Source organism: Saccharopolyspora sp. NPDC003752, assembly GCF_053605825.1.
Map to the genome: position 1 here is coordinate 169718 of NZ_JBSGJZ010000003.1, position 55051 is coordinate 224768.

58 protein-coding genes (2 of these 58 cut by a window edge) are annotated in these 55051 nt (G+C 70.8%); 26 read left to right on the plus strand and 32 right to left on the minus strand.

The features are described from left to right. On the plus strand, positions 1–250 hold the 3' portion of the coding sequence (msrB, locus tag ACWEV3_RS05955) for a peptide-methionine (R)-S-oxide reductase MsrB (protein ID WP_452612799.1). Its footprint begins 170 nt before the window's first position; the window shows 250 of its 420 coding nt (coding positions 171–420); the start codon falls outside the window, past its left edge; it ends in the stop codon at positions 248–250. A 2-nt stretch (positions 251–252) separates the two neighbouring features. Here the strand turns inward: msrB and ACWEV3_RS05960 are convergent, their stop codons facing one another. The 5 genes from ACWEV3_RS05960 to hemE are packed head-to-tail and all read right to left on the minus strand — an operon-like array spanning position 253 to position 4176. After that, the gene (locus ACWEV3_RS05960; protein ID WP_452612800.1) at positions 253–654 is read right to left on the minus strand and encodes a type II toxin-antitoxin system VapC family toxin; all 402 of its coding nucleotides are present in this window, start codon (positions 652–654) and stop codon (positions 253–255) included. After that, entirely contained in the window at positions 651–887 is a 237-nt protein-coding gene (locus ACWEV3_RS05965) for a FitA-like ribbon-helix-helix domain-containing protein (protein WP_452612801.1), read from the minus strand. The genes ACWEV3_RS05960 and ACWEV3_RS05965 overlap by 4 nt, the downstream gene beginning before the upstream one ends. A 58-nt stretch (positions 888–945) precedes the next feature. Next, entirely contained in the window at positions 946–1641 is a 696-nt protein-coding gene (hemQ, locus tag ACWEV3_RS05970) for a hydrogen peroxide-dependent heme synthase (RefSeq protein WP_358305878.1), read from the minus strand. 4 nt (positions 1642–1645) lie between these two features. Further along, entirely contained in the window at positions 1646–3082 is a 1437-nt protein-coding gene (gene hemG / locus ACWEV3_RS05975) for a protoporphyrinogen oxidase (RefSeq protein WP_452612802.1), read from the minus strand. Beyond that, complete coding sequence (gene hemE, locus ACWEV3_RS05980) at positions 3082–4176, minus strand: uroporphyrinogen decarboxylase (protein WP_452612803.1); 1095 nt, start codon at positions 4174–4176, stop codon at positions 3082–3084. The genes hemG and hemE overlap by 1 nt, the downstream gene beginning before the upstream one ends. A gap of 215 nt (positions 4177–4391) precedes the next feature. On the opposite strand from hemE, the gene ACWEV3_RS05985 reads away from it, so the two are divergent. The 3 genes from ACWEV3_RS05985 to ACWEV3_RS05995 all read left to right on the plus strand — a co-directional run bounded on the left by ACWEV3_RS05985 (position 4392) and on the right by ACWEV3_RS05995 (position 7453). Beyond that, positions 4392–4967, plus strand: a complete 576-nt coding sequence (locus ACWEV3_RS05985) for a DUF3000 domain-containing protein (RefSeq protein WP_452612804.1) — start codon at positions 4392–4394, stop codon at positions 4965–4967. 416 nt (positions 4968–5383) lie between these two features. Then, the gene (locus tag ACWEV3_RS05990) at positions 5384–6100 is read left to right on the plus strand and encodes a response regulator (RefSeq protein ID WP_093264979.1); all 717 of its coding nucleotides are present in this window, start codon (positions 5384–5386) and stop codon (positions 6098–6100) included. A gap of 90 nt (positions 6101–6190) precedes the next feature. Further along, positions 6191–7453, plus strand: a complete 1263-nt coding sequence (locus tag ACWEV3_RS05995; RefSeq protein ID WP_452612977.1) for an HRDC domain-containing protein — start codon at positions 6191–6193, stop codon at positions 7451–7453. Between the two features lie 47 nt (positions 7454–7500). Here the strand turns inward: ACWEV3_RS05995 and ACWEV3_RS06000 are convergent, their stop codons facing one another. After that, the gene (locus ACWEV3_RS06000) at positions 7501–8049 is read right to left on the minus strand and encodes a TIGR03086 family metal-binding protein (protein WP_452612805.1); all 549 of its coding nucleotides are present in this window, start codon (positions 8047–8049) and stop codon (positions 7501–7503) included. Positions 8050–8403: 354 nt separating this feature from the next. Between ACWEV3_RS06000 and ACWEV3_RS06005 the strand changes: the two genes are divergently transcribed. The 3 genes from ACWEV3_RS06005 (at position 8404) to ACWEV3_RS06015 (ending at position 12489) form a co-directional block, all read left to right on the plus strand. Beyond that, entirely contained in the window at positions 8404–9645 is a 1242-nt protein-coding gene (locus ACWEV3_RS06005; RefSeq protein ID WP_452612806.1) for a thiolase family protein, read from the plus strand. Continuing rightward, positions 9642–11792, plus strand: coding sequence for a 3-hydroxyacyl-CoA dehydrogenase NAD-binding domain-containing protein (locus ACWEV3_RS06010; protein WP_452612807.1), 2151 nt, complete (start codon positions 9642–9644; stop codon positions 11790–11792). Before ACWEV3_RS06005 ends, ACWEV3_RS06010 begins: the two co-directional genes overlap by 4 nt. A 115-nt stretch (positions 11793–11907) precedes the next feature. Continuing rightward, positions 11908–12489, plus strand: coding sequence for a Uma2 family endonuclease (locus tag ACWEV3_RS06015; RefSeq protein WP_452612808.1), 582 nt, complete (start codon positions 11908–11910; stop codon positions 12487–12489). 4 nt (positions 12490–12493) lie between these two features. On the opposite strand, the gene ACWEV3_RS06020 is transcribed toward ACWEV3_RS06015, so the two are convergent. Then, positions 12494–13249 carry a methyltransferase domain-containing protein gene (locus tag ACWEV3_RS06020; RefSeq protein ID WP_452612809.1) on the minus strand — a complete coding sequence of 252 codons (756 nt, stop codon included), beginning with the start codon at positions 13247–13249 and terminating at the stop codon, positions 12494–12496. A 28-nt stretch (positions 13250–13277) separates the two neighbouring features. Here ACWEV3_RS06020 and ACWEV3_RS06025 point away from each other — a divergent pair, with 28 nt between their 5' ends. Continuing rightward, positions 13278–13682 (plus strand): MerR family transcriptional regulator, encoded by a 405-nt coding sequence (locus tag ACWEV3_RS06025; RefSeq protein WP_452612810.1) that lies wholly within the window; start codon positions 13278–13280, stop codon positions 13680–13682. A 20-nt stretch (positions 13683–13702) separates the two neighbouring features. On the opposite strand, the gene ACWEV3_RS06030 is transcribed toward ACWEV3_RS06025, so the two are convergent. Then, entirely contained in the window at positions 13703–14866 is a 1164-nt protein-coding gene (locus ACWEV3_RS06030; RefSeq protein ID WP_452612811.1) for a sensor histidine kinase, read from the minus strand. After that, the gene (locus ACWEV3_RS06035) at positions 14853–15539 is read right to left on the minus strand and encodes a response regulator transcription factor (protein WP_452612812.1); all 687 of its coding nucleotides are present in this window, start codon (positions 15537–15539) and stop codon (positions 14853–14855) included. Before ACWEV3_RS06035 ends, ACWEV3_RS06030 begins: the two co-directional genes overlap by 14 nt. 212 nt (positions 15540–15751) lie before the next feature. On the opposite strand from ACWEV3_RS06035, the gene ACWEV3_RS06040 reads away from it, so the two are divergent. Next, positions 15752–17512, plus strand: a complete 1761-nt coding sequence (locus tag ACWEV3_RS06040; protein ID WP_452612813.1) for a DUF4153 domain-containing protein — start codon at positions 15752–15754, stop codon at positions 17510–17512. A gap of 77 nt (positions 17513–17589) precedes the next feature. Here the strand turns inward: ACWEV3_RS06040 and dxs are convergent, their stop codons facing one another. The 4 genes from dxs to ACWEV3_RS06060 form a co-directional block, all read right to left on the minus strand. Beyond that, on the minus strand, positions 17590–19524 hold the full coding sequence (dxs, locus tag ACWEV3_RS06045; protein WP_452612814.1) for a 1-deoxy-D-xylulose-5-phosphate synthase: 1935 nt from the start codon (positions 19522–19524) through the stop codon (positions 17590–17592). Positions 19525–19812: 288 nt separating this feature from the next. Beyond that, positions 19813–20952 (minus strand): hypothetical protein, encoded by a 1140-nt coding sequence (locus tag ACWEV3_RS06050; RefSeq protein WP_452612815.1) that lies wholly within the window; start codon positions 20950–20952, stop codon positions 19813–19815. Positions 20953–20977: 25 nt separating this feature from the next. Further along, the gene (locus ACWEV3_RS06055; RefSeq protein WP_452612816.1) at positions 20978–22216 is read right to left on the minus strand and encodes a class I SAM-dependent RNA methyltransferase; all 1239 of its coding nucleotides are present in this window, start codon (positions 22214–22216) and stop codon (positions 20978–20980) included. Continuing rightward, complete coding sequence (locus ACWEV3_RS06060; protein WP_452612817.1) at positions 22188–24215, minus strand: APC family permease; 2028 nt, start codon at positions 24213–24215, stop codon at positions 22188–22190. Before ACWEV3_RS06060 ends, ACWEV3_RS06055 begins: the two co-directional genes overlap by 29 nt. Before the next feature lie 237 nt (positions 24216–24452). Here ACWEV3_RS06060 and ACWEV3_RS06065 point away from each other — a divergent pair, with 237 nt between their 5' ends. After that, a complete protein-coding gene (locus ACWEV3_RS06065) occupies positions 24453–25118 on the plus strand; it encodes a potassium channel family protein (protein WP_452612818.1) in 666 nt (221 codons plus the stop codon). Then, positions 25118–25789, plus strand: a complete 672-nt coding sequence (locus tag ACWEV3_RS06070) for a potassium channel family protein (protein ID WP_132482984.1) — start codon at positions 25118–25120, stop codon at positions 25787–25789. Before ACWEV3_RS06065 ends, ACWEV3_RS06070 begins: the two co-directional genes overlap by 1 nt. A 75-nt stretch (positions 25790–25864) precedes the next feature. On the opposite strand, the gene ACWEV3_RS06075 is transcribed toward ACWEV3_RS06070, so the two are convergent. The 4 genes from ACWEV3_RS06075 to dut all read right to left on the minus strand — a co-directional run bounded on the left by ACWEV3_RS06075 (position 25865) and on the right by dut (position 28372). Continuing rightward, positions 25865–26605 carry a DUF3159 domain-containing protein gene (locus tag ACWEV3_RS06075; protein WP_452612819.1) on the minus strand — a complete coding sequence of 247 codons (741 nt, stop codon included), beginning with the start codon at positions 26603–26605 and terminating at the stop codon, positions 25865–25867. Further along, on the minus strand, positions 26602–26979 hold the full coding sequence (locus tag ACWEV3_RS06080) for an OB-fold nucleic acid binding domain-containing protein (protein ID WP_093265007.1): 378 nt from the start codon (positions 26977–26979) through the stop codon (positions 26602–26604). Before ACWEV3_RS06080 ends, ACWEV3_RS06075 begins: the two co-directional genes overlap by 4 nt. A gap of 273 nt (positions 26980–27252) precedes the next feature. Then, positions 27253–27876 carry a DUF3710 domain-containing protein gene (locus ACWEV3_RS06085; protein ID WP_452612820.1) on the minus strand — a complete coding sequence of 208 codons (624 nt, stop codon included), beginning with the start codon at positions 27874–27876 and terminating at the stop codon, positions 27253–27255. 4 nt (positions 27877–27880) lie between these two features. Then, a complete protein-coding gene (dut, locus tag ACWEV3_RS06090; protein ID WP_452612821.1) occupies positions 27881–28372 on the minus strand; it encodes a dUTP diphosphatase in 492 nt (163 codons plus the stop codon). 24 nt (positions 28373–28396) lie between these two features. On the opposite strand from dut, the gene ACWEV3_RS06095 reads away from it, so the two are divergent. Then, positions 28397–28903, plus strand: a complete 507-nt coding sequence (locus tag ACWEV3_RS06095; RefSeq protein ID WP_452612822.1) for a DUF3093 domain-containing protein — start codon at positions 28397–28399, stop codon at positions 28901–28903. A 126-nt stretch (positions 28904–29029) separates the two neighbouring features. On the opposite strand, the gene ACWEV3_RS06100 is transcribed toward ACWEV3_RS06095, so the two are convergent. Further along, a complete protein-coding gene (locus ACWEV3_RS06100) occupies positions 29030–29329 on the minus strand; it encodes a DUF4193 domain-containing protein (protein ID WP_093265014.1) in 300 nt (99 codons plus the stop codon). Between the two features lie 479 nt (positions 29330–29808). Between ACWEV3_RS06100 and cei the strand changes: the two genes are divergently transcribed. Next, the gene (gene cei, locus ACWEV3_RS06105; protein ID WP_452612823.1) at positions 29809–30501 is read left to right on the plus strand and encodes an envelope integrity protein Cei; all 693 of its coding nucleotides are present in this window, start codon (positions 29809–29811) and stop codon (positions 30499–30501) included. A gap of 64 nt (positions 30502–30565) precedes the next feature. On the opposite strand, the gene ACWEV3_RS06110 is transcribed toward cei, so the two are convergent. Continuing rightward, a complete protein-coding gene (locus ACWEV3_RS06110; RefSeq protein WP_452612824.1) occupies positions 30566–31396 on the minus strand; it encodes an inositol monophosphatase family protein in 831 nt (276 codons plus the stop codon). 64 nt (positions 31397–31460) lie between these two features. On the opposite strand from ACWEV3_RS06110, the gene ppgK reads away from it, so the two are divergent. The 3 genes from ppgK (at position 31461) to ACWEV3_RS06125 (ending at position 34522) form a co-directional block, all read left to right on the plus strand. Continuing rightward, the gene (gene ppgK, locus ACWEV3_RS06115) at positions 31461–32222 is read left to right on the plus strand and encodes a polyphosphate--glucose phosphotransferase (RefSeq protein ID WP_452612825.1); all 762 of its coding nucleotides are present in this window, start codon (positions 31461–31463) and stop codon (positions 32220–32222) included. 224 nt (positions 32223–32446) lie between these two features. Then, positions 32447–33868 carry an RNA polymerase sigma factor gene (locus ACWEV3_RS06120; RefSeq protein WP_452612978.1) on the plus strand — a complete coding sequence of 474 codons (1422 nt, stop codon included), beginning with the start codon at positions 32447–32449 and terminating at the stop codon, positions 33866–33868. A 468-nt stretch (positions 33869–34336) separates the two neighbouring features. Then, positions 34337–34522: a DUF7455 domain-containing protein gene (locus tag ACWEV3_RS06125; protein ID WP_093265227.1), complete on the plus strand. Its 186-nt coding sequence runs from the start codon at positions 34337–34339 to the stop codon at positions 34520–34522. A gap of 79 nt (positions 34523–34601) precedes the next feature. Here the strand turns inward: ACWEV3_RS06125 and ACWEV3_RS06130 are convergent, their stop codons facing one another. Beyond that, entirely contained in the window at positions 34602–35813 is a 1212-nt protein-coding gene (locus ACWEV3_RS06130) for a cysteine desulfurase-like protein (RefSeq protein WP_452612826.1), read from the minus strand. Positions 35814–35878: 65 nt separating this feature from the next. Further along, positions 35879–37648 carry a DEAD/DEAH box helicase gene (locus ACWEV3_RS06135; RefSeq protein ID WP_452612827.1) on the minus strand — a complete coding sequence of 590 codons (1770 nt, stop codon included), beginning with the start codon at positions 37646–37648 and terminating at the stop codon, positions 35879–35881. Positions 37649–37895: 247 nt separating this feature from the next. On the opposite strand from ACWEV3_RS06135, the gene ACWEV3_RS06140 reads away from it, so the two are divergent. Further along, positions 37896–39017: a YihY/virulence factor BrkB family protein gene (locus tag ACWEV3_RS06140; RefSeq protein ID WP_452612828.1), complete on the plus strand. Its 1122-nt coding sequence runs from the start codon at positions 37896–37898 to the stop codon at positions 39015–39017. A 24-nt stretch (positions 39018–39041) separates the two neighbouring features. Here ACWEV3_RS06140 and ACWEV3_RS06145 read toward each other — a convergent pair whose 3' ends face one another. Together ACWEV3_RS06145 and ACWEV3_RS06150 are read right to left on the minus strand one after the other, a co-directional pair. After that, entirely contained in the window at positions 39042–39290 is a 249-nt protein-coding gene (locus ACWEV3_RS06145) for a DUF3039 domain-containing protein (RefSeq protein WP_132482960.1), read from the minus strand. Positions 39291–39348: 58 nt separating this feature from the next. Then, positions 39349–39696: a DUF3099 domain-containing protein gene (locus ACWEV3_RS06150; RefSeq protein WP_452612829.1), complete on the minus strand. Its 348-nt coding sequence runs from the start codon at positions 39694–39696 to the stop codon at positions 39349–39351. A 157-nt stretch (positions 39697–39853) separates the two neighbouring features. Between ACWEV3_RS06150 and ACWEV3_RS06155 the strand changes: the two genes are divergently transcribed. Beyond that, the gene (locus tag ACWEV3_RS06155; RefSeq protein ID WP_452612830.1) at positions 39854–40528 is read left to right on the plus strand and encodes a lysophospholipid acyltransferase family protein; all 675 of its coding nucleotides are present in this window, start codon (positions 39854–39856) and stop codon (positions 40526–40528) included. A 2-nt stretch (positions 40529–40530) separates the two neighbouring features. On the opposite strand, the gene ACWEV3_RS06160 is transcribed toward ACWEV3_RS06155, so the two are convergent. The 3 genes from ACWEV3_RS06160 to ACWEV3_RS06170 form a co-directional block, all read right to left on the minus strand. Next, positions 40531–40926 carry a hypothetical protein gene (locus tag ACWEV3_RS06160; RefSeq protein WP_452612831.1) on the minus strand — a complete coding sequence of 132 codons (396 nt, stop codon included), beginning with the start codon at positions 40924–40926 and terminating at the stop codon, positions 40531–40533. Between the two features lie 257 nt (positions 40927–41183). After that, positions 41184–41726 (minus strand): RNA 2'-phosphotransferase, encoded by a 543-nt coding sequence (locus ACWEV3_RS06165; protein WP_452612832.1) that lies wholly within the window; start codon positions 41724–41726, stop codon positions 41184–41186. A 62-nt stretch (positions 41727–41788) separates the two neighbouring features. Then, complete coding sequence (locus tag ACWEV3_RS06170) at positions 41789–42370, minus strand: HhH-GPD-type base excision DNA repair protein (RefSeq protein WP_452612833.1); 582 nt, start codon at positions 42368–42370, stop codon at positions 41789–41791. On the opposite strand from ACWEV3_RS06170, the gene ACWEV3_RS06175 reads away from it, so the two are divergent. The 3 genes from ACWEV3_RS06175 to ACWEV3_RS06185 all read left to right on the plus strand — a co-directional run bounded on the left by ACWEV3_RS06175 (position 42369) and on the right by ACWEV3_RS06185 (position 43460). Continuing rightward, entirely contained in the window at positions 42369–42731 is a 363-nt protein-coding gene (locus tag ACWEV3_RS06175; RefSeq protein ID WP_452612834.1) for a hypothetical protein, read from the plus strand. The two genes, ACWEV3_RS06170 and ACWEV3_RS06175, sit on opposite strands and share 2 nt — an antisense overlap. Positions 42732–42803: 72 nt before the next feature. Continuing rightward, positions 42804–43130: a hypothetical protein gene (locus ACWEV3_RS06180; RefSeq protein ID WP_452612835.1), complete on the plus strand. Its 327-nt coding sequence runs from the start codon at positions 42804–42806 to the stop codon at positions 43128–43130. Between the two features lie 42 nt (positions 43131–43172). Next, on the plus strand, positions 43173–43460 hold the full coding sequence (locus tag ACWEV3_RS06185; RefSeq protein WP_452612836.1) for a VOC family protein: 288 nt from the start codon (positions 43173–43175) through the stop codon (positions 43458–43460). 384 nt (positions 43461–43844) lie between these two features. On the opposite strand, the gene ACWEV3_RS06190 is transcribed toward ACWEV3_RS06185, so the two are convergent. Then, the gene (locus ACWEV3_RS06190; protein ID WP_452612837.1) at positions 43845–44726 is read right to left on the minus strand and encodes an NAD(P)-dependent oxidoreductase; all 882 of its coding nucleotides are present in this window, start codon (positions 44724–44726) and stop codon (positions 43845–43847) included. A gap of 195 nt (positions 44727–44921) precedes the next feature. Next, positions 44922–45524: a hypothetical protein gene (locus tag ACWEV3_RS06195; RefSeq protein ID WP_452612838.1), complete on the minus strand. Its 603-nt coding sequence runs from the start codon at positions 45522–45524 to the stop codon at positions 44922–44924. Between the two features lie 108 nt (positions 45525–45632). Here ACWEV3_RS06195 and ACWEV3_RS06200 point away from each other — a divergent pair, with 108 nt between their 5' ends. From ACWEV3_RS06200 to ACWEV3_RS06210, 3 genes are all read left to right on the plus strand, one after another. Next, on the plus strand, positions 45633–47147 hold the full coding sequence (locus tag ACWEV3_RS06200) for a DUF7782 domain-containing protein (RefSeq protein ID WP_452612839.1): 1515 nt from the start codon (positions 45633–45635) through the stop codon (positions 47145–47147). After that, positions 47144–47569: a D-aminoacyl-tRNA deacylase gene (dtd, locus tag ACWEV3_RS06205; protein WP_452612840.1), complete on the plus strand. Its 426-nt coding sequence runs from the start codon at positions 47144–47146 to the stop codon at positions 47567–47569. Before ACWEV3_RS06200 ends, dtd begins: the two co-directional genes overlap by 4 nt. Before the next feature lie 285 nt (positions 47570–47854). Continuing rightward, positions 47855–48826, plus strand: a complete 972-nt coding sequence (locus ACWEV3_RS06210) for a sigma-70 family RNA polymerase sigma factor (RefSeq protein ID WP_358570106.1) — start codon at positions 47855–47857, stop codon at positions 48824–48826. A 594-nt stretch (positions 48827–49420) separates the two neighbouring features. Here ACWEV3_RS06210 and ACWEV3_RS06215 read toward each other — a convergent pair. Continuing rightward, the gene (locus ACWEV3_RS06215; RefSeq protein ID WP_452612841.1) at positions 49421–50143 is read right to left on the minus strand and encodes a tyrosine-protein phosphatase; all 723 of its coding nucleotides are present in this window, start codon (positions 50141–50143) and stop codon (positions 49421–49423) included. A gap of 190 nt (positions 50144–50333) precedes the next feature. Here ACWEV3_RS06215 and ACWEV3_RS06220 point away from each other — a divergent pair, with 190 nt between their 5' ends. Next, positions 50334–51986 (plus strand): fumarate hydratase, encoded by a 1653-nt coding sequence (locus ACWEV3_RS06220; protein WP_452612842.1) that lies wholly within the window; start codon positions 50334–50336, stop codon positions 51984–51986. Between the two features lie 98 nt (positions 51987–52084). Here the strand turns inward: ACWEV3_RS06220 and ACWEV3_RS06225 are convergent, their stop codons facing one another. Further along, positions 52085–52303 (minus strand): hypothetical protein, encoded by a 219-nt coding sequence (locus tag ACWEV3_RS06225; RefSeq protein ID WP_452612843.1) that lies wholly within the window; start codon positions 52301–52303, stop codon positions 52085–52087. Between the two features lie 385 nt (positions 52304–52688). Here ACWEV3_RS06225 and ACWEV3_RS06230 point away from each other — a divergent pair, with 385 nt between their 5' ends. Then, positions 52689–53933 carry a YeeE/YedE family protein gene (locus ACWEV3_RS06230; protein WP_452612844.1) on the plus strand — a complete coding sequence of 415 codons (1245 nt, stop codon included), beginning with the start codon at positions 52689–52691 and terminating at the stop codon, positions 53931–53933. A gap of 57 nt (positions 53934–53990) precedes the next feature. Here ACWEV3_RS06230 and ACWEV3_RS06235 read toward each other — a convergent pair whose 3' ends face one another. Further along, positions 53991–54893 carry an alpha/beta hydrolase family protein gene (locus tag ACWEV3_RS06235; protein WP_452612845.1) on the minus strand — a complete coding sequence of 301 codons (903 nt, stop codon included), beginning with the start codon at positions 54891–54893 and terminating at the stop codon, positions 53991–53993. A gap of 54 nt (positions 54894–54947) precedes the next feature. Next, on the minus strand, positions 54948–55051 hold the end of the coding sequence (locus tag ACWEV3_RS06240; protein WP_452612846.1) for a bifunctional acetate--CoA ligase family protein/GNAT family N-acetyltransferase. The gene runs 2623 nt beyond the window's last position; the window shows 104 of its 2727 coding nt (coding positions 2624–2727); the start codon falls outside the window, past its right edge; it ends in the stop codon at positions 54948–54950.

Consider the following 55051-nt stretch of genomic DNA (forward strand, 5'->3'; position numbering starts at 1 on the left):
GGCCGAATTGTTCCGCAGCGACACCAAGTTCGAATCGCACTGCGGTTGGCCGTCGTTCTACGACCCGACCGACAGCGACGCGGTGATCCTCCGCGAGGACCAGTCGCTCGGCATGGTGCGCGTCGAGGTCCTGTGCGCGTCCTGCCACGGCCACCTGGGCCACGTGTTCGAGGGCGAGGGCTACCCGACCCCCACCGACCAGCGCTACTGCATCAACTCGATCGCCGTCCGCCTGACCCCGGCGGAGTGAGGTCACACGACGACTTCGACCTTGCACGGAAGCTTCGGCGCGCGGGACAGCCTCGCGTCGGCGGTCAGCAGTGGCACATCCAGACCAGCAGCGAGCGCCACGTAGAGCGCATCGTAGAACGTGAGGGCACCACGCAATTCCCACGCGGCTTGGCTGAGCGGGCCTACGTGCGGATAGCGGTGGTCGATCAAGTGCTTCATCGCCAGGAGCGCAGTGGTCGCGGCGTCCTCTTCGATCTGCCCGCCCAACTCCTGCCTTCTGAGCACGTTCCCGACCTCGGCGTCGACATGGTGCGGTGCATGGCACTCGCTCTGCAGCAGCTGATGCCGCAGCTGGCGGGCCTCGTCCGACACGACGGTGGTTGCCAACACGAGAGTCGAGGCGTCTACGACGAATTCCTTCACCGCCGATCAGCATCCTTTGCCGCGAGGATGCTTTCGACGGTCACTCCGGTACCGCGATCGCGCGCGAGTGCTGCCTCAACAGCCGCGAGCGCTTCCTCCTTCGTTCGCCGCGATGCCATGCGCACGACCTCGTCACGCATGTACGTCTGCAGCGACATCCCAGCGGATCGCGCCCGTTTGCGGATCGTCTCGTAAGCCTCTTCCGGGATGTCCCGGATCTGAATGGTCGCCATAGCGCGATAGTAGCGCGACAGCGCTACTATCGCGCTAATCTGATGGCCTTGTACCGGCTCAGGGGAGGCGGGTGACCAGGTCGGGGACGTCGACGCGGTGACCGGTGTAGAACGGGATCTCCTCGCGGACGTGCAGGCGGGCCTCGGTGCCGCGCAGGTGGCGCATCAGGTCCACGATCCGGTGCAGCTCGTCGGCCTCGAAGGCCAAGATCCACTCGTAGTCGCCCAGCGCGAAGGACGCCACCGTGTTCGCCCGGACGTCCGGGTAGTCGCGAGCTTCCTTGCCGTGGTCGGCCAGCATCGTGCGGCGCTCGTCGTCCGGCAGCAGGTACCACTCGTAGGAGCGCACGAACGGGTACACGCAGATGTACTTGCGCGGCTCCTCGCCCGCCAGGAACGCCGGGATGTGGCTCTTGTTGAACTCGGCCGGGCGGTGCAGCGCGACGTTGCTCCACACCGGCTCGGACGCCTGCCCCAGCGGGGTCTCCCGGCGGAACCCGGTGTAGGCCGCCTGCACTTCCTCGATCCGCTCGGCGTGCCACCAGATCATGAAGTCCGCGTCGGCGCGCAGCCCGGAGACGTCGTAGACGCCGCGAACCACGACGCCGGACTCGGCCAGCGAGTCCAGGTACTCCTGGGTCTGCTGCGCGGCCTTGGCCCGGTCTTCGGGCAGCGTGCCCTGCTCGATCCGGAAGACCGACCACATGGTGTAGCGGATGGTGTCGTTGAGCTCGTTGTAGTTCAGCCGCGCCATGCGTTCATGCTCCCACCTCGCGGCGACCGGCCTGCAGCAGGTCCCGCGTGATATCGGTCGCTGCCGCGGTCCCGGTGGCGATGCACGCCGGAACGCCGACCCCGTGCAGAGCGGCGCCCGCGATCGCCAGCCCCGGCACCTCGGCCACGGCGCGCTCGACATCGGCGACCAGGTCGAGGTGTCCCACGCCGTACTGCGGCAGCCCGCCGCCCCAGCGCGTCACGACGGAGTCCACCGGAGCCGTGGAGATCCCGGTCAGCTCCGCGAAGTCGGCCAGGACCCGGCGCAGCACTTCGGCGTCGTCCAGCCGCAGCTCAGCGGTCTCGCCGAACCGCCCGACCGAGCCGCGCACCAGCAGCTCGCCCTCGGCGCCGCGCAGGTGCGGCCACTTCTTGCTGGAGAAGGTGAATGCCTTGGCGGTGAACGGGGTTCCGTCCGCGTGCTGCTCGCCGCGCGCGATCAGCACGCCTGATGCCTCCGGCAGCCGCGCGTCGGGCGGCAGGGCGAGCCCGACCACGATCGAGGAGGACAGCTCCACCTCGGCCAGCTTCGCGGCCGCCGCCGGAACGACGTCACCGAGGAGCCGCCGAGCCGCCGGAGCGGGCACCGCGAGCACCACGGCGTCGACGTCCAGGAACTCCGGGCTGGGCGCGGCGCCGATCTCCAGGCGCCAGCCCTGCTCCGCCCGCGCCAGCTGCCGCACCGGGAGTCCGATCCGCACCTCGGCGCCGGCGGCGATCAGCAGCCGGTCGACCAGCTCCCGGTAGCCGTAGCGGAACGCGCCGAACACCGGCGGCTTCGGCGCATCCGCCGGTTTCGGCGCGGGCAGCGCCGCCGCCGCGGCAGCGGTGATCGACTCCGCTCCGGCGTCGAGCGCCGCGGCCAGCGCCGGGATCGTGGCCCGCAGGCCGAGCCGGTCGGCATCGCCCGCGTAGACGCCGCCGAGCAGCGGTTCGACCAGGCGGTCGACGACCTCGTCACCCATCCGCCCGCGCAGCAGCTCGCCCACCGAGATGTCGGTGCCGCCGAGCCGGACCGGCGGCAGTTCCGCCTCCGCCCGGACCGCGGCCACTCCCGCCGGGGAAAGCACGTCCTGCACCGCCTCCGGCGAAGCCGGGACGCCCATCACGGTTCCGCCGGGCAACCGGCAGGTCCGGCCTCCAGCGCGCACCGTCGCGGACACCGCGCCCGGGTGCACGACCTCTTCCGGCACACCGAGCTCCTCGGCCAGCTGCCGGACTTCCGGACGCCGGTCGAGGAACGCCTCCGCTCCGACGTCGTAGCGGCAGCCGGCGAGCTCGACGGTGCGGAGCTTGCCGCCGAGCCGCTCGCCCTGCTCGAAGAGCACGATCTCGGCGTCCGGCCCCAGCTCGCGGCGGAGCCGGTAGGCGGCGACGAGACCGGCGATGCCGCCGCCGACGACTGCGACCCGGCGCGTCATCACTGCTGCTTGCTCGCGGTGTGCACCAGCTCGACGACGCGGGTGAGCATCTCGGGGTCCGTGCTGGGCAGCACGCCGTGGCCGAGGTTGAAGATGTGGCCACCGGCAGCCTGGCCCTCGCCGAGGATCCGGTGCACCTCGTGCTCGATCGCGTCCCATCCGGCGAAGAGCAGCGCCGGGTCGAGGTTGCCCTGCACCACCGGCGCGGCGGCATCCGGCTCCGCCGCGCGCAGCCGCGCCGCGGCCTCGTCCAGCGGCACCCGCCAGTCCACGCCGACGACGTCGGCGCCAGCGGAGCGCATCGCGCCGAGCAGCTCGCCGGTGCCCACCCCGAAGTGGATCTTCGGCACGTCCGCGATCTCGGCGACGGCGGTGAAGATCCGCCGGCTGTGCGGCAGCACGAATTCGCGGTAGTCGCGCAGCGACAGGGCCCCGGCCCAGGAGTCGAAGAGCTGGATCGCGTCCACCCCGGCCGCCAGCTGCACCTTCAGGAACTCCAGCGTGGTGTCGGCCAGCCGGTCCAGCAGGGCGTGCCAGGTCTTCGGGTCGGAGTGCATCAGCGCCTTGGTGCGCTCGTGGTTGCGGCTCGGGCCGCCCTCCACCAGGTAGGACGCCAGCGTGAACGGCGCGCCGGCGAACCCGATCAGCGGCGTCTGCCCCAGCTCGCGCACCAGCAGCCCGATCGCGTCGGCCACCGGCGCGACCTGCGCCGCGTCCAGCGTCGGCAGCGCCGCGACGTCGGCGGGGGTGCGCACCGGGTTCGACACGACGGGGCCGGTGCCCGCGACGATGTCCAGCCCGACACCCGCGGCGTACAGGGGCAGCACGATGTCGCTGAACAGGATCGCGGCGTCGACCCCGTGCCGGCGCACCGGCTGCAGGGTGATCTCGCTGACCAATTCCGGCGTCAGGCACGCCTGCAGCATCGGCACGCCCTCGCGGAGCTTGCGGTACTCGGGCAGCGAACGACCCGCCTGCCGCATGAACCAGACCGGGGTGTGCCGGGGGGTGCCGCCGCGGGCGGCAACCAGCAGGGGGGCGTCGGCCAGGTTCCGGCGGGCCGACGCCGGCGCGGGGTTCGCGGAGTTCGTCATCGAGGTCGCTGTCCGTAGGTCGAGAGGCGTCCCGGGGACGGCGCCACGGCGGGCCGACCGGGCTTACGCGGCAATCTTCGCACGCACCCGCCCGCCCCTTTCTCCTGCCTCGGCGCCCCGCCGAGGACGACTCCGAGGCCGGCCGCGAAGCGTCTTCATCCCCCGTTCGGCGTGCCTCCGCAACCGCCCGCGCCCGGCCGCATACAGTCTGCGGCGTGACGGAGATGCCGGTGGCGCCCGAGGTTTTCCGGCAGGCGGTTGCCGCGTTGACGTCTTCGCGTCCGCGAGCGGAGATAGAGCTGACCGAGGTGGGGCCACCCAAGCGCCTCGCTCCTTGGGCTCATGCGCTCGCAGCGGAGGCGAACGGGCCGGCCGGTGAGCTGGCCACCGCCCGCTTGGTACTGCTCTACGACCCGGAAGGCCAGGAGGCGTGGGCGGGTGTGCTGCGACTCGTCGTCTACCTGCGGGCCGAACTCGATCCGGAACTGGCCACCGATCCGCTGCTGCCGGCGGTCGGCTGGTCGTGGCTGACCGATGCGCTGGAGGATTCCGGCGCGTCCTGGACCGCCCTGGGCGGCACGGTCACGCTGACCTCGTCGGCCCGCTTCGGCGACATCGCGGGCCCGGCCCGCAGCCACGATCTGGAGTTGCGCGGTTCGTGGACGGCCACCGACGCGGAGCTGGCGCCGCACGCGGCGGCGTTCCACGAGTTGATGGCGAGCGCGGCGGGCCTGCCGCCGGAAGGCGTCTCGATGCTCGGCGGGCGGTCCGGGACGGCGCACCGCGACTGATCGCGAGATCGCCCGATCACCGGCTGTGTCGGCCGACTCCGGCGCGTAAGGTTCGGCGCAACCGATCCCGTTTCCGTGGCGGCCGACACGCCGATGCGCGATTTCCTTTCGCGAAGACCCTGCGAGGCCGCCGAAACCGTTGATTGCGCAAGTTATTCACAATCCGCGTTCATGTTACGTCGCTTGGCCACGCTCCGACGTTACGGAGATAGCTCATAGTCACCCAAAAGAGCGATGCGATCATGTTCCGGTAACAACTCGATCGGGATAGATACCCGATTGATCGTCCCGCTGACCCGCTTGGGCGGTTACGCTGCCCCCGACGACACCACTTTCGGTCGATCAGTGGCGCGGCTGATTGGTCGAGAGTCCCGGTGCCGGTCGGGGGGCACGACCGACTCCAGGGAGGTAGTGACGTGGCTGCCGTCGGCTTAGGTCAGGCCGCTCGAACCACGCCCGCCGGCGCTTTGCCGGCCAACATGGTCCCGCACCCGCGGGAAGAGCTGTTCACGGTGCTCGTGGTGGACGACCATCCGCTGCTCCGGGAGGCAATCGCCGCCCGGTTGCTGCAGATGGGCGCCGGCACGGTGCACGAGGCCGCATCCATGGCCGAAGCCAGGGCTCGCGCCCTGGCGACCGGTCCGTGCGACCTCGCAATTCTCGATCTCGGACTCCCGGACGGGACCGGCATCGAGCTGGTAACCGAACTCCGGAGCCAGGGCTGGCCACGGATCGTGGTGCTCGCTTCGTCCGATGACCCGTATGCGGTCCGGGCCGCCTTCCAGGCAGGTGCGCAGGCGTACCTGCTGAAGTCGGCCTCGCCCATGGTGGTCACCGACGGCGTGCGCCGCGTGCTCGATGGCGGCGTGTACGCCGATCCCAGCGTGGCGCCGGTGCTTGCCGCCGGTACCCGCGTGCCGGGAACGGACAACACGCCTCGCGAGCTGTCCGGGCGCGAGGTCGAGGTGCTCCAGTTGGTGGCCGACGGCCGTTCCAACAAGGAGATCGGCGAGGCGCTGAACCTGTCCGCGCTCACGGTGAAGAGCCACCTGTCGCGGATAGGGCGCAAGCTGGGCACCGGCGACCGGGCGCAGATGGTCGCGCTGGCCATGCGGGCCGGCGTGATCCGGTGACCGGACGCTGACGCACCTGCACCGGTGCGGTCGACCCGACGAGCTCGGGTGGAGTAGCCCCACGGCGCGGGCCGAAGCACGTAAGGTCTGATAGCCGTGGAAGCTGCAAGCCCCGAGACCGTCGGGTCCGACCGCCCGGAGCCGGTGTTGTTGACCGAACCCACCGACGGCGTGCCGCCGGTGGTGGACACACCTGCCGCGTTGAAAGCCGCCGCGAAAGCACTCGCCGCGGGGACCGGACCGGTCGCCGTGGACACGGAGCGCGCTTCGGGTTATCGCTACTCGCAACGCGCTTACCTGGTGCAACTCCGCCGAGAGGGTGCCGGGACCGTGCTGGTGGACCCGATCGCGCTGGACGGTGCGCTCGATCCGCTGCCGCCGGCGCTGGAAGACACGGAGTGGGTGCTGCACGCGGCGTCCCAGGACCTGCCGTGCCTGGCCGAGCTCGACCTTCGACCGGCGCGGTTGTTCGACACCGAGCTGGCCGGCCGGCTCGCCGGGTTCGAACGGGTCTCGCTGGGCACGCTCGTGGAACGCATGCTGGGCTACCGGTTGGAGAAGGGGCACAGCGCGGCGGACTGGTCCCGCCGACCGCTCCCCCAGGACTGGCTGGTGTACGCCGCCCTCGACGTGGAACTGCTGATCGCCCTGCGCGACGCGATGCGCGACGAGCTGGAGCGGCAGGGGAAGCTGGACTGGGCGCACCAGGAGTTCGAGGCGGTCCGCAACGCCGCACCCGCACCGCCGCGGGCCGAACCGTGGCGCCGCACGTCCGGGATTCACCGGCTGCGCAGTCCCCGGCAGCTCGCCGCCGTTCGAGCGCTGTGGGAAGCCCGCGACACCGTCGCCCGGGACCGCGATCTCGCGCCGGGCCGCGTGCTGCCGGACTCCTCGATCGTGCAAGCCGCGCAGGCCAATCCGAAGACCGAGGCCGACCTGGTCGCCCTGCCGGTGTTCGGCGGGCGGCAGCAGCGGCGCCGGGCGTCGCTGTGGCTGCAGGCGCTGCGGGCGGCACGCCGGCTGGAGAACGACGAGCTGCCGGCGCCGGCTTCGCCGCACGACGGGCCGCCTCCGACCAACCGGTGGAGCGATCGGGATCCCGACGCCGCCGCGCGGCTGTCCGCGGCGCGTTCGGCGTTGTCGAAGATCGCCGAGCGCCACCACCTGCCGGTGGAGAACCTGCTGCTCCCCGACCTGGTCCGGCGGACCTGCTGGATGCCGCCGGAAGACCGCAGCGTCACCGGCGTGACGGAGCTGCTGCGCGACAAGGGCGCCCGCGAGTGGCAGATCGAGCTCACCGCGGAGGACCTGAGCAAGGCCCTCCACGCGACGCCCGCGGCAACGGCCGACTGAGGCCCGCCGGGTGGCGGTTCGCACCGAACCGCCACGCGGGGCGCCGGTCACGGATTGCGGCCGAGGAATGCGAGCATGCGGTCCTGCTCGGGTGCGTTCTCGGCGATGGGCACCTCGGGACCGCAGACGCCCTTGTGCCGGATGTTGTCGCCGAGGGCGCGAGCATCGGCGAAAACCCTGGTGACCTCGTCCGCCGGCAGCGCCTCGTCCTGCCCGGTGGCCCTGGCGATGTCCCACCCGTGCACGAGCAGGTCGAAGCAGAGGAAACGGTCGATCGTCGCCTCGGCGGTGGTGCGCCCGAACATCCCTTCGTACTCGCGGCCCGCCCGTTGCGGATCGTCGAGCAGCGCCTGGATCGCGTAGCGGGCCTCCAGCCACGCACCCAGCGGGTCGTCGTCCACGACCTTCGCCAGGACGATCGCCTCCCCGGCCCAGCTGGGGATGTCGCGGTGCACGTCGACGACGTGGCGCAGGACGTCCAACGCGGTCCAGCCCTCGCACGGGGACTGCGCCGACCACCCGCCGGCGGGCACCGCCTCGACGCGGCGGGTGAACTCGGTGGCCAGCGCGCGGTAGCGCTCGGAAGTTTCGCTCATGCCAGTTCCGCCTCTCCGCGTTTCACAGTGGTGGCTGGGTCCAGCTCGGTCTCGCGTTCCGCAGCTTCTTGTGGCTGGTTCGCGTCACGTTCCCCTGAGGTGCGGTTGAGGGGGACTCGGGTTGACGCAGGGCTGCTCATGCCCACAGCCTGCGCCGCGATGCGCCGCCCGGCGCGGGCAGATCCAGGGTCGGCCGATTGGTCGCCGTCGGCGGTGTTGATCAGGATGTGAGACAGCCGACACGGTCGGCCCGTGTGGTTACCGACGGGTAATAAGCGCTAGAGTGCGGTTACCGGCCGGTAATCGACCGACGATCCGGCCAGCACCATCCACCAAGCCAGTGAGGAGCACGCCGTGGCCGCACCTGCGTCGGCACCCGCCGACAGCCGCAGCCGCCCAGCGGTTCGGGACGTGGTCTTCGTCGACGGCGTACGCACGCCGTTCGGCAAGGCCGGTTCGAAGGGCCAGTACGCCCAGACCCGCGCCGACGACATGGTCGTCAAGGTCATCCGGGAGCTGCTGCGGCGGCACCCGGAACTACCGGCGGAGCGCATCGACGAGGTCGCCATCGCCGCCACCACCCAGATCGGCGACCAGGGCCTGACCATCGGCCGCAGCGCGGCGCTGCTGGCCGGGCTGCCCAAGTCGGTCCCCGGCTTCGCCATCGACCGGATGTGCGCCGGTGCCATGACGGCCGTGACCACCGTGTCCAGCGGCATCGCCTTCGGCGCCTACGACGTGGCGATCGCAGGCGGCGTCGAGCACATGGGCAACCACCCCATGGGCGAGGGCGTCGACCCCAACCCCCGCTTCGTCTCCGACAAGATCGTCGACCCGTCGGCACTGATCATGGGCTCGACCGCGGAGAACCTGCACGACCGGTACCCGACGCTGACCAAGCAGCGCACCGACGCCTACGCGGCCCTGAGCCAGCAGCGCTACGACGAGGCGCTGCGGGCCGGGAAGATCACCCCGGACCTGGTCCCGGTGTCCACCCGCTCCGAGCAGGGCTGGGGACTGGCCACCACCGACGAGCCGCCGCGCCCGGGCACCACCGTCGAGGCGTTGAGCGGCCTGAAGACGCCGTTCCGCCCGCACGGCCGGGTCACCCCGGGCAACGCCGCGGGCCTCAACGACGGTGCGACGGGCTGCCTGCTGGCCGACGCCGACACCGCGGCCGAGCTCGGCCTGCCGGTCGGGATGCGGCTGGTCGGCTACTCCTTCGCCGGCGTCGAGCCCGAGGTCATGGGCGTCGGGCCGGTGCCCGCGACCGAGAAGGCGCTGCAGCGCGCCGGGCTGAGCATCGACGACATCGGCCTGTTCGAGATCAACGAGGCCTTCGCGGTCCAGGTGCTGGCCTTCCTGGAGCACTTCGGCATCGCCGACGACGACCCGCGGGTCAACCCGTGGGGCGGCGCGATCGCCTGCGGCCACCCGCTGGCCTCCTCCGGTGTGCGGCTGATGACGCAGCTGTCCCGGCACTTCGCCGAGCGTCCCGAGGTGCGCTACGGCATCACGACCATGTGCATCGGCTTCGGCATGGGTGGCACGGTCATCTGGGAGAACCCGAACTACAACGCTGGAGACGCCCGATGACCAACGACTTCGCGGCGCTGTTCCCCGACGAAGTGGTGACCAAGGCGTTCACCCGGCTCGTCGACGTGCCCGGCCTGGCCGGCAAGCTCGCGCTGATCACCATCGACAACGGCCACGACCACACCCGGCCGTCCACCTTCGGTCCCGGCGGCCTGACCAGCCTGAACGCCGCGCTGGACGAGGCGTTCGCCGCCGAGCCCGCGGCCATCGCGGTCACCGGCAAGCCGTTCGTGTTCGCCGTGGGCGCGGACCTCTCCGGCATCGGGCGGATCACCGAGCGGGAGCACGCCCACCAGATCGCGCAGACCGGGCACGACGTGTTCCGGCGGCTCACCGAGTCGAAGATCCCGACCTTCGCCTTCGTCAACGGCGCGACGCTCGGCGGCGGCCTGGAGCTGGCGCTGTCCTGCCACTACCGGACGGTGGCGGCGAACGCCGGCGCCATCGCCTTCCCGGAGTGCTTCCTGGGCCTGTTCCCGGGTTGGGGCGGCACCCAGCTGCTGCCGAACCTGATCGGCCCGGACGCCGCGGTGACGGTGATCATCGAGAACGCGCTCAGCCAGAACCGGATGCTCAACCCGAAGAAGGCCCGTCAGCTGGGCATCTTCGACGAGCTGCTGGCCAGCCCGGACTTCCTGGAGGAGTCGCTGCGCTGGGCGGTCCGCGTGATCAACGGCGAGCAGGCCGTGACCCGCCCGGAGATCGACCGCGGCAAGGCCTGGGACGACGCCGTCGCCCGCGCCAAGGGCATCGTCGAGGCGCGCACCCACGGCGCATCCCCCGCGGTGACCAAGGCCGTCGAACTGATCGAGCTGGCCCGCGGCAACGACCTGGACGCCGGCTACGCCGCCGAGACCGAGGCGCTGACCGACGCGCTGATGTCCGACGAGCTGCGCTCGGGGCTCTACTCCTTCGACCTGACGCAGAAGCGCGCCAAGCGGCCCGCCGGGGCGCCGGACAAGTCGCTGGCTCGCAACGTCACCAAGGTCGGCGTGGTCGGCGCCGGGCTGATGGCCGGTCAGCTGGCGCTGCTGTTCGTGCGCCGCCTCGAGGTGCCGGTGGTGATCACCGACATCGACCAGGAGCGCATCGACCGGGGCGTGGCCTACATCCACGGCGAGATCGACAAGCTCGCCGCCAAGGGCCGCCTGTCGCCGGACGCGGTGAACCGGCTCAAGGGGCTGGTCACCGGCTCGCTGGACAAGAAGGCGTTCGCCGACGCCGACTTCGTCATCGAGGCCGTCTTCGAGGAGATGTCGGTCAAGCAGCAGGTGTTCGCCGAACTGGAGGAGCACGTCTCCCCCGAGGCGATCCTGGCCACCAACACCTCGTCGCTGTCGATCACCGAGATGGGTTCGAAGCTGAAGAACCCGGAGCGGGTCGTCGGCTTCCACTTCTTCAACCCGGTCGCGGTGCTGCCGCTGCTGGAGGTGGTGCGCGGCGAGCAGACCGACGATGCGGCGCTGGCGACCGCGTTCAAGGTCGGCAAGCAGCTGAAGAAGTCGTGCGTGCTGGTCAAGGACGCGCCGGCGTTCGTGGTGAACCGGCTGCTGACCCGGTTCATGGGCGAGGTCATCGCGACCATCGACGAGGGCACGCCGTTCGAGGTGGCCGACAACGCGCTGGTGCCGCTCGGCCTGCCGATGAGCCCATTGGTGCTGCTGCAGCTGGTCGGCCCGGCGGTCGCCCAGCACGTCAACGAGACGATGCACGCGGCCTACCCGGACCGGTTCGGGCTCAGCGACAACATGCAGCGGTTCGTCGACGCGCGCAAGGCCGCGGTGTGGATCACCGACGAGTCCAATCAGTCAGCGGCGCAAAGCGCCTCCGTGGGGGGCGGTGGCCGGGCGACGGGCGGGCCGGTCGTGGACCCCGAGGTCGCGGCGCTGTGGACGCAGGGCGACAAGCCGTCGACGTCCGAGCAGGTCCGCGACCGGGCGCTGAACGCGCTGGCCGAGGAGATCCGGATCATGCTCGACGAGGGCGTGGTCGTCGAGGCGCAGGACATCGACCTGTGCATGCTCCTCGGCGCGGGCTGGCCGTTCTGGCTGGGCGGCATCACGCCGTACCTGGACCGGGCCGGCGTCTCGGAGAAGATCAACGGCAAGCGATTCCTCGCCCCGGGCGTGGCCTCCGTGCACGCCTGACCGGCGATTCGCAGCCGACGGGGCCGGGGCGTTTCGCCCCGGCCCCGTTCGCGCACGTGAGCTCGGGTGCCGTGTTCTGCCATGATGGAGCCGGACGGAGAAGAGGTGATGGCCGGTGACCGCGCTTGTCCGGCACGAACTGGGGCCGTTCACGATCGCCGACTGGCACGCGCTGCCCGCCCGGGAGGACGGGTCGCGCCTGGAGCTCATCGAGGGGTACTGGCTCGTGACGCCGCCGCCGACCGGGCAGCACCAGTGGGCCGAGAAGCGGATCATCTCGCTCTTCGACCAGGCCATCACCGCTGCCGGGCGGACCGATCTCTACGTGGTCGGTGGCATCGGGATCGAGATCAGCACGAGTTACCGCTCCGCCCTCATCCCCGACTTCGTCGTCCTCGACACGCCGCCCGTCGGCACGTCGTTCCAGCCCGGGAACGTCCTGCTCATCGGCGAGATCTGGTCCCCGGGCAACACCTCCAGCGAGCAGCAGGAGAAGTTCCAGGCCTGCGAGCGAGCCGGCATCCCGTACTTCTGGAGCGTCGCCCAGGACCACGGCGGCCCCGTCGAACTCGCCGCCTACCGCCTCGAGAACGATCGCTACGTGTGCGACGCGACCGCGAAGGCCGGTCACGGGAACGCGCGGATCACCGCCAGCCCGCTCCCGTTCGAACTCGATGTGGCCTCGCTCCGGCTATGAGCTTCTAACGTCCCGGGTTCGTCGCCGCTGCCACGAACATCGGCAGCGCGAGGAAGAGCCGGTCGGCCTCCGCCCGCGCACGCTGCTCGGCCATCCAGCCGTCCGCCTGCTCGCGCGTGATGGCGCCGGTGGAGCGGGCTCCTGCGGCGAGTCCGGTGAGCATGGGCAGCATCGGCTTCCCGGTGAACACACCGGTGCGCACCTCGACCGCCACGTCGTCGAACGCGGCGTCCAGCAGCAGGTTCCGGTAGCGGCGGGCGGCGCGCGGGCTGGTGATCAGGTCGGCGCGGGCGTGCACGATGGTCCGGGTGAGGACCGGATCGTCGGAGTCGATGAGGATGTCGTCCCAGTCCTGGCCCAGCAGCACGATTCGCCCACCGGGCGCGAGAACCCGGCGCGCTTCCGCCAAGGCCCGCTCCGGCTCGGCCAGTTCGTGGAACACCTTGTCGGCCCGGTAACCGTCCACCGAGGCGTCCGCCAGCGGCAGTTCGCACGCCCCGGCGATCCGGAAGTCCGCCCCGGGCCACCGGTCGCGGGCGACGGCGATCATCTGCTCGTCCGGGTCCACACCGATGGCGCGCGCACCTCGTTCGGCCAGCTCCGCCACGGCACGTCCGGCGCCACATCCGACGTCCACCGCCGACCTCCCGGGGCCGACGCCGAGCAGGTCGTAGGAGAGGGTCCGCAGTTCCGCAGCGCCCGGCAGCCGGTCGGCCGCGTCGAGCCGTGCGATGAGGTCGTCCGTCGATTGCTTGATCATGGGCACCAGGCTGCGCCTTAATGTCGGCATGAAGTCAAGCGAGCACGAGTCGATGAGCATCGGTGCCCTCGCCGGTCGCTTCGGCCTGGCCACGCACGTCCTGCGCCATTGGGAAGCAATGGGGCTCCTCGCCCCCGCACGCGACGCAGCCGGACGCCGCCGCTACGACGCCGCCGACCTCACCCGCGTCGCCGTCATCCTGCGCGCCAAGGAGGCCGGGCTGTCCCTCGACACCATCCGTTCGCTGGCCGCCACCGGCGATCCCCTGAACCGGAGGGACATCCTGCGGGAGGAGGCAGCGGCTCTCCGCTCCCGCATCGCCGCCGCGCAGGCGTCCCTCGAACTCATCGACTGCGCCCTCGGCTGCGATCACGAGGACGTCACCCGGTGCGCCCATTTCCAGCAGGCGGTGGCGGATCGCATCGCCGTCTGAGCGTGCTCGGCCCGACGGTGCTACGGCGCGGCGGGGAGCTGGACCGTTACCGCGAGGCCGCCGGCCGGGAGGGATTCCGCCCGGACCCGGCCGTGGTGCGCCTTCGCCGCCGCTTGGACGATCGACAGGCCCAGGCCCGCGCCGTTCCTGGCCGTGCGCTGGACTCCGGCCCGGCGGAAGGGTTCGAAGAGCGATTCCACCTGATCGTCCGGAATCCGCGGCCCGGACGACGCGACCCGCAGAGTCGTCCACTGTGGATCGCTGCCGGTGCTGATCTCCACCCAGCCGCCATCCACGTTGTGCCGCACCGCGTTCTCCAGCAGATTGCCCGCGACGCGCTCCAGCAGCGCCGGATCGCCGACGGCGAAAGCCGGTTCCTCGCAGCACTTGATGCGCAGTCCGCGCTGCCGCGCCTCCTGCTCCACCGCGTGCAGCGCGCGGCCCACGAGCTCCGTGAGGTCCACCGGCTCCCGCACCGCCAACTCCACGCCTTCGGTGCGGGCCAGCAGCAGCAGCGCCTCCACCAGCCGCTCCGCGCGGGCCGTCGCTTCCCGGACCACATCGGCCATCCGCCGCAGCTCCGCCTCATCGGCGTCCGGGTCCGACAGCGTGACGTCGAGTTCCGTGCGGATCACCGACAACGGCGTGCGCAGTTCGTGACTCGCGTTGGCCACGAACCGGCGCTGCGAGTCGAACGCCGCCTGCAACCGGTCGAGCATCGCGTCGAAGGTGTCGGCCAGCTGGGCGACTTCATCGCGCGGGCCGCTCAGCGCGATCCGCTCGTCCAGCGACTCCGCGGACAACCGGTGCGCCGCCGCAGTCACGTCGTGCAGCGGGCGCAGGACCCGGCCGGTCACCGTCCACGCCAGCAGCGCGGCCGCCAGAACCACTGCTACGAAGGCGAATCCGCCGATCAACAGCACCTGCTGCCGCGCGGAGTCGCGCAGCGCCTCTCCCAGCAGCTCGGCGGGTACGTCCACGCCGTGCACCCGGACCGGCGTCCCGGCGGGCAGCCGGGGCACCGCGGCGACCACGTTGCCGACCAGCATCCAGCCCAGCCACAGCAGCAGCCCGCTCACCGCGGCGACCAGGGCCGTGGCCAGCAGCGTCAGCCGGGTTCGCAGTCCCGGACCGCGGCGGGTGATCGGTCGGGCGGCCGCGCGCATCGGCTCAGTCCCTGGCATGCTCGGCGCCGCCCGCGGACGGCACCCGGTAGCCGGAGCCGACCACGGTTTCGATGATGCCCGGCTCCCCCAGCTTCTTGCGCAGCGTCATCATCGTGACCCGCACCGTCGTGGTGAACGGGTCGGCGTTCTCGTCCCACACCCGTTCCAGCAGTTCCTCGGAGCTGACCACGCCGCCGCCGGCCGACAGCAGCACCTCCAGCACGCCGAACTCCTTGCGGGTCAGCTCCACCTCGCCGTCGCGCCGGTGCACGGTGCGCCGCGCGGAATCCAGCTCCAGCTCCAGCGCGGTGAGCAGCGGCGGCTGCGCCGGCGTGGCCCGCCGCCCCAGCGCCCGGACCCGGGCGATCAGCTCCGCGAACGCGAACGGCTTGGCCAGGTAGTCGTCGGCGCCCAGGGACAACCCGGCGACGCGGTCGGCGACGGTGCCGCTGGCCGTGAGCATCAGCACCCGGGTCAGCTCGCCGGAGGACACCAGCCGGCGGCACAGCTCGTCGCCGGACATGCCCGGCAGATCGCGGTCGAGCACCAGCACGTCGTAGCGGGTGATCGACGCCTTCTCCTGCCCGCTCTCGCCGTCGTAGGCGACGTCCACGGCCATGCCTTCCCGGCGCAGCCCGCGAGCTATCGCATCGGCCAGCGGCTTCTCATCCTCGACGACCAGGATTCGCACCCGTTCACCCTGCCACAGCCCGGCGGCGGAGCCGGGACGGCGTGCGCGGCTGCGCGACCGGCCGGTCGAGGGCCCGTTCCGCCGAGCGGACCGACATCAACGCCTTCGGCCGGGGCTGGGAGCAAAATCCTCCCGAAATCCGGCAAATCCAGTGAACCGATTCGGCCTTCGTGCGTCCAATGGAAAAGCGCTCAACGCACCGCTGGAGGATCATGCCCGGCAAACCGAACCAAGCGCCGGAACCGGATGACGCCGCAGGGCGCGAGGTGACGCCCGAGGAGGACGAGCGGCCGGTCGGCGAGCCCGACGCGCCGGACGGATCGTCCGCGGAATCCGCACCAGGTGAGGACACCGCGGCCGAACCGGATGAACAGCCGGGGCCGGCGGGCGAACCCGATCAACCTGCCGCCGCTCCGGAAGCCCCCGAGCCAGGTCCTCCCCCGGCCGCCCAGGGCGCGCCGTTGCCGCCGATGCAACCGGTGCAGGGAGCTCCGGTGCCGATGGCTCCGATGGCGCAGTTGCCGATGCCCGCGGGAACTCCTTATCCGCCACTCCATCCGCCGTTCGCCCCACCACCGCCGCTGTTCGACGCCTTCTGGCCGCGGCCGGGGGTCTCGGGCGCTCCCGTGGCGTTGCTCGCGGCGGTGATCGGCGGCGCCGCCGCGGCGATCTTCGTGCCGCTGGGCGGGCCCGGGATCGGCTGGCCGCTGCTCGGCCTGACCATCGCCGCCGGGATGTTCCTGGTAGGCCGCAAGGCGGAACGGAAGGTCCACATCGGACAGCTGTGCTGGGCGGTGACGGCCTTGCTGCTGCTGTCGGTGTGCGCTTTCCGGTCGGCGGACTGGCTCACGGCGTGGTGCGTGCTGACCGCCGGGGTCGCCGGAGTGCTCGCGGTGACCGGTGGGCGGAGCGTGCGGGGGTTCGGGCTGGCCGCCATCGCGATCCCGGTAGCGGCCCTCCGAGCCTTGCCCTGGGCGGTGCGGGGCGTGCGCGAACGCGGCCGCGGCTCGGTCGGCCTGCGGCTAGTGGCGTCGCTGGCGGTCACGGTTCTGCTGCTGCTGATCTTCGGCGCGTTGTTCGCCGGCGCCGACGAGAACTTCGCGGCGCTGGCCTCGGCCGTGCTGCCGCGCCTCGACGGGGAGTCCTTCTTCCGCTGGACGTTCGTGCTGGTCGTCTTCGGGGCGGCCACCCTGGGTGCCGCCTTCACCCTGCTCCGCCCACCGGAACCGGCGGAGGCGACCCGCGAGGTCAAGACGCTGCGGCGGCTCGAATGGGCACTGCCGATCGGCGTGCTGGTTGTGCTGTTCGCGGCGTTCATCGCGGTGCAGAGCACTCCGATGTTCGGCGGCGAGCAGCACGTTCAGCACACCGAGCAGCTGACCTATGCGGGCTACGCCCGCAGCGGCTTCTGGCAGCTGACGTTCGTCACGATCCTCACCCTGCCGATCATCGGCGCCGCGGCGCGCTGGGCGCCCAAGAGCACCGAGTTCGATCGCAACCTGCTGCGCGGGCTGGGCGGTGCGCTCGCCGTGCTCACGCTGCTCATCGTGTTCTCCGCGCTGATCCGCATGTGGGCCTACCAGGACGCTTACGGCTACACCGTGATGCGCCTGCTGGTGATGTCCTGCGAGCTGTGGCTGGGCGTGGTGTACCTGCTGGTCATCGCAGCCGGCGCCCGGCTGCGGGCAGGCTGGCTGCCCGCCGCGGTGGTCGGCACGGCGATGGCGGCGCTGCTCGGGCTGGCGGCGCTCAACCCCGACGCGTTCATCGCCGAGCGCAACATCGCCCGCTTCGAGGCGACCGGCAAGCTCGACCAGGAGTACCTGGAGAGGCTGTCGGCGGACGCGCTTCCCGCGCTGCAGGGCCTGCCGGAGGCGGCCCGCGGGCCGGTCGTCGCGGAGATCACCGAGGACCTGTCCGACGAGGGCTGGCGCTCCTGGAACCTCTCCGACCACCTGGCCCGTCAGTCCTGACGTGAACAGTGATCAGCGGGTGCCGCCCGGGCTGGGCGGCACCCGCTGATCTGTGGTGAGACCGGAACGCCGACAGGTCAGCCGTTGGCGGCTTCCGGGCGGTCCGGGTCCGCCGCGACCCGCAGCGCGACGCGCCCGTCGCCGCGCTTGGCGACCCACTCCGTGATCCGGCGGGCGATGTCCTGCTCGGTGAGGCCGAGGTCGGCCAGCACCTCCTCGCGCGAGGAGTGCGTCAGGAAGCGGTTCGGCACCGCCAGATCGCGCAGCGGCACGTCCAGCTCCGCGTCGCGCAGCGCCGCCGCCAGCGCCCAGCCGAACCCGCCGTGCCGACCGCAGTCCTCCAGGGTGACCACCAGCCGGTGCTGCGCGGCCATCTCGACGATCTGATCCGGAACGGGCAGCACCCAGCGCGGGTCGACCACGGTCACCCCGATGCCCTGCGCGGCGAGCCGCTCCGCCGCGGCGACCGCCAGCTTGCCGAACGCGCCGACCGCGACCAGCAGCACGTCGTCCGCGTCCCCCGAGCGGCGCAGCACGTCGACGCCGCCGACCCGCTCCACGGCCGGGACCTCCTCGATCACCGAGCCCTTGGAGAACCGCATCACGGTCGGGCCGTCGTCGACGGCGACCGCCTCGCGCAACTCCTCGCACAGCGTCACGGCGTCGCGCGGCGCGGCGACCTGGATGCCCGGGATCAGGCCCAGGATCGACAGGTCCCACATGCCGTTGTGGCTGGCACCGTCGTCACCGGTGATGCCGGAGCGGTCCAGCGTGACCGTGACCGGCTGCTTGTGCAGCGCCACGTCCATCAGCAGCTGGTCGAACGCCCGGTTCAGGAACGTCGAGTACACCGCGAACACCGGGTGCAGGCCGCCCATCGCCATCCCGGCCGCCGCGGTCATGCCGTGCTGCTCGGCGATGCCCACGTCGATGCAGCGGTCCGGGTACGCCTCGGCGAACTTCTTCAGCCCGGTCGGGCCGAGCATCGCCGCGGTGATGGCCACCACGTCCGGGCGCTCGGCACCGATGCGCACCAGCTCCTCGGCGTAGACGTCCGTCCAGCTCTTCGGGGCCGGCTTGGTCGGCAGTCCGGTCTCGGGGTCGATGACCTTGACCTGGTGCATCTGCTCGGCCTGGTCGTTCTCGGCCGGCGCGAACCCGTTGCCCTTGCGGGTCACCGCGTGCACGATCACCGGGCCGCCGAAGGACTTGGCCATCTGCAGCGCGTGCTCCATCGCGCGCAGGTCGTGGCCGTCGACCGGGCCCAGGTACTTGATGCCGAGGTCGGAGAACATCACCTGCGGGCTGATCGCGTCCTTGATGCCGCTCTTGGCCGCGTGCAGTCCGGTGTAGAGCGAGCGCCCGACGACCGGGAGGTTGCGCAGCGTGCGGCGGCCGCTCTCCAGCGCCTTCTCGTAGCTGGGGTTCAGCCGCAGCGCGGCGAGGTGCTCGGCGAGGCCGCCGATCGTCGGCGCGTAGGACCGGCCGTTGTCGTTGACCACGATCACCACCGGACGCTCCTGGTCCGCGGCGATGTTGTTCAGCGCCTCCCAGCACATGCCGCCGGTGAGCGCGCCGTCGCCGACGATCGCCACCGCGTGCTGCGGCTTGCCGCCGAGCTGGAAGGAGCGGGCCAGGCCATCGGCGTAGGACAGCGCGGTGGAGGCGTGGCTGTTCTCCACGAAGTCGTGGGCGCTCTCTGTGCGCGACGGGTAGCCGGAGAGGCCGTCGCGCTTGCGGAGCTGGTCGAATCCGTCCTGCCGACCCGTGATGATCTTGTGGACGTACGCCTGGTGCCCGGTGTCGAACACGATGGCGTCCTGCGGCGAGTCGAAGACCCGGTGGACGGCCAGGGTCAGTTCCACCGCGCCCAGGTTCGGCCCCAGGTGCCCGCCGGTGCGGGACACCTTCTCGATCAGGAAACGCCTGATCTCCGAAGCCAGTTGCGCCAGCTCAGGGTGCGTCAGGCGCTTTACATCGGCCGGACTGTGCACGGACCCCAGCAGCGTCACCGTTCCACCTCACTCGTCGTGCCGGTCGGGTTCATTCGCATGCCGGGGCCGGGCTGGCTGCCTGGCTCCGCCGCGATGCATAGCGCGTCCCAGTCTACGGAGGGGGCTGCCGACGGCCCGGCGTGGTGCGCGGCACCGTGCGCAACCGCGCGGCTACCCGGAGCACCACCTGCGCATTCCGCCGAACCGCTGGGGTCAGCGGCGCCCCGCGGACCGCCCGATGCGATCGCCTCGGCCCCACGGTTTTGCGCCCTGCTCACCGGGCGGCGCCCAGCGCTGTGGGGGTCATCACCGCGGGAACGGCCGCCACTCGGGCAGCGGGGCGTGATCCGGGCGGAGGTCTCCCCAGGGCGGGCTGCCGGGCGGCAGCTGGTGCAGTTCGGCCTGGTCGAGGCGGCGCCGCACCCGGAGCCGGTCGACGGCCAGGAACGCGCCCGCGCCCAGCACGGCCACCGCGATGATCCACAGCACCGGGTCGCCGATGCCCCGGCCGATCGCGGTGGTCAGCAGCATCGAGCCGAACACCACCAGCACGCCGCCGAGCAGGATCCGGAACGCCGGGTAGGCGTGTGCCCGGCTGCCGCCCCGCACCGTCGTGGCGCGAGCGGCGGCCCAGCCGCGCAGCCGGTGCCAGGCGGCGAGGTCCTGCGGGCCGGTGCGCAGCGGCCACGCCGCGGTGGCGCGCCGCCGGACGATCGCGGCGACCAGTTGCGGATCGGCGACGTGGACCACCCACTGCTGCGGCCCGGCGACCAGCCGGAGCGCCGGGCCGCTGCGCAGGCGGATGCCGGTGCCGCCAGGTAGCGGCCACCAGCCGCCCGATTCCCCGCTGATCTCCCCCGCCTGCGCGAAGGCCAGCTCGGCCAGGGGCAGTGCCTGCCGGACCCGTCCGGCGCTGCCGGTCCGGTCGAGCACGATCCGGTCCCGACCGATCAACAGGCGCCCGCTGCCGAGCGCGTCGAGCGGCACCGCGATCTCGACGTCCAGCTCCGCGAGATCCCCCGCGAGCCCGACGAACCGGCGGTGCGCCAGCACCGCCAGGGCGGGCGAGGCGATCACGGCGACCAGCGAGACCGCGCCGATCGGCGCGGCGAACACGACGTTGACGATCGCCTGCGGCACGGCTGCCAGCAGCGCCCAGCCCGGCCAGCGGCGCGGCGTGCGGGAGTCGGCCAGCCACGCCGCCGCGGCGACCACGATCCAGCCCGCGGCCCACCCGGTGAAATAACCGGGCACAGTGGACGAACCGAGCAGCAGCAGGCTTGCAGGGACCAGCACGATTCCCAACGCCGCCAACAGGAACGCGGTCGCCCGGCACCCTGGCACGGCGTCCGGCGCCGTCGTCCCCGGTGCCGGGACGGGCTGCACCGCGGGCCCGGTAGCGGGCGGGGCCGGGAGGACCTCCGGCACGTGTTCGCGTTGCGTCATCTCATGGATCCCGTTCCCGCCCGGCTCAGCGCGGATCCGGCTCCAGCAGTGCGATGCATTCGATGTGGTGCGTCATCGGGAAGGCGTCGAAGGCCTCCAGCTCGGTCATCCGGTAGCCGCGCTCCGCGAACAGGCCGACGTCCCGCGCCAGCGCCGCCGGATCGCACGCGACGTGCACGATCCGCGCCGGGCGGCGCGCGGTCACCGACTCCACCACGTCCCGGCCCGCGCCCTTGCGCGGCGGGTCCAGCACCACGACGTCCGGCGCCTGCAGGTCCTCGTCGGTGGCCACCGCCTCCACCGTGCCCGCCCGGAACGACACCTGCGGTAGGTCCCGCAGGTTCGCCACCGCGTCCTCCACCGCGCGCTTCGACGACTCGACCAGCACCACCGAGCCCGCCGGGCCGACCTGCTCGGCGAGCACGGCCGCGAACAGGCCGACCCCGCCGTAGAGGTCCCACGCCACGCCGCCCGCCGGCGCGGCCGCCAGCCGCCCGACGACCTCGGTGAAGACGTCCGGAGCGGCCTTGTGCACCTGCCAGAAGCCCTGCACCGCGACGTCGAAGGACCGCCCGCCGGCGGATTCGCGGGCCACCCCGCTGCCCTGCACCTGCCGGGCGACGGCCCGCCCGTGCCGCCGCTGCGGCTTGTGGTCCACGGCCGTGACGTGCACGTCACCGGTGGCATCGGCGGCCACCGTCAGCTCCGCGCCCGGACGCCATCGGCGGTTCGTGACCCCGTCCAGCGCGCCCTCGACGGTGATCGGGCAGTCCTCCACCGGGATCACCCGGTGGCTGCGGTGCGCGCGGAATCCCGCCCGGCCCTCGCGGTCCACCGCCAGCCGCGCGCGGCTGCGCCAGCGCAGCAGCCCGCCGGGCAGTTCCCGCACCCGGACCGGCCAGTCGATCCCGGCGATCCGCTGCAGCTGCTCGGCGATCACCGCGGCCTTCAGCTCCCGCTGCGCCTCGCCGGAGGCGTGCTGCCAGTCGCAGCCGCCGCACCGGTCGCGGCCGAGCGCCATGTCCGCCATCGGGCACGGCGGGCTGACCCGCCCCGGCGCCGCGGTCAGCACCTCGACCGCGTCCGCGCGGCAGAAGCCGCCGCCGGCGTCCTCCGTGACCTCCGCGACGACGACCTCGCCGGGCAGCGCGTGGCGGACGAACATCACCCGGCCCTCGTGCCGGGCCACGCAGTGGCCGCCGTGCGCGACCGGCCCGATCTCGACCTCCAGCCGCCTACCTGTCCAGTCCGGCCTTTCGGTCACTGTTCACCTTCCCGTTCGTACCCAGCCCGCGCCGGGCCGCGCCCGGCATCGAGGTGAGCTGCTTCTGGCGGACCCGCGCGGACGACTCCAGCTGCCACGGCACGCTGGTGACCATCACGCCCGGCTGGAACAGCAGGCGGCTCTTCAGCCGCAGCGCGCTCTGGTTGTGCAGCAGCTGCTCCCACCAGTGGCCGACGACGTATTCGGGGATGAACACGGTGACCACGTCGCGGGGGCTGTCCCGCCGGATCCGCTTGACGTATTCGAGCACCGGCCGGGTGATCTCCCGGTACGGCGACTCCAGCACCTTCAACGGCACCGGGAGATTCTCCGCCTCCCACCGCTTCGTCAGCTCGCGGGTGTCCTCGTCGTCCACGTTGACGGTGACGCCTTCGAGCACGTCCGGCCGGGTGGCGCGGGCGTAGGCGATCGCGCGCATGGTCGGCAGGTGCAGCTTGGAGACCAGGATCAGCGCGTGGTTGCGCGACGGCAGCACCGCGTCCGCCTCCTGCTGCTTGAGCTCGTCGGCGACGCGGTCGTAGTGCCGGCGGATCGCGGTCATCAGCACGTAGATCGCGGCCATCGCGGCGATCGCGATCCAGGCGCCGTGGGTGAACTTGGTGATCAGCACGATCACCAGCACGCTGGCCGTCATGAACAGGCCGAAGGAGTTGATCGCCTGCGCGCGCCGCATCCGGCGCCGGGCCTGCGGATCGGTTTCCTTGCGCAGCAACCTGTTCCAGTGCCGGATCATGCCGCTCTGGCTGAGCACGAACGACACGAACACGCCGACGATGTAGAGCTGGATCAGCCGGGTCACCTCGGCCTCGAAGGCGAACACCAGGATGATCGCACCGGCGGCCAGGAACAGGATGCCGTTGGAGAACGCCAGCCGGTCGCCGCGGGTGTGCAGCTGGCGCGGCAGGAAGCGGTCCTGCGCCAGGATCGAACCCAGCACCGGGAAGCCGTTGAACGCGGTGTTGGCGGCCAGCACCAGGATCAGGCCGGTGAAGAACACCAGGTACCAGACGCCGGGCGCGAAGCCCGTGAACACCGCGCCGGCGAGCTGAGCGACCAGCGTCTTCTGCTCGTAGCCCGGCGGGGCGCCGATCAGCTGGTGCGCCGGGTTCTCCGCGATCACCGCGCCGGTCAGCTGGGCCAGCACGATCAGGCCGAGGAACATCGCGATGGCGAAGCCGCCCATCATCGCCAGCGTGGTGGCCGCGTTGCGGGACTTCGGCTTGCGGAACGCGGGCACCCCGTTGCTGATCGCCTCGACACCGGTCAGCGCAGCGCTACCGGAGGAGAACGCCCGCAGCACCAGGAACACGAACGCCACGCCGGCCATCTGGGTCTCGTCGGGCAGGATCTGGAAGCTCGCGCTCTCGGCGCGCAGCTCGCGGCCGAGCACGAACACCTGGAAGAACCCCCAGGCGATCATGCCGAGCACGCCGATGAGGAAGGCGTAGACCGGGACCGCGAACAGCGACCCGGACTCCCGGACGCCGCGCAGGTTCATCGCGGTCAGCAGCGCGATCGCCCCGACCGCGAACAGCACCTTGTGCTCGGCCACGAACGGGATGACCGATCCGATGTTCGCCGCGGCCGAGGAGATCGACACCGCGACGGTGAGGATGTAGTCGACCAGCAGGGCACTGGCCACCACCAGGCCGAACCGGCGACCGTGGTTGACGGTGGCGACCTCGTAGTCGCCACCACCGGAGGGATAGGCGCGCACGTTCTGCCGGTAGGAGGCGACCACCGTGATCATCACGAGCGCGACGACGATCCCGATCCACGGGCTCACCGCGAACGCCGACACACCGGCCGCCGAGAGCACCAGCAGGATCTCTTCAGGCGCATACGCAACGCTGGACATCGCATCCGACGAGAAAATCGGCAGGGCGATGCGCTTGGGCAGCAGCGTGTGCGAAAGGCGGTCGCTGCGGAACGGCCGACCTACGATCAACCGTTTCGCCGCGGTTGCGAGCTTGGACACGGCACAGAGCGTAAGCGCAAAGGCGGGTCGACTGACGACCCTGGCTGCCGGAATTGCTCTCAGGTCACATCCTGCGCGCCGCCCTGCCCCCGGGGGCGTCTCACCCGGTACGGTGCACCAGCCTGGAACCGATGGGCGCGAACCGGACCGGATCAGCGCCCGTGCCGGTACGGTCGGCAGACGATCGCGAGGTCGTGGCCGACAACCCCACACCCCCCGCAGCGAGGAGACAAGGTCGTGCACGTGGTGATCATGGGCTGCGGCCGGGTCGGGGCCTCCCTGGCCACGGCCCTGCAACGGCTCGATCACACCGTGGCCGTGGTCGACAAGAACCCCCAGGCGTTCCACCGCCTGGGCAAGGACTTCCGCGGCCAGCAGGTCACCGGCAACGGCTTCGACCGGGACATCCTGGTCGAGGCGGGGATCGAACGGGCGACCGCGTTCGCCGCGGTGTCCAACGGGGACAACTCCAACATCGTCTCGGCCAGGGTCGCCCGCGAGACCTTCGGCATCGAGCACGTCGTTGCACGCATCTACGACCCCAAGCGCGCCGAGGTGTACCAGCGGCTGGGGATCCCGACGGTGGCCACCGTGCCGTGGACGACCGACCGGTTCCTGCGCATGCTGCTGCCCGAGGGCGTCGCCACCGCGTGGCGCGAGCCCTCCGGCACCGTCGCGGTCCTGCAGCTGCCGCTGGACGACGGCTGGGTCGGCCGCCGGGTCGCCGAGCTGGAATCCGCCACCGGCGCCCGGGTCGCGTTCATCATGCGGTTCGGCAACGGCGTGCTGCCGGACGCCAAGACCGTCATCCAGGCCGACGACACCGTCTACGTGGCGGCGCTGTCGGGCACCGTCACCGACGTCACGGCGGCGGCCCGCCGCACCCCCGAGGAGAGCGAGTAATGCGCATCGCGATCGCGGGCGCCGGCGCGGTCGGCCAGTCCATCGCGCGGGAGCTGCTCGAAGGCGACCACGAGGTCCTGCTGATCGAGCGGAGCATCCAGAACTACCACCCGAAGAACATCCCCGGCGCCGAGTGGATGCTCGCCGACGCCTGCGAGCTGGCGTCGCTGGAGGAAGCCGGGCTGGAGTCCTGCGACGTGGTCATCGCCGCCACCGGGGACGACAAGGTCAACCTGGTGGTGTCGCTGCTGTCGAAGACGGAGTTCGCGGTGCGCCGCGTGGTGGCCCGCGTCAACGACCCGCTCAACGAGTGGCTGTTCACCGAGGCCTGGGGCGTCGACGTCGCGGTGTCCACGCCGCGGATGCTGGCCGCGATGGTGGAGGAAGCGGTCAACGTCGGCGACCTGGTGCGGCTGATGACGCTGCGGCAGGGCCAGGCCAACCTGGTCGAGGTGACGCTGCCGGATTCCACGCCGCTGGCGGGCCGCCGGGTCCGCGACCTGAAGCTGCCGTCCGACGCGGCGCTGGTCACCATCCTGCGCGGCGGCCGGGTGATCGTGCCGCAGGCCGACGACCCGCTGGAAGCCGGCGACGAGATGCTGTTCGTGGCCATCGCGGACGTCGAGCAGCAGATCCGGGCGATCATCCACGACCGCCAACCCACCGACTGACGGGTTTCCAGACCGGCAGGGCCGCCGTTCTCGCACGAGAACGGCGGCCCTGCCGGTCGGCTCGAACCGGGCGGGTCAGCCCAGCGAGGGCTTGGAGTCGATGGCTCCCGGCTCCGGCAGGGCTTCGGCCTTCTCCTGCTCGGCGACCTTCGAAGCGCGGCGGATCGCCCACACCGTGACGATCAGCGCCAGGCCGGTCAGCGGATAGCCCATCGCGATCCGCGCGAACGCCAGCCAGCCGGTCTGATCGGAGTCGTACAGCCACTGCTGCACCACGTACTTCGCGGCGAACACCACGGTCCAGGCCAGCGTCGCCAGGTCGTAGCCGCGCAGCGCCCGGCGCTGCTTGCGCCAGGAGAAGCCCAGCCCGTTCAGCGCCGACCAGGCCACGCCCACCAGCGGCCAGCGGGCCAGCACCGACACCAGGAACACGCCGCCGTAGATCAGGCTCGTCCAGATGCCCAGCAGGAAGAAGCCCTTGGCATCGCCCGAGCGGTAGGCGATGAACGAGCACACCGCCACCCCGAGCACGCCGGAGATGGCGGGCTGCAGCGGCTCCTTGCGCACCAGCCGGAAGATCGCGATCGCGATCGCGACACCGATCGCCGACCAGATCGCCGGCATCAGCGAGGTGAAGGAGCTGACCAGCACGAAGACCACGATCGGGACCGCGGAGTAGGCCAGCCCGCCGACGCCGCCCATCTGTTCGAGCAGGGTCTTCTCGGGATCGCCGGCCCGCTGCGCGGTCGGGTCCTGCTGGTTGTCGGCCGCGTCCTGGGCTGGTGTCCCGGCGGCGGATGCGTCGCGTTCGCTCATGCGGTGTTCTGCAACTCGTAGTAGGGGTTGTAAAGCACCTTGCGGCCGTCGCGGACCGCGATCCGGCCCCGGGCCTTGATGATCCGCCCGGGTTCGATGCCGGCGATCCGGCGGCGCCCGAGCCAGACCAGGGTCACGTCCTCGGTGCCGTCGTACAACTCGGCCTCCAGCGTCGGTGCCGACGCCTTCGGGCACAGGCCCACGCTGCGCACCCGGCCGAGCACCACGGCCTCCTGCCCGCACTGGCAGTCGCTGGCTCGCTGGGCTCCGCCGGCTTGGGACCGCTCCGAGAGGTCATCGGCGTCCAACTCGGCGACGTCGCTGGTCAAGCGGCGTACGAGGCGACGCCAGTAGCCGCCGTCGGTCTTGCTCATCTAGCGCTCCCGTGCGCTTCCGGGGCTCGACTCGAAGCCCGTGCACCCCCAGCGTAGCCGCCGAGAACGGCGTAGTCGCGGGCCCGGCGGGATAACCGACTTGACCCGCCCGATCGGCTAAACCTTGATCAACACGGCCACGCTGGGTGTTCGACTTCGCGCTGGTTCTTTCCGGTGAAAAGCGAAAAATTCCCGCGCCCGAACCTGTCTCGGCTGCGGCGAAATCGCCTCGGGCGCCGTCCCGGTTCTCCGGCGGCGCCCGACGCCGACTCCCTAGCCCTGCTGGCCGTTGCTCTGAGCCTGCTGGATGTGGCGCAGGATCGCTTCCGGCAGCTGGATCGGCAGCGGCGTGCGCACCGGCAGCGGGTCGTCGCCGCGGACCACGACGGTCTCGTCGAGGACCGCGTACAGCAGCTTCGCGCACTCCTCGGCGTGCTCCGCCGGCCCGGCCGCGACGCCGCGCAGCAGCCAGCGCGGCCCGTCGACCCCGACGAACCGCAGCGCCGCGTTCGGCGAGTCCGCAACCAGTTCAGAGCCCCAGTCGCCCTCTTCGGCGTACACCCGGGCGCCGTCCTTGCGCAGCTGCTCGGCGAGCTCGGCGCTGACCTCGTCCCACAGCCCGCTGCTGCGCGGCGCCGCGAACGCGCTGACGGTCAGCCGGCCGACCGGCGTGACCAGGTGCACGGCGCGCACCGGCCCGGCCGGGTCGACCTCGACCTGCAGCTGGCCGCCCTCGGGCACCGGCACCCGCACCGAGCCGAGGTCGAGCCGCTCGACCTCGTCGTCGGGCGCCTCGTTCGAGTCGAACGGGCCGCCCTCCACGACTTCCGCTTCCTCGGCGTTCAGCGCCTCGTCCGCGGCCTCACGTTCGCCTCGTTTCCGGCCCCACCCGAACATCCCCTCAGACCTCCGTCCTGTGACCGGTCTCGGCACCCGAGACCGCCAGCACCTCGTGCCCGCCGGTGGACCCGTAGCCCCCGGCACCCCGCTGCGACGCCGGCAGCTCGTCGACCTCCTCGAACACCGCGTGCTCGACCTTCTGCACCACGAGCTGAGCGATCCGGTCGCCGCGCCGCAGCGACAGCGGTTGTGCACGATCATGATTGATCAGGCAGACCTTGACCTCACCGCGGTACCCGGAATCCACCGTGCCGGGCGCGTTGACCACGCTCAACCCCGCCTTGGCCGCCAGGCCCGAGCGCGGGTGCACGAAGCCCGCGTAGCCCTCCGGCAGGGCCAGCGCGATCCCCGTGCCCACCACGACGCGTTCGCCGGGTTCGAGCACCACGTCGCTGGTGGTCACCAGATCCGCGCCGGCGTCGCCTGGTTTCGCGTACGCGGGCAACGGCACATCGGGGTCAAGTCGGGTCAGCAGGACCTTCACGTTCGACACGGGCGGCGAGACTACCCTGAAGACGTGTCGGAAAGCGTAGAAGCGGCCAGCATCGCCGGGGACGTGCCCGGTCAGGCGAATTCGAAGGGGCATCCCGTGTTCCGCGAGCGGTTGTACACGTCCTGGTGGGCGTGGCCGCTACCGGTCATCGGAGCCGCGATCATGGCCGCCACGGTGCACATGGGCTACCCGGGCGTGCGCGCATGGCTGCCCTACGCCGTGCTCATCCCGCTGGCCATCGCGATCCCGCTCTGGCTGGGTCGCACCAAGATCGAGGTCGTCGACGGCGAGCTCTGGGTGGGCGACGCGCACCTGCCGCTGCGGTTCGTCGAGGACGCGGAGGTCATCACCCCCGCCGAGCAGCGCCGGGCGCTCGGCCCGGACCTGGACCCCGCGGCGTTCATGGTGCACCGGTCGTCGATCCGCACCTCGGTGCGGATCTGGCTGAACGACCCGGACGACCCCACGCCGTACTGGGTGATCAGCACGCGCCGTCCCGAACGGCTCATCGCCGCCCTGAAGAAGTCCTGACCAACCCGGCTCCCCCGCCGGTGAGCAGGTCCGACCGGCCGGCGGGGAGCCGTGAAGACAACTGGGCACACGCCGTCAGCGTGTGCCCAGCCACTTCCCGGTCTCGTCGACTCCTGGCCGCCTGGATCAGGCGGCGCAGTCGCGGCAGACGAACTGGCCGTTGCGAGTTTCGGCCAGCCGGCTGCGGTGGTGGACGAGGAAGCAGCTCGAGCAGGTGAACTCGTCAGCCTGCTTCGGGAGCACCTTGACGGTCATCTCCTCGCCGGACAGGTCTGCGCCCGGCAATTCGAAGTTCTCCGCGATCGCCCCTTCGTCCTCGTCGACGACGCCGGATTGCGCATCGTTGCGTCGCGCCTTCAGCTCCTCCAACGAGTCCTCTGCCAAGTCTTCGGACTCGCGGCGCGGAGCGTCGTAGTCGGTCGCCATCGTGATTCACCCCTGCGTTAGTGGAGACTGCAATGGTGTGCCGCTGGTAAACGTTCCAGGACCAGGATTTGTGCCCATTGGCGCAGTGATCGTGGTCTCGCCCTGCAACGCGTTCAGTTCCCCCGTAATGAGCGACTCGCCTCATCCGGCACTCCGTGAGGCGCCGAGAGGGTAGCTCATGCCGAGTCCGCGCACGCATCAGGTCACCCATAGGTGTGGTGTTCGCTGCATCCGCCGACCGCCGAAGATCAATCCCCGGATGCCGCCCGGTCGCCTTCTTCGGTTGCCCGGCACCTCGCCTCGCGAAGCGGTGCGCAGGAAGTTCGCCGTTCGGCATCGATTCAGCGGCCCGTCGCGGACGGCTCCGACGTGGTGGGGGCGTCCAGCGCCGCACGGCGCCGGTTGTGCGCCTAGGCTGATCTAGTGAAGACGGGCGCACGCTGGTCGAAGCATCCAGGGAGGGGCGGGACGTGTCAGCCGTGAGTGCAAGGTCGGGTCGACGAGCCCGGTACCGACGGCGTCGGCCGGTGCCCGCCCTGGTGGTGCTGGTCGCGCTCGTGCTGCTGTCGGGCCTGCTGTGGACCCGGGTCTTCGACTCGGTGAAGGACATCGAGGCGGCGACGACCTGCAATCCGCCCACCACGCCGACGGCCGCGCCGCAGGGCGGCGCCGCGCCGGAGCCGGTTCCGCTGGGGTCGATGCTGCCGCGCAACGCGCTCGACTCGACCAACCCGATCCCGCAGCAGGACGTGCAGGTCCGGGTGCTCAACGGCAACGGCGAGGCCCGGCAGGCGTCGCTGGTCAGCGACGAGCTCTCCAGCCTCGGCTTCGCCAAGGGCGGCGCGGACAACGACCCGGTCTACGTCAACTACGACCTGAAGTGCCACGGCCAGATCCGCTTCGGCGGCGCAGGGGTGAGCGCGGCGCGGACGCTGAGCCTGATCGCGCCGTGCGCCCAGCTGGTGCGCGACGAACGCCAGGACGCCTCCGTCGACCTCGCGCTGGGGGCGGACTTCAAGGACATCAAGACCACCTCGGAGGCCAAGCAGGTGCTCCAGGAGCTGGAGAACTGGGTGCCCCAGCGGGACCACCAGGACGGCGCCCACCAAGAGGTGACCCCGCCGCAGATCAGCAACGATCTCCTCAACAAGGCCCGCGAAGTGCACTGCTGACGACGCTCGAAGGGCGCCTGCGACCACACCGGCCGCAGGCGCCCTTCGCGTCTCAGGGCCGCTCTCAGACGCGGCCGGCGTCCGCGCGGAGCAGCGCCTCGGTCAGCTCACCGGCGATGCCCGGTGCGGCGCAGACGATCATCCCGTCGCCCAGCCCGTCCGCCGACCCCTGCTGGGGCAGCCGCAGCTGGGCACCGGCCTCGGCGGCGACCAGCGCGCCCGCCGCCCAGTCCCACCGGTTGAGCCCGACCTCGAACATGCCGTCCAGCCAGCCCGCGCCGACCGCGCACAGGTCCAGCGACGCCACCCCGGCCCGCCGGATGTCGCGCACCTGGCCCAGCAGCCGGCCGAGCACCTCGGCCTGCGCCGTGCGGCGCTCCACCGCGTAGGCGAATCCGGTGCCGATCAGCGACAGGTCGAGCCGGTCGGCGGACGAGACCCGGAGCCGGCGGCCGTCCAGGAACGCGCCGTGCCCGGCCGCGGCGCTCCACACCCGGCCGGACACCGGTTCCACCACCGCGCCCGCCACCGAAACCCCGTCGAGCTGCGCGGCCAGCGACACCGAGTACCAGGGGAAGCCGTACAGGTAGTTGACCGTGCCGTCGATCGGGTCCACGACCCAGCGCAGACCGTCCAGCGCGCCTTCGCCGCCTTCCTCCTCCCCCAGCACCGATTCGCCGGGGCGCAACTCCGCCAGCCGTTCCCGCACGAGCCGCTCCACCGCGCGATCACCTGCGGTGACGACGTCCGTCTCGGTACTCTTCGTGTCTACCGCACCATCGGTGACTGCTTCGTCACGCACCGTGCGCGCCAGTTCCGCGGCTTCGCGGGCGATCCGCACCGCTACCTGGCACAAGGCTTTCGCGTCTACTTCTGCTGCCAATCCCACGTACACATCGCAACACAACCCGGTTAAGGTCTGCACACCTTCATCTGAATCGAATAGGAAGGATTCAGCCATGGCGACTGCCCGCGGTTTCGGGGTGGACATCGGCGGGTCCGGCATCAAGGGATGTCCGGTCGACATCGACGGTGGTGTGCTGGCCGAGGAGCGGATGCGGATCCCCACCCCGCAGCCCTCGACCCCGTCCGCCGTGGCGGACGCCGTGGCGGAGATCGTCGAGAAGTTCGCCTGGACCGGCCCGGTCGGCATCACCCTGCCCTGCGTGATCAAGGACGGCACCGCGCTCACCGCGGCGAACGTCGACAAGGGCTGGATCGGTACCGACGCCCAGGAGCTGTTCGCCGAGCGGCTCGGCCGCACCCGGGACGACGTGCTGGTGCTCAACGACGCGGACGCGGCCGGCACCGCCGAGATGCGCTCCGGGGCCGGCACCGGGCACCGCGGCCTGGTGGTGGTGCTGACCTTCGGCACCGGCATCGGCAGCGCGATGTTCATCGACGGAAAGCTGGTGCCCAACACCGAGTTCGGGCACATCGAGGTGGACGGCCACGACGCGGAGACGCAGGCCGCGGCCTCGGTCAAGGACGACCTGGAGCTGACCTACGAGGAGTGGGCGCCGCGGGTCAGCAACTACATCCAGGGGCTGGAGAAGTTCCTCTGGCCCGACCTGATCATCGCCGGCGGCGGGGTCAGCAAGAAGGGGCACAAGTGGATTCCGCGGCTGGAGACACGCACGCCGGTCGTCGCCGCGGCGCTCCGCAACGACGCGGGCATCGTCGGTGCCGCGACGGCCGCCGCGACCAGGCACAACGCCTGATCTTCCGGCCTCCTAGCACATCGCGGGACGCGCGGACTCCGCCTTGCAGCGGAACCGCACCCCCGCATCGCGGCTACAATGGAACACGGCCCACTTGATTCGAAGTCCTCGTCGAGGAAACACCGAGGCAGGCACCGGGTGATTCCTCATCAGGCGCAGGGCTGGATCCAGTGGGTTTGTTCCCCGACCTTCGGCGGCCGAGGTTTCGCGCCCTCCGGCCTGCCCTGATCGACCGTCGCGAAAGGGCGTACGTGGCAGCCGCAGAAACAGCAACCCGACGCTCCGCTGCAACAACCGGCGGTGCCCAGTCCCAGTCGGGCCAGTCCCAGGCCACCCCAGGTTCGGAGGCGGCTGCTTCGTCTGACACCGAGCAGACGAACTCCACCGCCGCGCGCAAGAGCCCTGCCAAGAGCTCGACGGGGGCGAAGCCGACGGCCCGCAAGACCACCGCCGCGAAGTCGGCGGGGGCCAAGAAGGGCGCCAAGGCGCCGGCGAAGAAGTCGACGAAGTCGGCCTCCGCCAAGGGCAGCGGCGAGGGCATGGAGATCGACGAACCGATCGAGACCGACCTGACGTCCCCGGACGTCGGCGACCTCGCCGACGTCGAGGTGGAAATCCCGGAAGAGCCCGTTCCGGAGGAGGAGACCAAGGAGTCCGGCGACTTCGTCTGGGACGAAGAGGAATCCGAGGCGCTCCGGCAGGCTCGCAAGGACGCCGAGCTGACGGCTTCCGCCGACTCGGTCCGCGCCTACTTGAAGCAGATCGGCAAGGTCGCGCTGCTCAACGCCGAGGAAGAGGTCGAGCTGGCCAAGCGCATCGAGGCCGGGCTCTACGGCGCGGAGCGGTTGCGGCAGGTCGAGGAGGCCGGCGAGCAGCTGACCACCCAGATGCGCCGCGACCTGCGCTGGATCGTGCGCGACGGTGAGCGGGCGAAGAACCACCTGCTGGAGGCGAACCTCCGACTGGTCGTCAGCCTCGCCAAGCGCTACACCGGCCGCGGCATGGCGTTCCTGGACCTCATCCAGGAGGGCAACCTCGGCCTGATCCGCGCGGTGGAGAAGTTCGACTACACCAAGGGTTACAAGTTCTCCACCTACGCGACCTGGTGGATCCGGCAGGCCATCACCCGCGCCATGGCCGACCAGGCCCGCACCATCCGCATCCCGGTGCACATGGTCGAGGTCATCAACAAGCTCGGCCGCATCCAGCGCGAGCTGCTGCAGGACCTGGGCCGCGAGCCCACGCCCGAAGAGCTCGCCAAGGAAATGGACATCACCCCGGAGAAGGTGCTGGAGATCCAGCAGTACGCCCGGGAACCCATCTCCCTGGACCAGACGATCGGCGACGAGGGCGACAGCCAGCTCGGCGACTTCATCGAGGACTCCGAGGCGGTCGTCGCGGTCGACGCGGTGTCCTTCACGCTGCTGCAGGACCAGCTGCAGTCCGTGCTGGCGACGCTGTCCGAGCGCGAGGCCGGCGTGGTCCGGCTGCGGTTCGGGCTCACCGACGGCCAGCCGCGGACGCTGGACGAGATCGGCCAGGTCTACGGGGTGACCCGGGAGCGGATCCGGCAGATCGAGTCCAAGACGATGTCGAAGCTGCGCCACCCGTCCCGGTCCCAGGTGCTCCGCGACTACCTGGACTGACAACACGGCACCGAAGAGGGCCGCCGACCGATCCGGTCGGCGGCCCTCTTCGCGTCCGGGGCGGCGCTTTCGGGCCGGAAAACGCCGAAAATCGGTCCGCCTGGTGGGATTTCCTGTTCGCTTCCAGCGGAAATAGCGGACCTGCAACGGCGCCCGATCTGTGATCTGAACCACTGAATGTCCGTTTGTCGATCGACTCCGCTTTCCCGCCGCCCGGCCCGAGAGAGCTTATTTTCCCATGTCACAAGGCTTTTCACGGTGTTGATCACGCTCCGCGAGCGGCGCTGCTGCAACCGGGTGCTTCATCGTGACGACCGTCGCCACCCGGCGCGGGAACACTGACTCGGGCCCAAGCGTCTGGAAGAGTGGAGCCAACGAGCACCGCTCCCGCAGCCAGTGGGCCAACGGTGGTCGTAGCAGGATCGAGGGCGTCGGGTGATTCCGACGCCGGGACGGAGGGAGATCACGATGCCGGGAACGCTCACCCGCCCCGAGCTGACCGCCGCCGACCGCTGCGACCGCTGCGGGGCCGCTGCGAAGCTTCGCGCCGTACTGCCATCCGGTAGCGAGCTTCTGTTCTGCGGGCACCACGCCCGTGCGTACGAGGCGGGGCTGCGCGACGCGCAGGCCGACCTCCAGCAGGACGAGCAGTAAACACCCGTCAGACCGAGAAGGCCGTGCCCCCGCAGGAGCCCTGCGGGGGCACGGTCGTTTTCCGGCTAGGGGCGTCCGGTCATCCGCTGATCTCCGCCAAGGCGTCGAGCAGCCGCCGCACCTCCGCTTGGCTCGTGTAGTGCGAGAGGCTGGCGCGCACGCCGCCCTTCGGGCCGATGCCGAGGGCGTGCACTGCCTCCCAGGCGTAGGAATGGCCGTGCGAGACGTTCAGACCGCGCTCAGCCAGCTGCTCTGCCACATCCGAGGGTTCCCTACCCGGAAGCCCGAAGAACGCCGTAGGAGTGCACGAGCCCTGCGGAGCGCCGTAGCGCACTACGCCGTCCAGCGCCGCGAGACCGTCGAAGAGCTCCCTGGCCAGTTCGTCCTCGTGGGCCTGCACGGACCGGCGGGAGGTCGCCAGCCGCTCGGCACGGCTGCCGTCGGCGTCGCTGTCCAGGCCGGCCAGGTGTTCCACCGCGGCCACCACACCGGCCATCGCGGCGAACGGGTTGGTGCCGAGCTCGAACCGCTCCGGCGAGGTGTCCGGCGACGGCGCCAGCTTGTCCGGGTGCAGGTTCTCCAGCGACCACGGGTCGGCGGCCACCACCGCGGCCAGGTGCGGGCCGGCCCACTTGTAGGCGCTGGTCGCGTAGAGGTCCGCGCCCAGCTCGTCCAGCCGCACGTGGGCGTGCGGGCAGTGCTGCACCCCGTCGACGTAGGACACGGCGCCGACCTGCCGGGCTCGGTCCGTGATCGCCCGCAGATCGGGCATGACGCCCAGCACGTTGGAGGCCGCCGTGACGGCGACCAGCTTGGTGCGCTCGCCGATGAGTCCGGTGACGTTCTCGACGGGCAGTTCCCCCGTCGCCGGGTCGAGCTCCGCCATCCGCACGGCGGCGCCCGCCCGCTGCGCGTGCTGCACCCACGGCCGCACGTTGGCGTCGTGGTCCAGCTGGGTCACCACGATCTCGTCGCCGGGCCGCCAGCCCGCCGCGAACACGCCTGCGAACCGGTAGGTCAAGGCGGTCATGCTCGGGCCGAACGCCACGCACCCGGGCTCCGGGGCGCCGACCAGGTCGGCGACGGCCGCCCGCGCCTCGGCGACGATCCCGGCGGAGCGTCGGCTGGACTCGTACGGGCCGCCCACGTTGGACGTGCCCACCCGGTAGGCGTCGCTCACCGCGTCGATCACCGACTGCGGGACCTGGGTGCCCGCCGCGCCGTCCAACCACGCCCGACCGTCCGCCAGCGCCGGGTACTGGGCCCGGATCTTCTCCACGTCGAAAGCCATGTCCCGACCCTATGAGACCCGGATCGGCGACCAAACCGATCGCGCTGCGCCGTTCGGGGCCGATATCACCAGGAGCGCAGGGTGGCGATGCGTTCCTCCAGCTGTTCCACGGTGGCCATCGCGGTGGGCGGGCCGCCGCAGGACTTCTGCAGCTCGTTGTAGATCTTGCCGTGCGGCTTCCGGGTGCGGTGGTGGTGCAGCGACACGAGCGTGTTCAGCTCCTTGCGGAGCTTCTGCAGCCGCTCCTGCACGGTCTGCGGCCGCGCGCGCTGCTCCGCCTGCTCGGCGGCCTTCGCCGCCTTCGCGACCGCTTCGCGCTTGCCCACGTCCTCCAGCTGCTGCTCCTGGCGCTGCCGCAGCAGCGCCCGCACCTGGTCCGGTTCCAGCAAGCCGGGCAGGCCGAGGTAGTCCTGCTCCTCCTCGGAGGTGCTGAACGCCGCGGTGCCGAACGACGAGCCGTCGTAGATCACCTGGTCCAGCTCGGCGTCGGCACCCAGCGAGGTGAACGCCTTCTCGTCCTCGCCGGGCTCGTCGCGCTTGGTGTTGGCCGCGGCCAGCAGCTCGTCGTCCCAGCCGTCCTTCTCCCGGTGCGGCTTGCCGAGCACGTGGTCGCGCTGCGCCTCCAGCTGGCTGGCCAGCTCCAGCAGCACCGGGACGCTCGGCAGGAAGATGCTCGCCGTCTCGCCGGGCCGCCGGGACCGCACGAAGCGACCGATGGCCTGGGCGAAGAACAGCGGGGTCGAGGCGCTCGTGGCGTAGACGCCGACCGCCAGCCGCGGCACGTCGACGCCTTCGCTCACCATTCGGACCGCGACCATCCAGCGGTCCTCTGACTCGGCGAAGTCGGCGATGCGGCCGGATGCCTGCGGATCGTCGGAGAGCACCACCACCGGATCGTGCCCGGTGATCCGGTGCAGGGCCTTCGCGTAGGCCTTGGCCGTGACGTGGTCGGTGGCGATCACCAGACCGCCGGCGTCCGGGAGGCCGCCGTTGCGCAGCTGCGTCAGCCGGGTGTCGGCGGCCTGCAGCACAGCCGGGATCCATTCGCCCGACGGATCCAGCGCGGTGCGCCAGGCCCGCGCGGTCTGCTCGGCGGTCAGCGGCTCGCCGAGGCGGGCGCTGAACTCGTCGCCGGCGTTCGTCCGCCACCGGGCCTCGCCGGAGTACGCCAGGAACAGCACCGGCCGGACGACGCCGTCGTTGAGGGCGTCGGAGTAGCCGTAGGAGTGGTCCGCCCGGCTGCGCAGCGAGCCGTCGGCGTCGGGCTCGTAGCCGATGAACGGGATCGGCGAGTCGTCACTGCGGAACGGGGTTCCGGTCAGCGACAGGCGCCGCACGGCCGGGGTGAACGCCTCCCGGATCGCGTCGCCCCAGGACTTCGCGTCGCCCGCGTGGTGCACCTCGTCGAGGATCACCAGCGTCTTGCGGCGCTCGGTGCGCACCCGGTGCAGCGTCGGGTGCGCCGCGACCTGCGCGTAGGTGACCACGACGCCGCGGTAGTCGCTGGAGGTGATGCCGTCGCTGTTGCGGAAGTTGGAGTCCAGCGGGATGCCCGCGCCGCCGGCGGCCATGGCCCACTGGTGCTTGAGGTGCTCGGTGGGCGCAACCACGGTCACCGCCTCGACCGTGCGGTCGGCCAGCAGCTCCGCGGCGACCCGCAGGCCGAAGGTCGTCTTGCCCGCGCCCGGCGTCGCCACCGCCAGGAAGTCCTGGGGCTTGCTCGACAGGTACTTGGTGAGCGCCCGGCGCTGCCAGGCGCGCAGTGGCCGGGATGGAGCCTGCGAGGGGTCGCTGAGCACGGATCGAACGGAATGGTCGAGTTGCGCTTCGGACACGCCGGGTCGCCGCCCCTTCCTTCTTGCTCCCCTGCTGGATGGTGAGGGCGCGCCCTGCGCTGCCCCGCGACCGCCCGCACGCGCGTTCAGCGTCGATCGACTCGAAGCGGGCCGTCGTGCAGCCTACCTTTCGAGCCCGGCGGGCACCGGCATGCCCGGACGAGAGGTGCGCGACACTCCGTGTTCCCGGCGGTTTTGACGGGCCGACGCCCGCGGCGCCAGCCGATGCAGCATCCTTATGGGTGCCATGGGTCAGCCGAGTCCACCAGACCGCCAGGGGCGCAGTGCGACCGTCGCACCACGGGAAGCTCCGGTGCGGCGCGGGCCGCTGCGCCTGGTCATGCGCACGCTCGACAAGGCGTGGTGGGACAACATCTTCTCGGAATCGGCAGCCGCCGCGTTCTGGCAGACGTTGTCCATGCCGCCGCTGCTGCTCGGGCTGCTGGGCAGCCTGGGCTTCGTCGGCGACTGGTTCGGCCCCGAGGTCGTCGACGCCGTGCACGACAAGATCCTCGCGTTCTCCCGCTCGGTGTTCACGGCGAACGTGGTGGACCAGATCATCGGCCCGACCGTCGCCGACATCCTCACCAAGGGGCGCAGCGAGATAGTCTCGGTCGGCTTCCTGATCTCGTTGTGGGCGGGTTCGTCGGCGCTGGCGTCGCTGGTCGACTCGATCACGCTCGCCTACGACCAATACCTGGTGCGCAACAGCGTCTGGCAGCGGATCTTCGCGCTGCTGCTGTACCTGGTGTGCCTGATCCTCGCGGTGGTCGGGCTGCCGGTGGTCGCGCTGGGCCCGGACTGGCTGCCGACGCTCTTCCCGCAGGACTTCCAGGACGACATCGCCTGGCTGATCCAGGCGTTCTACTACCCGGCGACCGGGATCGGCCTGGCGGTCGCGCTGGCGACGCTGTACAAGGTGGCACTGCCCAGGAAGCTGCCGTGGCATCGCGGCCTGCCCGGGGCGCTGCTGGCGATGGCGATCTTCTTGTGCGCCAGCATCGGCCTGCGGCTCTACATCACGTGGGTGACCGGCACCGGCTACACCTACGGCGCGCTGGCCACCCCGATCGCGTTCCTGCTGTTCGCGTTCTTCATCGGGATGGCGATCATCATGGGCGCGCAGTTCAACAACGCGATCCAGGAGATGTGGCCGGCGAAGATGACCCGCCGGGAGCGCCGGAGGTGGCGGCGCCTGGAGATGAAGCGGCTCGCGCAGCGGATGCACACCGAAGAGGGCTACCGCGCGTGGCGCAACGGCCAGGCCGAGGAGGGCCAGCAGCCGAGCCCGCCCGCGGAGCGGCCGCGCAACGGCGCGCCGCTACCGAAGAAACCGACCGACAAGCAGGCCGAACCGCACGGCGGCTGAGGGCCGCCGCGCGGGTCCGGAAGGTCAGTCCTTGCCGCCTGGGGGGAGGGACGCGAAGATCTCCTTGCAGTCCGGGCAGACGGGCGAGCCCGGCTTCGGCGACTTGGTGACCGGGAAGACCTCGCCGCACAGCGCGACCACGAACGTGCCCATGACCGCGCTCTCCGCGATCTTGTCCTTCTGCACGTAGTGGAACATCTCCGGACGGTCGTCACTGGTCTGATCAGTGGTCTCGGTCCGGGTATCGGTCTCCGGCATCGTCATCGTGCTCATGCCCCCAATGATGCCGCACGGCATCGACGCATGTCCGCATCCGGCCGGGTGTTCCCCGTCAGGCGCCCTCGATGACCTGGTGGCTGCGGGATTCGATCGAGTGCCGTGAACGGCGGAACCGGTTCACGTGCTCGCTCTTCTTGGCCGGGCGGTCGTTGGCGATGAGCACCGCCATCCACGGCAGCGGGATGGAAATCGCCAGGATGATCAGTGACAACCACCACAATTGCCATAGCTGGAACACCACTGCGGCGATCACCAGACACGGAATCCGGCTGGCCATCATGATCGCGTACCTGCGGCGCCGCTGCGCCTGCTGATCGTCGTAGGACGGCTGTGCCTCGGTGATCAGCACCGGGGTGTCGTCACGATGTGAGCTGTTCACGACGCTACCTCCGCCTCCCATGCTGCCACCCGATCGCGTCCTCGGATACCCCGGGTTCGCTTGTCCCACAACCCCGGGAACCGGGCCGACCGGCCAGACTCAGAGGTTGACCGGCAGGACGCACCGCCGAAACCTCGCCGGGTTAGATTCGATCGGGATCAACGGTGCGGGAGGGCGAATGCTGTACTCGGTGAGCAAGCGGGTCGTGGGCGCGGTGGCGCGGACGATCTACCGGCCGACCGTGATCGATGCCGACAAGGTGCCGACGACCGGCCCGGTGATCCTCGCCCCGAACCACCTCGCCGTGCTCGACAGCTTCATCGTGCCGCTGGTGCTGCCGCGGCCGGTGTCGTTCCTGGCCAAGGCCGAGTACTTCAACGGGACCGGCACGAAGGGCGCGCTGGTCAAGTGGCTGTTCAGCTCGCTCGGCGCGATCCCGGTGGAGCGCGGGCGCGGGCGCGCCGCGAAGGAGGCCCTGGACACCGCCGAGCAGGTGCTGCTCGACGGCGGCGCGTTCGGCATCCACCCGGAAGGCACCCGCTCGCCCGACGGGCGGCTGTACCGGGGGCGGACCGGCGTGGCCCGGCTGGCGCTGGCCGCCGGCGCGCCGGTGGTGCCGGTCGGGTTGACCGGCACGGACAAGCTCCAGCCGCGCGGCAAGAAGATCCCCCGGCCGCACCCGGTCACGGTCCGCTTCGGCGACCCGCTGGACTTCTCCCGCTACGCCGGGATGGAGTCGTCGCTGCCGGTGCTGCGCTCGATCACCGACGAGATCATGTACGCGATCGCCGAGCTTTCCGAGCAGGAGTACGTCGACCGCTACCAGAGCCCCGGCGCCGCCGCGGCGGCCTGAGCTCACTCGGTCGTGGTGGGCGCCGATCCGGAGGTCGTCGGCGAACTGGTCCTCGCCTCCGCCGGTGCCGAGCTGGTCGGCGGGTGACTGGTCGTCGGCACCGCGGTGGTGGTGACCGGCGCGGTGGACGGTTCGTCGGGCGTGGAGCTCGCGGGCGGATCAGGAATGCCGTGGCACTGCTCGTAGGTCAGCCCGGCGCACGGGTCTGAGGGCGTCGCGTCGCGCGTCGCCGTCAGCTGGTCGTCGATCCACGGATCTGCGGAGCGCGCGGTCCCGTTCCCGTCGACCGAGCCGCACACCTTGTTCGTGATGGCGTTCGGGTTGCCCGGGTCGTCGAAGCGCGGCGCGGCGTCCGGCTCGCAGGTCAGAGCAACCGGCTCCGGAGCGCGAGCGGCCACGGGTGCGACCGGCCGAGCCGACATCTTGGCCGGCAACGGCATCGACGACGGTGCGACGCGGGGCGGCAGCAAACGCGGCGGCGGAGTACCGCATGCCCCTATCGCGAGCATCAGTCCCGACAATGCGGCGGCAACGGCGTAGCGAGTCATAGGCGGTCCCCCAGTGCGAAGGCCCGCGCGTTCGCAGGCCCTGCCTTGGCTTCCGCGTTGACGTTGCCGGGCGTTATCCGGTTACCACCCGTAGTGCCGCCGCCGGGTCAGTCCGGGTAGCGGATGAACTCGGGCCGGACGTGGTCCACCAGCCAGACGCCGTTGGCGCTGACCCGGAACTCGTGCCCGGCCGCGTGCATCCCGGCAGCGTCCACGGTCAGCACGACCGGCCTTCCCCGCCGCCCGCCGACGCGCTTCGCGGTCTCGCGATCGACCGACAGGTGAACGTGATGCCGGTTCATCGGCCGCAGCCCCTCGGCGCGGATGCCGGTCAGGCTGTGCGCGACCGTGCCGTGGAACAGCCACGCGGGCGGTTGCGCCACCGGCAGGTCGAGATCCACCGCGACCGAATGCCCCTGGCTGGCCCTGATGCGGTCGCCGTCGATCACGTACCGCTGCTTGTCGTTGTCCTCAACGACCCGCACCAGCTCCGCCCGCGAAATCGGGAACCCGTGCGACCCTGCCGCCGCCAGCAGCTCGTCGACCGCCACCCAACCGTGCTCGTCGAGCTCGATCCCGATCCGCTCGGGCTGGTGGCGCAGGTGCTTGGCCAGGTACTTCGAGACCCGCACCAGCCTCCGCTCGTCCATGAACGCCTCCCCAGCCGGACACCAGCGCGCGGGCGCAGCGCGGCGAGAGCGAATTCCGGGAGTCAGCCCTTGGCGGCCTTGGCCGCGGCCTTCTGCTCCTTCTTCCAGGACCGGACCTCGTTCAGCGTCTGCTCGTCGACGACGTCGGCGATCGAGCGCCTCGACCCGTCCTCGCCATAGGCCCCAGCGGCCTCGCGCCACCCGGTGGGCTGGACACCCCGCTGCTTGCCCAGCAGGGCGAGGAAGATCCGCGCCTTCTGGTCGCCGTAACCGGGCAGCGCCTTGAGCCGCTTCAGCACTTCCTTGCCGTCCGGGTCGCCCTCGGTCCAGATCGCCTCGGTCCGGCCGTCGTAGTGCTCGACGACGTACTGGGCCAGCGCGTGCACCCGCCGCCCCATCGACCCGCCGTACCGGTGGATCGCCGGCTTCTGCACGCACAGCTCGACGAACTCGTCCAGATCGGATTCCGCGATCTTGGTGACGCCGAACCCGCCCATCCGGTCGGCGATCTTCTTCGGCCCGGCGAACGCGACCTCCATCGCGACCTGCTGATCCAGAAGCATGCCCGTGAGCAGGGCGAACGGATCTTCGGAGAGCAGTTTGTCGGCGTCGGTGTCGCCGGTGAGGTGCAGCGCTTTCGGCATGGACACATCGTCTCACGCACGGCCATCGGCATCGTCCGCAATGGTGTTGCCTGTCTACACATCGCGGCTGCGTCCGAGCAGCGGCACGCGCCGCCGGTCGATGGCGGTGCGCGACCGTGGCGCGTTGTTCTACAAGCTCGACGAGCTGTGGTGGGATGACGAAGACGCCACCCACATACGCACGCGCTCGGTGCGTTATCCCGGTGCGACCGACATTGAACCTGCGTGGACGCTGGAGGCTGCCACCGACCCGCACTGCATCGTGCGCAACGCTGATCCCAAGAGCTATGTCGGCTACACCCGGATCATCGGATACTTCAGCAGGTGCCGGATTTGTACTGACCGTGATCGCCGACCCTGAGGACAGCTCCGGGGTGACCGCGTGGAAGACCCGTGGAGCTGATCTCCGCGAGTACATCGAAGGCAAGGAGGCATGACCATGACCGACCCCGCCAAGTCGGCCCGCCGCGCACGACACGACGCCATCCGCGCTCAGGTCGCCGACGAAGAAAATGAAGCGATTGAAGCCAAGATCGCCGAAAACGCCGCCGCCCTCGATGTCTCACTCCACCTGCGCATCAGCCGATCCCTCGACGCCGAGTTGCGAAGCCAGGCGGCTGCCGAGCACATTCCCACGTCCGCACTCGTTCGACGGCTCCTCACTCAGGCCGTGCACCGGCACGACTCCGGTGGCCTCACGTCCACCGAGGTCGAGGAGATCGCCCGCCGCGTCGCTCGCGAGGAACTTCAACGAAGCTGAAACCCGCTCCGAGAGTCGAGGGAGCGCTTACGCTTCGTTGCCATGACCGAGCGACGTCGTGGCGGCGGTCCCGTCGAGTGGTTCTCGCTCACGATCGACTGTCACGACGCGGAGGCCTTGGCTGAGTTCTACGCAAAGTCGCTGGGCGGCGAGATCACGTACCGGACCGCCGACCAGGCATGGGTACGCGCGCCGGGGATCGCACTGGTCTGCCGAGCCGTCGCCGACCACAAACCCACGACGTGGCCGTCACCTGAAGTTCCACTGCACTCGCATTTCGAGTTCGTTGTCGCTGACCCCGACGAGACGGCCGAAGAGATGCGGCAGTGAGGAGCAATTACCGCGGAACACCAGGACCCGGACGACCCGGATCTGGTGGTCATGCTCGACCCCGCTGGGCACCCGGTATGCCTCATCCGCAGCAGCGCTGCTCGCCACCCCTGACGCTGGCGCGAGGTGTATGGGCGCGCGAGAACGGGACAGGTGGGTCGTTTGGGAGTGGCCCGCCGCGAGTGGCCTGACGTTACGCACCGACGGTTGACGAACCTACCTTCAAAGTGTCGCGACCTGCTGATCCAGCAGCATGCCCGTGAGCAGGGCGAACGAGTCGTCGCTGAGCAGCTTGTCGGCGTCGGCGTCACCGGTGAAGGTGCAGCATGTTGGCCATGCGCCTCATTTTCACACGTCAGGCGTGACGGCGGGCGCCGCGGCGACTCACTCGGAACCCGGCGCCCTGACCCCCGCGAACACCGCGTCGAAGGCTTTCGCACCGTGGCCGTCGGCGACCTGGCGGTCGATCAGGGCCTTGAGCGGACCGACCACGTCCAGCCCCACCCCGGCTTCCCGGCTCGCCCGGACGATGGCGTCGAGGGCGGCCTTGGTGAAGTCGAGGCTCTGCCCTTCGGCCTCGGCACCCGCCTCGATGGCTTCCCCGCTCAACGGGAGGACCTGCACCATCGCCGAGAGCCACTGCACCGCGTGCTTCGCGAATTCGGTGGCCGGGACGCCTTCGGTGCGCACCATGGCCGCTCCGTGCGAGAACCCGGCGAACATCGTGTACATCGCGGCCAGCAACGCGAAGTCGTAGAGCGAGGCCATGCCCGCGTCCGCACCGAAGTACTCGGCCGAACCCAACAGCTCCAATGCCGCCCTGTTCTCGTCGAACACCTCTTTGGAGCCGCTGTACAGCAGGAACGACTCCGGCCGACCGATCATGGCCGGAATGGCCATGATGCCGCCGTCCAGGTATTCGATGTCGTGGCTCTCCGCCCAGGCGGCGAGTTCCCTCGCATCGCTCGGCGCGGTGGAGGTCAGGTTGATGACGGTCCGCCCGGCGAGGTCACCGGCCACCGGGTCGAGGACGTCGTGCACCGATCCGTGGTCCAGCAGGCAGGCGACGATCAGGCCACCGGCGGCGACCGCCTCGTCGACCGTCGCGGCGGAGGTGGCCCCGGCGGCGACGAGTTCGGCGTCCCTGCCGGGCGTGCGGTTCCACACCGTGGTGCGGTGGCCGCCGCGCAAGAACGCAGTCGCCAAGGCTCGCCCCATGGCTCCGAGACCGAGGACCGCGATCGGAACCGGCGAGGACTGAGTCATCGTGAATCGCTCCTTTGCACTTTCAGCAGGCCCGTTGATCGTCACCTCCGGACACGGGGCCGACAAGTACCCACTAATTAGTGCGGTACGCACTAGAAAGTAAGCAGGCGCGAATACATCGATACGGCATCGGGCTCCATCGAGAGGGGCCTTCTAGCGATCTGCTGGTCCCAGGGCAGCTGCTACCGCCCGGCCTCACGGGTGAGTCGCGCTCGGCCCTCCGGGACGCCACGTTCCGAGCAAGTCGTCGATCAGCTCGACGACCCGATCCGGTGTGGCTCCTCCTTTGACCAGGGCGCTCACTCGCTGGGCCTCCGCGGTCGACGGCAGGAAGCCGACCAGCAGCGCAGGCAGCAGCAGCCGCCTGACGAGCAGTTCCTGCGCCGACGTCACCTGCGGCCGGCGGACGACCGAGACGTTCACGCGCACCGCGTGCTCGTTGAGCGGCGAAGCACCGGGACGATCGGTCTCGACGGCGGCGTACCGGAAGCCGTGGGCGAGGTTGCACGCGCCGCAGTCCGCCGGTCCGCTGCCGAGCCGGCCTCCGCATTCGTCGCAGGCGATCCGGTCGAGCGCGGCGTCCACCACCCGCCAGTCGTGCCGGTCCGGCTCGGCCACCACCAGTCCGGCGACCTCCGCCTCCGGTTCCGCCGCCCACTCGGCGCGGAAGCGCCGCCACTCCTCTTCGACGACGTCGTCCACCAGCGTCCGGCAGCGGCCGCAATCGGGCGCGCCGCTGTATTCGTGCCCACCGCATTCGCCGCACCGGACGAGGGCGGCACCGATCGCAGGTCTCATCCGCCCATGTTCGTGCAGGGCGAGCTCGGGGCGCGACCGGTTTTCCGGAGCTCCGCGCCGCGGGTGCGCCCAGATGCGCGAACGGGTGGTCGTGTGAGGATCGGGATCGTGATTCCAGACCTGTCCCATGACCGCATCGATCGACTTCGCGACGCCTTCCAAACCGCCGGCTACGACGCCGACGGCGTCGTGCGGCTCCTCGGTCCCGAAGCGCACGCCGCACTGGGCCGGGGCGAGCCCGTTCCGGCGCTGCGCGCCACCAGCGATGCCGGCGCGCTCGGCACCTTGGTCCGCTTGTTCCTGCTCGGCCAGGCCGAGCCGCAGGCCGCCGTCGAAGCCGCGCTCGCCCCGCTGCCGTTGGCCGAGGCGAAGGACGCTGGGCTGCTCGTCGACGACGGCGACCGGCTGCGCGCCGGGCTCGACGTCCGCCCGCACGGTGTCGACGACGAATCGTGGTGGGTCGTCTCGGACCTGGATTCGGACCTGCGCGGCGGCCGCCCGGTGGAGGCCGACCACGTGCTCGGTGTCGGGCACGCGTCGCTGAGCCTGGTCCGGGCGACCTCGCGGCGGCCGGTGGGCTCGGTGCTCGACCTCGGCACCGGTTGCGGCGTGCAGGCCCTGCACGCGAGCACGCACGCGCAGCGGATCACCGCGACCGACGTGTCCAAGCGGGCGCTGGCGCTGGCCGAGGCGACGTTCCGGCTCAACCGCGTCGACGTCGAACTCGCCGAGGGCGAGTGGTTCGACCCGGTCCGGGGCCGCAAGTTCGACCAGGTCGTGTGCAACCCGCCGTTCGTCGTCGGCCCGCCGCGCACCGACTTCACCTACCGCGACTCGGGGCTGGCCGGGGACGACGCGAGCGCGCTGGTCGTGCGGCAGCTGCCCGGCTTCCTCGCCGAGGGCGGCACCGGGCAGCTGCTGGCCTCCTGGGTGCACCGGGACGGCGAGGACTGGCAGGACCGGGTGTCCCGGTGGCTGCCGCCCGGCGCCGGGGTCGACGCCTGGTTCGTGCAGCGCGACGTCGCCGACCCAGCCCTCTACGTGGGCACCTGGCTGCGCGACGCCGGGTACGACCTGAGGTCCCCGCAGGGCCTGCAGAAGGCGGCCGAGTGGCTGGACTGGTTCGAGGCCAACGACGTGATCGGCATCGGCTTCGGGTTCGTCACGCTACGCCGCACCGACGCGCGCGGCGAGGTCGTCTGCGAGGACCTCCGGCACGCCTTCGACGACCCGCTGGGCCCGGAATCGGACCAGTGGCTGCGCCGCGTCGACTGGCTGCGCGCCCACGACTCCGCCGAGGCCCTGCTGGCGGCCCGCCTGGTCACCGCCGACAGCACCGTGCTGGAAGCGGTCTCCGAGCCCGGCGACGAAGGCTGGCAGCCGCTCGTGCACCGGCTGCACCGCACCGACGGACCGGGCTGGCAGCACGAGATCGACGAGCTGGGCGTGCGGCTGCTCGCCGGGTGCCGCGGGGCGCTGCCGCTCGGCGAACTCCTCGAACTGCTCGCGATGGGCTACGGCGAGGACTCCGAGGACCTGACCCGGGCCGCGATCCCGATGGTGCGCGAACTCGTCCGGCACGGAATGCTGCTGCCGGCGGAATGGGCGGGCGGCGACCAATGAGAGCAATCGTCACCCGAGTCACTCGCGCCTCGGTAACTGTCGACGGCGTCGTGGTCGGCAAGATCGAAGAACCCGGGCTGTTAGTGCTATTGGGTGTGACGCATTCAGACGGGCCTCAAGAAGTCGTCAATATGGCGCGCAAACTGCACGAGATTCGGGCGCTGCGCGACGAGGAGTCCTGCGCCACGACCGGGGCACCGCTGCTCGTCGTCAGCCAGTTCACGCTCTACGGCTCGACCAAGAAGGGACGCCGCCCGTCGTGGACCGAGGCGGCCCGGCCCGAACAGGCCGAACCGCTGGTAGACGGGGTTGTGGCGGCGCTGCGCGAGCGGGGTGCGCGAGTGGCCACCGGGGTGTTCGGGGCGATGATGGCGGTGGAGAGCGCGAACGACGGACCATTCACACTTTTGGTTGAGGTCTAAAGGTAACGAGGGCTCTCAGGAAATCCTCAGGCTTGGCGGCGCAACGGATGTGACCGCCATGACGTCTCTTCGTCTAGAACTTCGGGAACGAATTCGGCACGCCGGTCGTTTTCCAGGTAACGAAGCTTCGACGGCCATGCCGACAGGCCACCAAACCCATCGGCAGCGCCGGAGAAGACGTCGACGCGGAGCCCGTACAACCGAGCGTACGCGTCCTCCACACCGCGCAACGACGCGCGAGTGTGATTTGCGCCCGCCAAGCCAGCCCGCCAGGGAGGGAGCTCAATGACCGTCCCGCAGACCACCAAGCCAGACGTCACCGTCACCGAAGACCTGGACACCCAGGGCCCATCGGCCGACCTGGTGCGCGTCTACCTCAACGGCATCGGGCGCACCGCGCTGCTCACCGCACAGGAAGAGGTCGACCTCGCCAAGCGGATCGAGGCCGGGGTTTTCGCCAAGCACCTGCTGGAGACCAGCAAGAACCTCTCCCCCGAGCGGCGCTCCGACCTCGGCGCCGTGGTCCGCGACGGCCGCCGGGCGAAGAACCACCTCATGGAGGCCAACCTCCGCCTGGTCGTCAGCCTGGCCAAGCGCTACACCGGCCGCGGCATGCCGCTGCTGGACCTCATCCAGGAGGGCAACCTCGGCCTGATCCGCGCGGTGGAGAAGTTCGACTACACCAAGGGCTTCAAGTTCTCCACCTACGCGACTTGGTGGATCCGGCAGGCCATCACCCGCGGCATGGCCGACCAGAGCCGCACCATCCGGCTGCCCGTCCACCTGGTCGAGCAGGTCAACAAGCTGGCCCGGATCAAGCGCGACCTGCACCAGAAGCTCGGCCGCGAGGCCACCGACGAGGAGCTCTCCGAAGAGGCCGGCATCCCGGTGGAGAAGATCCTCGACCTGATGGACCACTCCCGCGACCCGGTCAGCCTGGACATGCCGGTCGGGGCCGAGGAGGACGCGCCGCTCGGTGACTTCATCGAGGACGCCGAATCGGCCGACGCAGAGAACGCGGTGATCTCCGGGTTCCTGCAGGACGACCTGCGCCGCGTGCTGGCCACGCTGGAGGAGCGCGAGCAGGCGGTGATCCGGATGCGCTACGGCCTCGACGACGGCCAGCCGCGCACCCTGGACCAGATCGGCAAGTCGTTCGGGCTGTCCCGCGAGCGGGTCCGGCAGATCGAGCGGGAAGTCATGGCGAAGCTCCGCCAGGGCGACCGCGCCGACCGCCTGCGCGCGTACGCGAGCTGACCGCGCGATTTCTGGGCGTCGTGTGTCCGCGGAAAGCGCGGACCACGGCGCGGTCAGGATGATTTTGCGGGGGCCGAGCCCCCGCAGACCCCCACGGTGCGGTGGTCACCTTCGGGATCGCTCCTCACCTTCTTGAGCGTTCCCGGCCTGCTCACCGACCAGCCTCCGGGGGTTCTGAACCTTCCTCGCTCCGAACCTTCGTAGTTCTGAACCTTTTGGGTTCTGGGCTTTCGGGGTTCCGAGCTTCCGGGTTCCGGGTTCGGGGGCTTTGCGTTCGGTTCTCGATCTCGTGGGTGGTTCGGGCCTTCGGGTTGGGGAGTTCGTTCTTTTGTCGTTCGGGGTTTCGTACACCCGGATGGCTTGTTGACCATGTTGGGTTTCGGCGGGAACATCGTTCTTCCCCCCTTTTTTGTTCTTCCGCTTCGGTCTTAGCGGCGGGTTCGCCGCTCGCCACGGGAGGGCGGACTCGTCGTCGGGGCGGGTCCGGCCTCCCGACCTTTTCCCGATCCGCACACCGCTTCTGCGCGAACGGCCTGTTCACCTCTTCTTCCGAGGTGAACAGGCCGTTCGCTGCAGGCTTCTCGTCGCGTCGTCTCAGCCGATGAACTTGGCCCGCCAGCGGTCCAGTTCGTCGTTCGTGGCCCCGTGCGTCCGCAGCCAGCCCCTGGCGCCCTCCTCGTGGGTCTCGAAGGCGCTCAGGACGCTCTCGATCGCCTCCGTCGGCGTCGACAGGAGCTCGTGGACCATCTCCTCGTCCACGCCCGGCGGGAGCTCCGGCGCCACGTTCAGGCGCTGCAGGACGCGGAACATGTTCCGGTCCGTGCGCACGTAGTCCGCCACGATCGCGTCGCGGCGCACTCCCACCGCGCCCAGCAGCATCGCCGAGACCACTCCCGTGCGGTCCTTGCCCGCCGCGCAGTGGATCAGCACCGGACCGTCCGCCTCCAGGACGATGCGGAACACCTCGACCAGCTTCTTCGGGGCGCCTTGCAGGATCGACTGGTACAGCGCCGTCAGCTCGTGGGCCGCCTCGTCGACGTCGATGTCCGCGTCCCGCGCCTCCTCCAGCAGCGGCACGTGGTGCACGGTGGCCACCGACGCGAGCGGGTGTTCCTGGTCACGGGTCTCCACCGAATCCCGCAGGTCCACCACGACCTTCGGCGGCCACGGCGAAGCTCCCTCCGGCACCCGGTCGCCGTTGTGCGGAGCATCACTCCGGAACACCACGCCGGCCCTCGTCACCACGCCGTCACCGGCGGGCTGCCCGCCCAGGTCACGAAGGTTGACCAGCGCATCGAGGGGATCTGTCGTCGGCAAGGCGACCTCCGTTGCTCCGGCCCCGCGTCCGGGGTGCGATGAGACGTTCGGCCGCCAGCCTCGCAGGTGCTCCGCCGCGCCACCAGGGCGGGCGATCCGTCACACCTGGGCCACCCCCGTGGACGCGCTGATCGACCGCGCGGTTTTATTGGTCATCGCGTAACCCGAACGCGCGCAAAGGAGCCGCGACGTGCCCACCACGTTCGATTTCACCGAGGTGCTCCCCCTCGGCCCCGACAACACCGACTACCGCCTGGTGACCACCGAAGGCATCCGAGTCGTCGAGGCGGCCGGGCGACGATTCCTCGAAGTCGAGCCGACCACGCTCACCGCCCTGGCAACCGAGGCGATCAAGGACATCCAGCACCTGCTGCGCCCATCCCACCTGGCGCAGCTGCGCGCGATCGTCGAAGACCCGGAGGCCAGCCCGAACGACCGGTTCGTGGCCACCGACCTGCTGCGCAACGCGTGCGTGTCCGCCGGCGGCGTGCTGCCGATGTGCCAGGACACCGGCACCGCGATCGTCATCGGCAAGCGCACCGAGACCGTGCTCACCGGCGGTCGCGACGAAGAGGCGATCGCCAGGGGCGTCTTCGACGCCTACCAGGACCTCAACCTGCGGTACTCGCAGATGGCGCCGCTGAACTTCTGGGACGAACGCAACACCGGCAGCAACCTGCCCGCGCAGATCGAGCTGTACAACAAGCCCGGCACCGACCCGGCCTACGAGTTCCTGTTCATGGCCAAGGGCGGCGGCAGCGCCAACAAGACCTTCCTGTACCAGGAGACCAAGGCGCTGCTGAACCCGACGCGGCTCGGGCGGTTCCTGGAGGAGAAGCTGCGCTCGCTGGGCACCGCGGCCTGCCCGCCGTACCACCTGGCGATCGTGGTGGGCGGCATGTCCGCCGAGTTCAACCTCAAGGTCGCGAAGCTCGCCTCGGCCCGTTACCTCGACGAGCTGCCGCGGGAGGGCTCGGCCTCCGGGCACGCCCTGCGCGACGTCGAGATGGAGCAGCAGGTGCTGGAGATGACCCGGCAGTTCGGCATCGGCGCGCAGTTCGGCGGCAAGTACTTCTGCCACGACGTGCGGGTCATCCGGTTGCCACGGCACGGCGCCTCGCTGCCGGTGGGTGTCGCGGTGTCCTGCTCCGCGGACCGCCAGGCCAAGGCCAAGCTCACCCCCGAGGGCGTGTTCCTGGAACAGCTGGAGCGCGACCCGGCCCGCTACCTGCCGGACGTGGTCGACGAGCAGCTCTCCGACGAGGTCGTCAAGATCGACCTGAACCGGCCGATGGCGGAGATCCGCGCGGAGCTGTCCAAGCTCCCGGTCAAGACGCGCGTGTCGCTGACCGGCCCGCTGGTGGTCGCCCGAGACATCGCGCACGCCAAGATCGCCGAGCGGCTGGACGCCGGCGAGCCGATGCCCGAATACCTGCGCGACCACCCCGTGTACTACGCGGGCCCGGCCAAGACGCCGGAGGGCTACGCCTCCGGCTCCTTCGGCCCCACCACCGCCGGTCGCATGGACGCCTACGTCGAGCAGTTCCAGGCCGCGGGCGGCTCGCTGGTCATGCTCGCCAAGGGCAACCGGTCGGCGAAGGTGACCGAGTCCTGCCACACCCACGGCGGCTTCTACCTCGGTTCCATCGGCGGCCCCGCCGCGCGCCTGGCCCAGGACTGCATCCGCAAGGTCGAGGTGCTGGAGTACCCCGAGCTCGGCATGGAAGCGGTGTGGCGCATCGAGGTCGAGGACTTCCCCGCGTTCGTCGTGGTCGACGACAAGGGCAACGACTTCTTCGCCAACTCCACCAAGCCGACCCTGCAGATCTCCTTCGGCCGCTGACCGCACACCTGTACTCCCGCAGGAGCCCCACCTCCTGCGGGAGTACAGGTTTCAGCTCAGCCGATCGACGCGATTGGCAGGTATCACGCGGTCACCGATCAGCGGGGAACCTTGACATCTCGTTGTTCCAGAACGACCTTCCGCGCGTCCAGCGGTGCGTCGAGCTGCACCGCCACCGGCGGGTAGCGAAGGTCCATCGTGCACATTCCCGGCGGTTCCGGGGTTTCTTCGACCAGCACCACCTTCACGTGGTCGGCGGTCTGCTCGGCCAGCTCGGCGTGCACCTTGCTGCAGCCGCCTTCCTGACCGGTGGCCACGACGACCGCTCCGCCGTCCTGGGTCCAGACCTTCTTCGGATATCCCCTGGGTAGCAACGACGCGTCGACCGCGGTCTCGGCGACCGGAGCGCGTTCCTGTTCAGGTTTCGGCTGTACCGGGCCGGGCGGAGCCGGGGGCTGGCCACCGAAACCAACTTCATTGGATGGCTGTTGGGCGCAGGCTGCCAACGCTACGAGCAGAACACCCGCGCCCACTGCGGTTTGTAGGCGTCTCATGCCCTAAGGACGGAGCGCCCCGCGTGGCCGGTTGCGCGAAATCCGCACCGAGTTGAATCCACATCTTTCCCACATTTCGAAACGGCTGGTGGTCGACAGCCTGCGCGTGGTTTCGTCGACGAATCCGCTTCACATTCGGGAGTGAGGAATGTCCACCACCGCCACACCTGCCACATCCGCCGACGCGGCCCCAGCACCGCAGGGCAAGCCGCAGTGGGTTCCGCTGACCATCGGGGTGATCGCGGCCGTGGCGCTCGTGACCGCTGCGGCCATTGTGGTCGGCGTGAAGTCCGCCGTGCTGGCCGGTCTGGGTCTCGCGCTCGGGCTGACGCTTTTCCACTCCCGCTTCGGTTTCACCTCGGCCTGGCGGCAACTCGTCTCGGTTGGACAGACGTCGGGCGTCCGGGCGCACCTGCTGATGCTCGGCGCGGCGTCGATCTTGTTCGCTCCGATCCTGGCCGGCGGTGTGACGTTCTTCGGCGCCACGCCGAAGGGAAACGTCGAACCGCTCGGGCTCGGACTGGTCGTCGGCGCGGTCCTGTTCGGCATCGGGATGCAGCTCGGGGGCGCCTGCGCGTCGGGCACCTTGTTCGCCGTCGGCGGCGGGAACACCTTGCTGGTGGTCACGCTCTTCTTCTTCATCTGCGGCTCGGTGCTCGGCGCGCTGCACCTTCCACTGTGGACCTCGGACGCGATCACCCTCGGATCGTTCTCCCTCGCCGAGGACACCGGGCTCGGTTACTTCGGCGCGCTGGTGGTTCAGCTCGCCGTGCTCGGCGCGATCGGTTACGCCGCAACGCGATGGGCTCGGCGGCACAACGCGCCACCGGCAGGCCGCCCGCCGACGTCGCGCGGGCTTTGGCGCGTGCTGCGCGGCTCGTGGCCGCTTTGGGTCGGGGCGCTCGTGCTGGCCGGGCTCAACGCGGTCGTGCTGCTGACCCGCGGCAGCCCGTGGGGCATCACCTCGGCCTTCGTCCTGTGGGGCTCGAAGGCTCTGCAGGCTGTGGGTGTGGACGTGGCGAGTTGGCCGTACTGGCAAGGAGAACGCGCAGCGGCCCTGACCGGCCCGGTGCTGGCCGACTCCACCTCGGTGCTGGACTTCGGGATCATCGTCGGCGCACTCGTGGCGTCGGCAGCGTCGGGCGCTTTCGTGCTGGCCAAGCGGTTGCCCGCGAAGGTCGTGCTCGCTGCCGTGATCGGCGGCTTGCTGATGGGCTACGGCGCGCGGCTGGCGTACGGCTGCAACATCGGCGCCTACTTCTCCGGGATCGCCTCGTTCTCGTTGCACGGCTGGGCCTGGGGCCTGCTGGCGCTGGTCGGCACCTGGGTCGGGCTGAAGCTGCGCCCGCTGTTCGGGCTCGACGTCCCCAAGCCGACCGATTCGGTCTGCTGACGGCCGGTGGGGCGGATTTTCCCCACCCCACCGAATCGATCGGCTTCCGCGATCTCGCTATGCGTGGACCGAGGAATCGACGGCGGCGATCCAGTCCCGGACCCAGCGGGACAGTTCGCCGCCGTTGCGCACCCAGTTGAAGTGGCCGAGGTTCTCCGCGCCGGACGCCGCCCGGGTGTAGTGCTTGTCGGTGCGCGGCGCCCGCCCGGCTTTCGCCGCCAGGTGGTCCACTGAGGACTTCGGGGCCAGCCGGTCGCCCGCGACGCTGACGGTCAGCAGCGGCTGCCGGACTTCCCGCAGCGCCGCCTCGTACTCGGTCGTCGAGCCGTTGAGCCGGTAACGGCCGGTGCGGGCCTGCCGCGCCCAGTCCTGCATCAGGTCGGTCGCTTGGCGGCCGCCGAAGCCGAACCGGTGGCCGGGCCAGTAGCCGAGCAGCGCCGACGCGGCCGCCACCAGCTGCGTGCCGAACAGGGTGCGGAGCTTGTACATCCCGGGGAAGCTCCCGAACCACACCGAACCGGAAGCCACCAGCGCCACGCCCTGCACCCGGTCCGGGCGGCATGCCGCGTGCAGCAGGGCGATCTGGCCACCCAGGCTGTGCCCGAGCAGGAACCGCGGCGCCTGCGGGAAAGCAGCGGCGACGAGATCGAGCACGCCATCCACGTCGTCGATCATGCTCTGGTAGCCGAAACGCACACCGCGGGCGGCCGACGGCTTGCTCTCGCCCTGCCCGCGCACGTCGAAGGTCACCACCGCCAGTCCCTGGGCGTGGAGATCAGCGACGAACGGGCGGTAGTACCTGGCGGGCACGCCCATCGCGGGGAGCAGGACGACCACCGGGCTGGCGGGATCGTCCTGCTTGGCGGCGCGCACGGTCAGCCGGTGCGCGCCGGCCGAAACCTGCCCGAGCACCAGGGAAGCCTGGTTGCCCGAACCGTTCTCGACGGTCTGCTCGTCCACGCCGCCAGATTAACGGAACCAGTCAGTTTCGGGCAGTGTGCCGCGTCGCAGTGATCAGCGAAGCCGCCGCGGACCGGCGTCCAGCGCCGCCGGCGACGCCCGGATGCCGACCCTGGCCCCGGCGACCACGGCACCCGTCGGCGAAGCGAGCACCGGCT

What these genes read in the sequence shown, in the direction of transcription:
- ppgK (WP_452612825.1), top strand. Translation starts at nt 31,461, where the DNA reads ATGGCGACTGCCCGCGGTTTCGGGGTGGACATCGGCGGGTCCGGCATC.
- ACWEV3_RS06195 (WP_452612838.1), bottom strand. Translation starts at nt 45,524, where the DNA reads ATGAGACCTGCGATCGGTGCCGCCCTCGTCCGGTGCGGCGAATGCGGT.
- ACWEV3_RS06170 (WP_452612833.1), bottom strand. Translation starts at nt 42,370, where the DNA reads ATGCCGAAAGCGCTGCACCTCACCGGCGACACCGACGCCGACAAACTG.
- ACWEV3_RS06050 (WP_452612815.1), bottom strand. Translation starts at nt 20,952, where the DNA reads ATGACGCAACGCGAACACGTGCCGGAGGTCCTCCCGGCCCCGCCCGCT.
- hemQ (WP_358305878.1), bottom strand. Translation starts at nt 1,641, where the DNA reads ATGGCGCGGCTGAACTACAACGAGCTCAACGACACCATCCGCTACACC.
- ACWEV3_RS06025 (WP_452612810.1), top strand. Translation starts at nt 13,278, where the DNA reads ATGAAGTCAAGCGAGCACGAGTCGATGAGCATCGGTGCCCTCGCCGGT.
- hemG (WP_452612802.1), bottom strand. Translation starts at nt 3,082, where the DNA reads ATGACGCGCCGGGTCGCAGTCGTCGGCGGCGGCATCGCCGGTCTCGTC.
- ACWEV3_RS06185 (WP_452612836.1), top strand. Translation starts at nt 43,173, where the DNA reads ATGACCGAGCGACGTCGTGGCGGCGGTCCCGTCGAGTGGTTCTCGCTC.
- ACWEV3_RS06230 (WP_452612844.1), top strand. Translation starts at nt 52,689, where the DNA reads ATGTCCACCACCGCCACACCTGCCACATCCGCCGACGCGGCCCCAGCA.
- ACWEV3_RS06175 (WP_452612834.1), top strand. Translation starts at nt 42,369, where the DNA reads ATGGACACATCGTCTCACGCACGGCCATCGGCATCGTCCGCAATGGTG.
- hemE (WP_452612803.1), bottom strand. Translation starts at nt 4,176, where the DNA reads ATGACGAACTCCGCGAACCCCGCGCCGGCGTCGGCCCGCCGGAACCTG.
- ACWEV3_RS06100 (WP_093265014.1), bottom strand. Translation starts at nt 29,329, where the DNA reads ATGGCGACCGACTACGACGCTCCGCGCCGCGAGTCCGAAGACTTGGCA.
- ACWEV3_RS05965 (WP_452612801.1), bottom strand. Translation starts at nt 887, where the DNA reads ATGGCGACCATTCAGATCCGGGACATCCCGGAAGAGGCTTACGAGACG.
- ACWEV3_RS06190 (WP_452612837.1), bottom strand. Translation starts at nt 44,726, where the DNA reads ATGACTCAGTCCTCGCCGGTTCCGATCGCGGTCCTCGGTCTCGGAGCC.
- ACWEV3_RS06180 (WP_452612835.1), top strand. Translation starts at nt 42,804, where the DNA reads ATGACCATGACCGACCCCGCCAAGTCGGCCCGCCGCGCACGACACGAC.
- ACWEV3_RS06210 (WP_358570106.1), top strand. Translation starts at nt 47,855, where the DNA reads ATGACCGTCCCGCAGACCACCAAGCCAGACGTCACCGTCACCGAAGAC.
- dtd (WP_452612840.1), top strand. Translation starts at nt 47,144, where the DNA reads ATGAGAGCAATCGTCACCCGAGTCACTCGCGCCTCGGTAACTGTCGAC.
- ACWEV3_RS06000 (WP_452612805.1), bottom strand. Translation starts at nt 8,049, where the DNA reads ATGAGCGAAACTTCCGAGCGCTACCGCGCGCTGGCCACCGAGTTCACC.
- ACWEV3_RS06080 (WP_093265007.1), bottom strand. Translation starts at nt 26,979, where the DNA reads ATGAGCAAGACCGACGGCGGCTACTGGCGTCGCCTCGTACGCCGCTTG.
- ACWEV3_RS06085 (WP_452612820.1), bottom strand. Translation starts at nt 27,876, where the DNA reads ATGTTCGGGTGGGGCCGGAAACGAGGCGAACGTGAGGCCGCGGACGAG.
- ACWEV3_RS06010 (WP_452612807.1), top strand. Translation starts at nt 9,642, where the DNA reads ATGACCAACGACTTCGCGGCGCTGTTCCCCGACGAAGTGGTGACCAAG.
- ACWEV3_RS06030 (WP_452612811.1), bottom strand. Translation starts at nt 14,866, where the DNA reads ATGCCAGGGACTGAGCCGATGCGCGCGGCCGCCCGACCGATCACCCGC.
- ACWEV3_RS06150 (WP_452612829.1), bottom strand. Translation starts at nt 39,696, where the DNA reads ATGGGAGGCGGAGGTAGCGTCGTGAACAGCTCACATCGTGACGACACC.
- ACWEV3_RS06155 (WP_452612830.1), top strand. Translation starts at nt 39,854, where the DNA reads ATGCTGTACTCGGTGAGCAAGCGGGTCGTGGGCGCGGTGGCGCGGACG.
- ACWEV3_RS06075 (WP_452612819.1), bottom strand. Translation starts at nt 26,605, where the DNA reads ATGAGCGAACGCGACGCATCCGCCGCCGGGACACCAGCCCAGGACGCG.
- ACWEV3_RS06130 (WP_452612826.1), bottom strand. Translation starts at nt 35,813, where the DNA reads ATGGCTTTCGACGTGGAGAAGATCCGGGCCCAGTACCCGGCGCTGGCG.
- ACWEV3_RS06145 (WP_132482960.1), bottom strand. Translation starts at nt 39,290, where the DNA reads ATGAGCACGATGACGATGCCGGAGACCGATACCCGGACCGAGACCACT.
- ACWEV3_RS06040 (WP_452612813.1), top strand. Translation starts at nt 15,752, where the DNA reads ATGCCCGGCAAACCGAACCAAGCGCCGGAACCGGATGACGCCGCAGGG.
- ACWEV3_RS06020 (WP_452612809.1), bottom strand. Translation starts at nt 13,249, where the DNA reads ATGATCAAGCAATCGACGGACGACCTCATCGCACGGCTCGACGCGGCC.
- ACWEV3_RS06140 (WP_452612828.1), top strand. Translation starts at nt 37,896, where the DNA reads ATGGGTCAGCCGAGTCCACCAGACCGCCAGGGGCGCAGTGCGACCGTC.
- ACWEV3_RS06125 (WP_093265227.1), top strand. Translation starts at nt 34,337, where the DNA reads ATGCCGGGAACGCTCACCCGCCCCGAGCTGACCGCCGCCGACCGCTGC.
- ACWEV3_RS06070 (WP_132482984.1), top strand. Translation starts at nt 25,118, where the DNA reads ATGCGCATCGCGATCGCGGGCGCCGGCGCGGTCGGCCAGTCCATCGCG.
- ACWEV3_RS06165 (WP_452612832.1), bottom strand. Translation starts at nt 41,726, where the DNA reads ATGGACGAGCGGAGGCTGGTGCGGGTCTCGAAGTACCTGGCCAAGCAC.